This window comes from [Mycobacterium] fortunisiensis (assembly GCF_019050325.1).
Classification (GTDB): Bacteria; Actinomycetota; Actinomycetes; order Mycobacteriales; family Mycobacteriaceae; genus Mycobacterium; species Mycobacterium fortunisiensis.
Genome location: NZ_VOMB01000002.1, coordinates 401,992 through 459,662, shown reverse-complemented (window position 1 = coordinate 459,662; position 57,671 = coordinate 401,992). Strand labels below are relative to the sequence as shown.

At 67.5% G+C, this 57,671-nt stretch carries 54 protein-coding genes (2 of these 54 only partly in view); 31 read left to right on the top strand and 23 right to left on the bottom strand.

Annotated elements, in window-relative coordinates; genetic code table 11:
• Window positions 1-919, bottom strand: the 5' portion of a protein-coding gene (locus FR943_RS02625; protein WP_217154706.1) for an XdhC family protein. 233 nt of this gene lie to the left of the window's left edge; the window shows 919 of its 1,152 coding nt (coding positions 1-919); the start codon lies at window positions 917-919; its stop codon lies off the left edge, out of view.
• Between the two features lie 29 nt (window positions 920-948).
• Between FR943_RS02625 and FR943_RS02620 the strand changes: the two genes are divergently transcribed.
• Window positions 949-1,905: a LysR family transcriptional regulator gene (locus FR943_RS02620; RefSeq protein ID WP_217154705.1), complete on the top strand. Its 957-nt coding sequence runs from the start codon at window positions 949-951 to the stop codon at window positions 1,903-1,905.
• 4 nt (window positions 1,906-1,909) lie between these two features.
• Here the strand turns inward: FR943_RS02620 and FR943_RS02615 are convergent, their stop codons facing one another.
• From FR943_RS02615 to FR943_RS02590, 6 genes are read right to left on the bottom strand one after another with little or no spacing between them, the layout of a single operon-like run.
• On the bottom strand, window positions 1,910-2,818 hold the full coding sequence (locus FR943_RS02615) for an LLM class F420-dependent oxidoreductase (RefSeq protein ID WP_217154704.1): 909 nt from the start codon (window positions 2,816-2,818) through the stop codon (window positions 1,910-1,912).
• A 14-nt stretch (window positions 2,819-2,832) separates the two neighbouring features.
• Window positions 2,833-3,942, bottom strand: coding sequence for a glycoside hydrolase family 76 protein (locus FR943_RS02610; protein WP_217154703.1), 1,110 nt, complete (start codon window positions 3,940-3,942; stop codon window positions 2,833-2,835).
• A 15-nt stretch (window positions 3,943-3,957) separates the two neighbouring features.
• The gene (locus FR943_RS02605; protein WP_217154702.1) at window positions 3,958-4,611 is read right to left on the bottom strand and encodes a TrmH family RNA methyltransferase; all 654 of its coding nucleotides are present in this window, start codon (window positions 4,609-4,611) and stop codon (window positions 3,958-3,960) included.
• Window positions 4,604-5,494, bottom strand: a complete 891-nt coding sequence (locus FR943_RS02600; RefSeq protein WP_217154701.1) for a hypothetical protein — start codon at window positions 5,492-5,494, stop codon at window positions 4,604-4,606. Before FR943_RS02600 ends, FR943_RS02605 begins: the two co-directional genes overlap by 8 nt.
• Window positions 5,495-5,528: 34 nt before the next feature.
• Entirely contained in the window at window positions 5,529-6,395 is an 867-nt protein-coding gene (gene ttfA / locus FR943_RS02595) for a trehalose monomycolate transport factor TtfA (protein ID WP_217154700.1), read from the bottom strand.
• Between the two features lie 59 nt (window positions 6,396-6,454).
• The gene (locus FR943_RS02590; protein WP_218045214.1) at window positions 6,455-7,036 is read right to left on the bottom strand and encodes a TetR/AcrR family transcriptional regulator; all 582 of its coding nucleotides are present in this window, start codon (window positions 7,034-7,036) and stop codon (window positions 6,455-6,457) included.
• Between the two features lie 133 nt (window positions 7,037-7,169).
• Here FR943_RS02590 and FR943_RS02585 point away from each other — a divergent pair, with 133 nt between their 5' ends.
• Together FR943_RS02585 and FR943_RS02580 are read left to right on the top strand one after the other, a co-directional pair.
• Window positions 7,170-8,228, top strand: a complete 1,059-nt coding sequence (locus tag FR943_RS02585; protein ID WP_217154698.1) for an aromatic ring-hydroxylating dioxygenase subunit alpha — start codon at window positions 7,170-7,172, stop codon at window positions 8,226-8,228.
• A complete protein-coding gene (locus tag FR943_RS02580) occupies window positions 8,225-9,304 on the top strand; it encodes an NAD(P)H-dependent amine dehydrogenase family protein (protein ID WP_217154697.1) in 1,080 nt (359 codons plus the stop codon). Before FR943_RS02585 ends, FR943_RS02580 begins: the two co-directional genes overlap by 4 nt.
• An 81-nt stretch (window positions 9,305-9,385) precedes the next feature.
• Here the strand turns inward: FR943_RS02580 and clpB are convergent, their stop codons facing one another.
• A complete protein-coding gene (gene clpB, locus FR943_RS02575) occupies window positions 9,386-11,932 on the bottom strand; it encodes an ATP-dependent chaperone ClpB (protein WP_217154696.1) in 2,547 nt (848 codons plus the stop codon).
• Window positions 11,933-12,041: 109 nt separating this feature from the next.
• On the opposite strand from clpB, the gene FR943_RS02570 reads away from it, so the two are divergent.
• The 4 genes from FR943_RS02570 (at window position 12,042) to FR943_RS02555 (ending at window position 15,078) form a co-directional block, all read left to right on the top strand.
• Entirely contained in the window at window positions 12,042-13,226 is a 1,185-nt protein-coding gene (locus FR943_RS02570; protein ID WP_308170428.1) for a macrolide family glycosyltransferase, read from the top strand.
• Between the two features lie 67 nt (window positions 13,227-13,293).
• Window positions 13,294-13,962: a GAP family protein gene (locus FR943_RS02565; protein ID WP_217154695.1), complete on the top strand. Its 669-nt coding sequence runs from the start codon at window positions 13,294-13,296 to the stop codon at window positions 13,960-13,962.
• Between the two features lie 38 nt (window positions 13,963-14,000).
• Window positions 14,001-14,624 (top strand): CYTH domain-containing protein, encoded by a 624-nt coding sequence (locus FR943_RS02560; RefSeq protein ID WP_217154694.1) that lies wholly within the window; start codon window positions 14,001-14,003, stop codon window positions 14,622-14,624.
• A gap of 136 nt (window positions 14,625-14,760) precedes the next feature.
• Window positions 14,761-15,078 carry an ESX-1 secretion-associated protein gene (locus FR943_RS02555; RefSeq protein WP_217154693.1) on the top strand — a complete coding sequence of 106 codons (318 nt, stop codon included), beginning with the start codon at window positions 14,761-14,763 and terminating at the stop codon, window positions 15,076-15,078.
• An 11-nt stretch (window positions 15,079-15,089) separates the two neighbouring features.
• Here the strand turns inward: FR943_RS02555 and FR943_RS02550 are convergent, their stop codons facing one another.
• Both FR943_RS02550 and FR943_RS02545 read right to left on the bottom strand, forming a co-directional pair.
• Window positions 15,090-15,536, bottom strand: a complete 447-nt coding sequence (locus FR943_RS02550; RefSeq protein ID WP_217154692.1) for a hypothetical protein — start codon at window positions 15,534-15,536, stop codon at window positions 15,090-15,092.
• A gap of 10 nt (window positions 15,537-15,546) precedes the next feature.
• Window positions 15,547-15,951 (bottom strand): hypothetical protein, encoded by a 405-nt coding sequence (locus FR943_RS02545; RefSeq protein WP_217154691.1) that lies wholly within the window; start codon window positions 15,949-15,951, stop codon window positions 15,547-15,549.
• A 150-nt stretch (window positions 15,952-16,101) separates the two neighbouring features.
• Between FR943_RS02545 and FR943_RS02540 the strand changes: the two genes are divergently transcribed.
• Both FR943_RS02540 and FR943_RS02535 read left to right on the top strand, forming a co-directional pair.
• Complete coding sequence (locus FR943_RS02540; protein ID WP_246584787.1) at window positions 16,102-16,818, top strand: EspA/EspE family type VII secretion system effector; 717 nt, start codon at window positions 16,102-16,104, stop codon at window positions 16,816-16,818.
• Window positions 16,819-16,861: 43 nt separating this feature from the next.
• A complete protein-coding gene (locus FR943_RS02535; RefSeq protein ID WP_217154690.1) occupies window positions 16,862-17,398 on the top strand; it encodes a hypothetical protein in 537 nt (178 codons plus the stop codon).
• Window positions 17,399-17,401: 3 nt separating this feature from the next.
• On the opposite strand, the gene FR943_RS02530 is transcribed toward FR943_RS02535, so the two are convergent.
• Window positions 17,402-18,031: a TetR/AcrR family transcriptional regulator gene (locus FR943_RS02530; RefSeq protein ID WP_217154689.1), complete on the bottom strand. Its 630-nt coding sequence runs from the start codon at window positions 18,029-18,031 to the stop codon at window positions 17,402-17,404.
• Window positions 18,032-18,130: 99 nt separating this feature from the next.
• On the opposite strand from FR943_RS02530, the gene FR943_RS02525 reads away from it, so the two are divergent.
• Genes FR943_RS02525 through FR943_RS02515 form a run of 3 tightly spaced genes read left to right on the top strand, consistent with a single transcriptional unit; the run spans window position 18,131 to window position 21,240 of the window.
• Window positions 18,131-19,165, top strand: a complete 1,035-nt coding sequence (locus FR943_RS02525; protein ID WP_217154688.1) for an ABC transporter permease — start codon at window positions 18,131-18,133, stop codon at window positions 19,163-19,165.
• The gene (locus tag FR943_RS02520) at window positions 19,152-20,318 is read left to right on the top strand and encodes an FAD-binding oxidoreductase (protein ID WP_217154687.1); all 1,167 of its coding nucleotides are present in this window, start codon (window positions 19,152-19,154) and stop codon (window positions 20,316-20,318) included. The genes FR943_RS02525 and FR943_RS02520 overlap by 14 nt, the downstream gene beginning before the upstream one ends.
• Window positions 20,319-20,337: 19 nt before the next feature.
• The gene (locus FR943_RS02515; RefSeq protein WP_217154686.1) at window positions 20,338-21,240 is read left to right on the top strand and encodes an aldose 1-epimerase; all 903 of its coding nucleotides are present in this window, start codon (window positions 20,338-20,340) and stop codon (window positions 21,238-21,240) included.
• A gap of 12 nt (window positions 21,241-21,252) precedes the next feature.
• Here FR943_RS02515 and FR943_RS02510 read toward each other — a convergent pair whose 3' ends face one another.
• Genes FR943_RS02510 through dnaK form a run of 4 tightly spaced genes read right to left on the bottom strand, consistent with a single transcriptional unit; the run spans window position 21,253 to window position 25,337 of the window.
• Window positions 21,253-21,642 (bottom strand): heat shock protein transcriptional repressor HspR, encoded by a 390-nt coding sequence (locus FR943_RS02510; protein WP_217154685.1) that lies wholly within the window; start codon window positions 21,640-21,642, stop codon window positions 21,253-21,255.
• Window positions 21,639-22,805: a molecular chaperone DnaJ gene (gene dnaJ / locus FR943_RS02505; protein WP_217154684.1), complete on the bottom strand. Its 1,167-nt coding sequence runs from the start codon at window positions 22,803-22,805 to the stop codon at window positions 21,639-21,641. The genes FR943_RS02510 and dnaJ overlap by 4 nt, the downstream gene beginning before the upstream one ends.
• 40 nt (window positions 22,806-22,845) lie before the next feature.
• Window positions 22,846-23,481 carry a nucleotide exchange factor GrpE gene (grpE, locus tag FR943_RS02500; RefSeq protein ID WP_217154683.1) on the bottom strand — a complete coding sequence of 212 codons (636 nt, stop codon included), beginning with the start codon at window positions 23,479-23,481 and terminating at the stop codon, window positions 22,846-22,848.
• Window positions 23,478-25,337 (bottom strand): molecular chaperone DnaK, encoded by a 1,860-nt coding sequence (gene dnaK / locus FR943_RS02495; protein ID WP_217154682.1) that lies wholly within the window; start codon window positions 25,335-25,337, stop codon window positions 23,478-23,480. The genes grpE and dnaK overlap by 4 nt, the downstream gene beginning before the upstream one ends.
• A 190-nt stretch (window positions 25,338-25,527) precedes the next feature.
• Between dnaK and FR943_RS02490 the strand changes: the two genes are divergently transcribed.
• Window positions 25,528-26,163 (top strand): hypothetical protein, encoded by a 636-nt coding sequence (locus tag FR943_RS02490; RefSeq protein ID WP_217154681.1) that lies wholly within the window; start codon window positions 25,528-25,530, stop codon window positions 26,161-26,163.
• A 332-nt stretch (window positions 26,164-26,495) separates the two neighbouring features.
• Here FR943_RS02490 and FR943_RS02485 read toward each other — a convergent pair whose 3' ends face one another.
• Window positions 26,496-27,050 (bottom strand): hypothetical protein, encoded by a 555-nt coding sequence (locus FR943_RS02485; RefSeq protein ID WP_217154680.1) that lies wholly within the window; start codon window positions 27,048-27,050, stop codon window positions 26,496-26,498.
• A 208-nt stretch (window positions 27,051-27,258) separates the two neighbouring features.
• On the opposite strand from FR943_RS02485, the gene FR943_RS02480 reads away from it, so the two are divergent.
• A complete protein-coding gene (locus FR943_RS02480) occupies window positions 27,259-27,741 on the top strand; it encodes a guanosine-3',5'-bis(diphosphate) 3'-pyrophosphohydrolase (RefSeq protein WP_217154679.1) in 483 nt (160 codons plus the stop codon).
• Here the strand turns inward: FR943_RS02480 and FR943_RS02475 are convergent.
• Together FR943_RS02475 and FR943_RS02470 are read right to left on the bottom strand one after the other, a co-directional pair.
• Window positions 27,686-28,861 (bottom strand): hypothetical protein, encoded by a 1,176-nt coding sequence (locus tag FR943_RS02475; protein ID WP_217154678.1) that lies wholly within the window; start codon window positions 28,859-28,861, stop codon window positions 27,686-27,688. The two genes, FR943_RS02480 and FR943_RS02475, sit on opposite strands and share 56 nt — an antisense overlap.
• The gene (locus FR943_RS02470) at window positions 28,862-30,352 is read right to left on the bottom strand and encodes a sugar transferase (RefSeq protein ID WP_218045144.1); all 1,491 of its coding nucleotides are present in this window, start codon (window positions 30,350-30,352) and stop codon (window positions 28,862-28,864) included. It lies immediately after the preceding gene.
• Between the two features lie 599 nt (window positions 30,353-30,951).
• Between FR943_RS02470 and FR943_RS02465 the strand changes: the two genes are divergently transcribed.
• Genes FR943_RS02465 through FR943_RS02410 form a run of 12 tightly spaced genes read left to right on the top strand, consistent with a single transcriptional unit; the run spans window position 30,952 to window position 40,747 of the window.
• Entirely contained in the window at window positions 30,952-32,022 is a 1,071-nt protein-coding gene (locus tag FR943_RS02465; RefSeq protein WP_217154770.1) for a glycosyltransferase family 4 protein, read from the top strand.
• Window positions 32,019-33,215 carry a glycosyltransferase family 4 protein gene (locus FR943_RS02460; RefSeq protein WP_308170427.1) on the top strand — a complete coding sequence of 399 codons (1,197 nt, stop codon included), beginning with the start codon at window positions 32,019-32,021 and terminating at the stop codon, window positions 33,213-33,215. Before FR943_RS02465 ends, FR943_RS02460 begins: the two co-directional genes overlap by 4 nt.
• Entirely contained in the window at window positions 33,208-34,524 is a 1,317-nt protein-coding gene (locus tag FR943_RS02455; protein WP_308170426.1) for a lipopolysaccharide biosynthesis protein, read from the top strand. Before FR943_RS02460 ends, FR943_RS02455 begins: the two co-directional genes overlap by 8 nt.
• Window positions 34,502-35,503, top strand: a complete 1,002-nt coding sequence (locus FR943_RS02450; protein ID WP_217154677.1) for a CgeB family protein — start codon at window positions 34,502-34,504, stop codon at window positions 35,501-35,503. Before FR943_RS02455 ends, FR943_RS02450 begins: the two co-directional genes overlap by 23 nt.
• A complete protein-coding gene (locus tag FR943_RS02445) occupies window positions 35,493-36,071 on the top strand; it encodes a YdcF family protein (protein WP_217154676.1) in 579 nt (192 codons plus the stop codon). Before FR943_RS02450 ends, FR943_RS02445 begins: the two co-directional genes overlap by 11 nt.
• Before the next feature lie 11 nt (window positions 36,072-36,082).
• Window positions 36,083-37,225: a glycosyltransferase gene (locus tag FR943_RS02440; RefSeq protein ID WP_217154675.1), complete on the top strand. Its 1,143-nt coding sequence runs from the start codon at window positions 36,083-36,085 to the stop codon at window positions 37,223-37,225.
• 53 nt (window positions 37,226-37,278) lie between these two features.
• Window positions 37,279-37,572: a hypothetical protein gene (locus FR943_RS02435; protein ID WP_217154674.1), complete on the top strand. Its 294-nt coding sequence runs from the start codon at window positions 37,279-37,281 to the stop codon at window positions 37,570-37,572.
• 57 nt (window positions 37,573-37,629) lie between these two features.
• Window positions 37,630-38,178, top strand: coding sequence for a superantigen-like protein SSL4 (locus tag FR943_RS02430; RefSeq protein ID WP_217154673.1), 549 nt, complete (start codon window positions 37,630-37,632; stop codon window positions 38,176-38,178).
• A 9-nt stretch (window positions 38,179-38,187) separates the two neighbouring features.
• Window positions 38,188-38,811 (top strand): TIGR03085 family metal-binding protein, encoded by a 624-nt coding sequence (locus FR943_RS02425; RefSeq protein ID WP_217154672.1) that lies wholly within the window; start codon window positions 38,188-38,190, stop codon window positions 38,809-38,811.
• A gap of 18 nt (window positions 38,812-38,829) precedes the next feature.
• Window positions 38,830-39,759 (top strand): LLM class F420-dependent oxidoreductase, encoded by a 930-nt coding sequence (locus FR943_RS02420; protein WP_217154671.1) that lies wholly within the window; start codon window positions 38,830-38,832, stop codon window positions 39,757-39,759.
• A 39-nt stretch (window positions 39,760-39,798) separates the two neighbouring features.
• Entirely contained in the window at window positions 39,799-40,263 is a 465-nt protein-coding gene (locus tag FR943_RS02415; RefSeq protein WP_308170425.1) for a hypothetical protein, read from the top strand.
• 19 nt (window positions 40,264-40,282) lie between these two features.
• Window positions 40,283-40,747, top strand: a complete 465-nt coding sequence (locus FR943_RS02410; protein WP_217154670.1) for a hypothetical protein — start codon at window positions 40,283-40,285, stop codon at window positions 40,745-40,747.
• Between the two features lie 71 nt (window positions 40,748-40,818).
• Here the strand turns inward: FR943_RS02410 and FR943_RS02405 are convergent, their stop codons facing one another.
• The 5 genes from FR943_RS02405 to FR943_RS02385 all read right to left on the bottom strand — a co-directional run bounded on the left by FR943_RS02405 (window position 40,819) and on the right by FR943_RS02385 (window position 48,074).
• The gene (locus tag FR943_RS02405) at window positions 40,819-42,600 is read right to left on the bottom strand and encodes an Hsp70 family protein (protein WP_308170424.1); all 1,782 of its coding nucleotides are present in this window, start codon (window positions 42,598-42,600) and stop codon (window positions 40,819-40,821) included.
• Between the two features lie 54 nt (window positions 42,601-42,654).
• A complete protein-coding gene (locus FR943_RS02400) occupies window positions 42,655-44,145 on the bottom strand; it encodes a dynamin family protein (protein ID WP_217154668.1) in 1,491 nt (496 codons plus the stop codon).
• A 45-nt stretch (window positions 44,146-44,190) separates the two neighbouring features.
• Window positions 44,191-46,035 (bottom strand): dynamin family protein, encoded by a 1,845-nt coding sequence (gene iniA / locus FR943_RS02395; protein WP_217154667.1) that lies wholly within the window; start codon window positions 46,033-46,035, stop codon window positions 44,191-44,193.
• 85 nt (window positions 46,036-46,120) lie between these two features.
• Entirely contained in the window at window positions 46,121-47,254 is a 1,134-nt protein-coding gene (locus FR943_RS02390; protein WP_217154666.1) for an IniB N-terminal domain-containing protein, read from the bottom strand.
• 271 nt (window positions 47,255-47,525) lie between these two features.
• The gene (locus FR943_RS02385) at window positions 47,526-48,074 is read right to left on the bottom strand and encodes an Rv0340 family IniB-related protein (protein ID WP_217154665.1); all 549 of its coding nucleotides are present in this window, start codon (window positions 48,072-48,074) and stop codon (window positions 47,526-47,528) included.
• Window positions 48,075-48,271: 197 nt separating this feature from the next.
• Between FR943_RS02385 and FR943_RS02380 the strand changes: the two genes are divergently transcribed.
• The 5 genes from FR943_RS02380 to FR943_RS02360 form a co-directional block, all read left to right on the top strand.
• Complete coding sequence (locus FR943_RS02380) at window positions 48,272-50,065, top strand: Hsp70 family protein (RefSeq protein WP_217154664.1); 1,794 nt, start codon at window positions 48,272-48,274, stop codon at window positions 50,063-50,065.
• Window positions 50,066-50,074: 9 nt separating this feature from the next.
• A complete protein-coding gene (iniR, locus tag FR943_RS02375) occupies window positions 50,075-52,450 on the top strand; it encodes an isoniazid response ATPase/transcriptional regulator IniR (RefSeq protein WP_217154663.1) in 2,376 nt (791 codons plus the stop codon).
• Between the two features lie 149 nt (window positions 52,451-52,599).
• Entirely contained in the window at window positions 52,600-55,725 is a 3,126-nt protein-coding gene (locus tag FR943_RS02370; RefSeq protein WP_308170423.1) for a heterodisulfide reductase-related iron-sulfur binding cluster, read from the top strand.
• A 373-nt stretch (window positions 55,726-56,098) separates the two neighbouring features.
• Complete coding sequence (locus FR943_RS02365; RefSeq protein WP_218045143.1) at window positions 56,099-57,370, top strand: pyridoxal phosphate-dependent aminotransferase; 1,272 nt, start codon at window positions 56,099-56,101, stop codon at window positions 57,368-57,370.
• Between the two features lie 53 nt (window positions 57,371-57,423).
• On the top strand, window positions 57,424-57,671 hold the beginning of the coding sequence (locus FR943_RS02360; RefSeq protein WP_217154661.1) for a YibE/F family protein. The gene runs 982 nt beyond the window's last position; only the first 248 of its 1,230 coding nucleotides appear in the window; its start codon is at window positions 57,424-57,426; the stop codon falls past the right edge of the window.

Below are 57,671 nucleotides of genomic sequence, written 5' to 3'. Positions count from 1 at the left end.
GCCGCGACCCCATCGCCCCGATGTAGGCCACCTCGGGCAGCCGCAGCGCCACCTCCAACAGCGGCACATCGAACTTCGGGTCATGCGTCAGCACACAGATCACCGTGCGGGCATCGATCGCGCCGGCCTCGACCTGCGCCGCCAGGTAGCGGTGCGGCCAATCCACCACCACCTCGTCGGCCGTCGGGAACCGGGCCGTGGTGGCGAACACCGGACGTGCATCGCAGACCGTGACCCGGTAGCCCAGGAACGTGCCCTGTTGCGCGACGGCGGCCGCGAAATCGATCGCACCGAAAACCAGCATCCGCGGCCGCGGCGCGTGGCCGGCCACGAACACCTGCATGCCTTCGCCTCGGCGTTGCCCGTCGGGGCCGTACGTCAGCACCTCGCTGCGGCCGGCCGCCAGCAGGCCGCGGGCATCGTCAGCCACGGCCGCGTCGGCCCGCGCAGACCCGATTGCGCCGGCCGTGTCGCCCGCGTCGGCGCCATGTACCACCAGACGCCTGCCGATCCACGACGAATCCGGATGGGCGATGACGGTGGCCACCGCGACCGGCCGGTGCGCCTCGATGTCGTCGGCGACGGCATCCAATTGCCGAAACGTCTGCTGCGACACCGGTTCCACGAACACATCGAGGATGCCGCCACACGTCAGGCCCACCTCGAAGGCGGCGTCATCGCTGACGCCGTAGCGCTGCAGCACCGGGACACCACTGGCCATCACCTCGGTCGCCAGTTCGTACACCGCACCCTCGACGCAGCCACCCGACACCGACCCGGCGACCGTACCGTCGGGGGCCACCACCATCGCCGCGCCCGCGGGCCGAGGCGCCGACCGGAATGTGCGCACCACGGTCCCCACGCCGGCGGTGCCGCCGGCGCGCCACACCGCTAACAAGGTGCTCAGCACATCTCTCACGCCGATCAATCTATGCCAATCTGTTAGTCGTGACACCCGCGCAGCTGCGTGCGTTTTCGGCGGTGGTGCGGCTGGGCTCGGTGCGGGCCGCAGCCGAGGAGCTCGGTATGTCCGACGCCGGGATCTCCATGCACGTCGCCCAACTGCGCAAAGAACTCGACGATCCACTGTTCACCCGCACCGCGGCCGGCCTGGCCTTCACCCCGGGCGGACTACGGCTGGCCAGCCGGGCCGTCGAGATCCTCGGCCTGCAGCAGCAGACCGCGATCGAGGTGACCGAGGCCGCGCACGGCAGGCGGTTACTGCGCATCGCCGCGTCGAGCGCATTCGCCGAGCACGCCGCACCGGGCCTCATCGAGCTGTTCTCGTCGCGCGCCGACGACCTGTCCGTCGAACTCAGCGTGCACCCGGCCGGCCAATTCGCCCACCTGATCACCTCGCGCGCAGTCGATATCGCGCTCGGACCCGCCCCGGCGGACAACGGTCACGGGCTGGCCGTCCGATCCTTTCTGAAATACCAGATCATCACGGTCACCACACCCGACAGCCCCTTGGCCGCCCGCACGCCCACCCCGGCGCTGCTGCGCGAACAGCAGTGGCTGCTCGGCCCGTCAGGCGGCAGTACCGACGGTGAGATCGCGGCGATGCTGCAGCACCTGGCGATTCCCGAAGCCCGGCAACGCATCTTCCAGAGCGACGCCGCCGCACTCGACGAGGTACAGCGCGTCGGCGGGGTGACGCCGACCATCGGCTTCGCGGTGGCCAAGGATCTGAGCAGCGGACGGCTCGCCCAGATCAAGGGCCCCAGCCTGCAGGTCGCCGGCGAATGGTCGGCCTGGACGCTGCCCCCGGCCGCACGCCAGCCCGCCGTCTCGGAGCTGGTCCGGTTCATCACCACCCCGCGCTGCACCCAGGCCATGATCCGCGGCACCGGCGTGGGGGTTGCCCGGTTCCGACCGAAAGTGCATGTGACGCTGTGGAGTTGAGCGGCTACCCCAGCCCGAGCGCGCCGGCGAGTTCGCGCAGCGCCGGCCGCGGATCAGCCATCGGGTTGTCGCCGAGCACCTGCAGCACCACGTGGTCGGCACCGGCGTCCAGATGCGCCGTCACAGCCTTGGCCGCACTGTCGACCGATCCCATCCCCACCACACCGCGGGCCAGCCGGTCCGACCCGCCACGGACCAAATCGGACTCGTCAAAACCCTGACGCAGCCACGAATTCCGGTAATTCGGCAGACCGCTGTACACGTCCAGGTGCGCGTGGGCACGGCGGAGCTGGTCCTCGTCGGTGGATCCGATGGCCACCGCCTGCTCCGAGACGATCCATTTGTCCGGGCCGAGGATGTCGCGGGTGACCCGGGTCTGTTCCGGCGTCACCAGATAAGGGTGGGCGCCGTCGGCGTGCGTGCCCGACAACTCGATCATCTTCGGGCCCAGCGCGGCCAGCAGCCGAGGTGGCCGGCCGACTCCCGGTTCGATCTGCTCGGGCACCGCGGCCATCCGGTCCAGGTAATCGCGCATCGTGGCCAGCGGCTTCTGGTACACCCCGCCCAGACCGTGCTCGACCAACGGTCCGTGGCTGACCCCGAGCCCCAGCACGAACCGGCCCGGATGCAGCGCGGTGAGCGTGCGGGCCCCGGTCTCGGCGGCACTCGGCACCCGGACGTGGATGTTGGCGATGCCGGTGCCGATCACCAGCCGCTGCGTCGCGGCGAGGAAGGCCGCCGACTGCGTCAGGCACTCCTTACCCGTCACCTCGGGCAGGAACAGCGAACCGAAGCCGAGCGCCTCGATCTCACGGGCAACCTCCTGCGCGGCGGGCATCGACCAGGTTTCACTGGCCCACCACACTCCGATCCGGCTGGGGAAATCGATATGGGCTCGCGGCTCTTGCGTCAACACCGGCTCCTTGGCTAGTCCTCGTCCGCGGCCACGGTGTGCGCGGCCTCCATCAACATCCAACCCGACACCTGGACGGACAGATCACGCTCGGGGATGGCCGAGGCGTTGACCGCGCCCTCGACGAACTGGGCTTCCTTGCCGGTGGCGGTGGGGATCTCGGCGGCGCGATCCCAGAACGCACTGAACAGCGGCAGCCCATCGACGGTCTGGCGGTTCGTCCACGCGGACTCGGCGGATTTGAGCACGATGGTCCGGGCCGTCGCACGCGCCGCGTCATCCTCGGCGGTGGAGCCCGGCAAGGTGTTGGCCACGAGCGCCAGGTACCGCGCGGTGATGCCGTTGAACAATCCGCCGTCGCCCCCGCCGGCGCCGTTGATGACACCGCCGGGCGCCATCTCTTTGTCGACGGCGGCTACCAGCCGGCGCACCCGTTCGGCGTGCCGGGTGTCCTGGGTGCGCACTGCGAGCTCGACCTCCAGCCCGAGCACCACGCCCTGGCAGTAGGTGTATTGCGCGCGCACCATCGAACCGGCCTTGATGCCGTCAAACACCAGATGCGTCTCCGGGTCGATCAGGGTGTCGTCGATCCAGTCGGCCATCTGCTGGGCGCGGCGCAGCCGGTCGTCATAGCGGGCCAGGAAGATCCCGGCCGGCCCGTTGGCCGGGGCGTTGAAGAACTGGTCCTGTTTGCGCCACGGGATACCGCCGCCGTCCTCGGGCACCCAGGCATTGACGAACTGGGTGCACAGCTTCTTGAGTGCATGGGCCTTCTCGACGTCGACGAGCCGTCCGGCCCGCTCCAGCGCCAACGCCAGCCAGGCCATGTCGTCGTAGTAGTTGTTGACCCACGACAGGTTGTTGCGCAGCCAATGTGCCCGGATCTGCCGTTCGATGCGGGTCTTGCGTTCGGGCTGCGGGTCACGTACCTGTGCGTCGACGAGACAGTCCAGCAGGTGCGCCTGCCACCAGTAGTGCCAGGTGCCGAACTGCCGGTATTTCTTGGTTGCCGGCCAGGCCGTCACCCCGAGCTGGGTGCCCGGCAGACGCCACAGTTTGGTCAGATGACGTTGGGTGATCGCAGCTTCGGCGCTGGCCGCACGGTTGGCCCATAGCTGATCCATGCTTACGATCCTGCCTTACCAGGCCTCCGAAATGTCGGCATGTCGGGCGATCCAGGCATGCATGGCGATTCCGGCAGCAACCCCGGCGTTGATACTGCGGGTCGATCCGAACTGGGCGATGGACACCGTGACGGCCGCACCGGCCTGCGCCTCGGGCGTGATGCCCGGCCCCTCCTGACCGAACACCAACAGGCAATCACGCGGCAGCTCGGTCTCTTCGAGCCGCACCGCGCCGGGGACGTTGTCCACCGCCACCACCGTCAGCCCGGATTCCGCCGCGAAAGACAGCAATTCGGCCGTGGTGTCGTGGTGACGCAGCCGCTGATAGCGGTCGGTGACCATGGCGCCCCGCCGATTCCAGCGGCGCCGCCCGACGATGTGCACAGTGTCGACGGCGAAGGCGTTCGCGGTACGCACCACCGCACCGATGTTGGCGTCGTTGCCGAAGTTCTCGATCGCGATGTGCAGCCGGTGCCGGCGCGTGTCGATATCGGCGATGATCGCCTCGCGGGTCCAGTACCGGTAGGCGTCAACGACATTGCGGGTATCCCCGTCGCGCAGCAGGTCGGGGTCATAACGCCCGGCGTCCGCGCCGGTGGGCAGCGGCCCCGCCCAGGGCCCCACCCCCGGGGACTCGCCCCACTCGGTCGGGCCGGCGGTCTCAACCACCGGTGGTCCACAGCGCCGCATGGGTACCGATCACCGACACCGACGCATACAGCAGCGCGGCGTTCATCTCACCCTGGGTGCACAGCGAGGCCCGGACGTTGACGGCATCGCGCGAGGCCTCCGGCATGATCAGCACCGACGAGCCGTACACCGCGCAGGCGTGGCTGAGGCCCGGCGGGGGCAGCGTGGGGGCGGCCACCACCATCAACGGACCACCGCGGGCCGCCGCATCGTCCGCGTAACGCTGTGCCGCACCGTCGATTTCGAGGCCGAGCAGCATGTAGCCCTTGCCGGTGAACGCATCTGGGGCACCGAGCGCGGCCGGCGACAGCTGTGCACCGTCGGCGCTGAACGCGTCGACGCTGGTGGATTTGACGGTCACCCCGGTCTCGTCGACGTTGGTGGGCAGCAACCCGACCGGGAACGCCGCCGGGTAGGCGACCGTGGTCTTCGGAATACGCTCCCGCGGCGAGTACACATACACTCCGCGCACCTGGTTCTGTTCCCGCAGCGGCCCCAGGCAGACGGTGCCCGTGAGCTTGCCCGGTGACGGCGCGGACAGCGGCCGCAACCCGAGATCGGTCAGGTCATCGCAACCGTGCAGGGCGTCGGCCTCGATCGGATGCGCCAGCGCGCCGTACAGACCGAACCGCAGATCCTCGGGTTTGGCATGGCTCTCGCCCGACGCCGAGCCCTCGACGTCGATCAGCACCTGCTCGGCGTCGAACCGCAGATTCGAGACCTTGAGATGCCAGCCGAGAATGTCCAGCGAGTCGCCCAGCGCGGCGGTCGATGCCTCATAGGTACGTTGCGGGTCGTCGGACGTGCAGCCTGCGGTGACGAGCACGAGTACCGCCGTCACCAGCGCGATCAGCGCCCGCACCGGCACAGTTCTGTTCTGCGTTCTCCCACGGCCTTCAGCGCTGGTAATGCGGAGCGTGACGTCCGTTGCGGGCCGGCGGCGGAGTGCGCCGGATGACGTCCGGGCGGCCTGGTTCCTGACGTGGCTGGGTGTAGCGGCCCACGTCACCGCGGCCCGGCATCGCGTCAGCGCGCCCCGGCGGCAGTTCCCGGCGCCCGGCCGGGGTCGGCGCGAGCGGGCGGCTGGGTGAGCCGGCGCGACGGGCCAGCGCGGCCTGGCTGCCCTGACCGGACTGCGGTGCCACGCCGTTCTGCGAAACCGGGGGCAGCACCCGCAGCAGATCGTTGAACTGACGCACGGTGCGCAGCCCTTCGTCCCATTGCGCGCGGGTACTGGTGACCGGCATGGCGACGAGCGTCCAGTTCTGCTCGTTCCACATGATCTCGGCGCAATCGGGAGCGGTGTGGGCGAACGTGACCATCCGGCGGTCGCAGGCGCGACGGGCGGCGTCGAGGTTGGTGGAGTACACCATCCGCGGGCCGATGGCGCCGAGCAGCCAGATGTCGCTCTCGCGGGGCTCCTTGATGCCCTTGAGTCGCAGATCGACGACGACGTTCGTGCCGACCTTGCGGTGCAGCGCGATCACCGTCGCCACCTCTTCGATGTCAAAGATGAACACCGCCTCGCCACGGATCTGGCCGAGGACGACGTTCTTGGCCGCGACGTCACCGATCGTCGACATCACCCCGCGCTTCCAGCGCTTGAGGATCTCGTGCGACTCATGCTCGTAGTCGAATCCATGCGACTTCGCCCACGACTTGCGGCGCCGTCCCAACCCACGCCGACGGTCGATGTCGACGTACAGCAGCACCGCCGCACCCACGAAACAGAGTGCGGACAGCGTGAACCAGAGCGGGACCATCGGCCATAGCCTACTTGTTGACCGCGGGAATGCCCCAGCCTTGTGAGGTCACAACCCGATTACTGGTGATCAGGACGCCGCAAGCGGGGGTCCTCGAGGTACGCGACGATCGCGTTGGTCAGTCCGCGCCGGGCCACGTCGAGGTCGATGAAACTGCCCAGTTGCCGCTCGGAGGTGATGCCGCGCATCGCCCCGGGGATGAACGCGGCAACCTCGCGCACCCGCTCGGGGTCGACGCCGAGGTCGGCGAAGGCCTGCTGGCAGGTCTGCAGCCAGCCCTGGCCCCAGGACGACAGTTCGGCCGCGGTCTTCGGGTAGAGACGTTCCAGTTCGGCGGGATCCCGCGGCAGCGCGGCGCGCAGATTCTCGATCGCCCGCGAATCGCCGGCCGTCAGCCCGTCGTAGAGCAGGTCGATGATCGCGGCGACGCGCTGGCGCAACGACGCAGCGCTGTCGTGGTGGCTGAACATGCCCGCGCGCCGTTCGGCGGTGCGGTGCAGGACCGCCGCCCAGAATCCGTCGATGTCGCCGAATTGGTATTTCACGGCGCCCCAGGTGGCACCGATGTCCTTGGCGATCCGGTTGGCCGAGACCGCCCCCGGGTCACCGGTGGCCAGCGCCTTGCGGGCGGCCTCCAGCATGCTCTCCCGGGTGGCTTCGCCGCGCCGGTTGGTGCGGCGCGCGCTCGCCTCGGTCTCGGTCACCCCCGAGAGATTACCCCGTTTTCACAGAACCCTCTTCCAAAGTTTCACAGATCCTCCTACGATTCGCCTCATGGCCAAACCACCGTTGTCGATGAAACCGACGGGATGGTTCCAGGTCGCCTGGTCGGACGACGTTTCCGTCGGTGCCGTGCACGCCATGAAGTACTTCGGCGAGGAGATGGTCGCCTGGCGATCGGAAACCGGCCAGGTGACCGTGATGAACGCCTACTGCGAACACCTCGGCGCCCATCTGGGATTCGGCGGGCATGTCGTGGGCGAGGTCATCCAATGCCCGTTCCACGGCTGGCAGTGGAACACCGAGGGGCGCAACGTCTGCATCCCCTATCAGGACCGGCCCAACCGCGGCCGCCGGATGCGCACCTACCCCGTCGTCGAACGCAACGAGGCCATCTACATCTGGCACGACATCGACGGGCGGGAGCCGTTCTTCGACGCGCCGGACGTGTTCGCGTCGTTCGCCGACGGCAGCAGCGCCGCGGACTACTACCCCCAGCAACGGCTGTTCCGCGGAGGGCTCGAGCTGCATCCGCAGTACGTGCTGGAGAACGGCGTCGACTTCGCGCACTTCAAATTCGTGCACCAAACCCCGATCGTGCCGGTGTTCACCCGTCACGACTTCGCCGCGCCGATCTCCTACGTGGATTTCACGATCACCTTCGAGGGCTCCGATCAGCAGTCGATCGACGATGTGCGCAGCGGCGTCGAGGCGATCAACGGCGGACTCGGCATCGCGGTGACCAAGAGCTGGGGCATGATCGACAACCGCACCATCTCCGCGGTCACCCCCGTCGACGAGGCCACCTCCGACGTCCGGTTCATGGTCTACATCGGGCGGACCCCCGGCAAGGACAGCCCCCGGGCGGCCCAGCGCGCCACCGAGTTCGGCGACGAGGTGATCCGGCAGTTCACCCAGGACATCCACATCTGGTCACACCAGCGCTACTCCGATCCCCCGGCGCTGGCCACCGCCGAATACGAAGGCTTCACCGCAATCCGTAAGTGGGCCATGCAGTTCTATCCGGACGGTCTGGGCGGTAGTGCCGCAGACCTGGCTTCTGGTGGCGGAGCCGCCAATTCAACCTCAGGACGAGAGGCCGATTTCACATGACCGAGAAGATCCGCGTTTTCCAGGTGGCGACCGGCAACGTCGGCACCGAGATGATCAAACGCATCGGCAAGCGCCCCGATCTCGAACTGGTCGGATTGCATTGCTACACACCGGAAAAGGTGGGCCGCGATGCTGGAGAGATCGCCGGGATCGATCCGATCGGGGTGACGGCGACAGGCTCGATCGACGAGATCATCGCCGCTCGTCCCGACGTGCTGACCTTTCATGGCGTGTTCCCCGACGAGGACCTCTACGTGAAAGTCCTTGAGGCCGGCATCAACATCGTCACCACCGCGGACTGGATCACCGGTTGGCACCGCGACACCAACCATCCGCACCCGTCGGGCAAGCCGGTGTCGCAGCTGCTGGCCGAGGCCTGCGCCAAGGGTGGGTCGACGTTCTACGGCACCGGCATGAACCCGGGCCTCAACCAGATCCTCGGCGTGGTGTGCTCGGCCGACGTCGCCGAGATCGAAAACGTCACCACCATCGAATCCGTCGACGTGTCATGCCATCACAGCAAGGACACCTGGATCGAGGTCGGCTACGGCCTGCCCGTCGACGACCCGTCGATCCCCGGCAAGCTGCGCAAGTACACCGAGGTGTTCGCCGACAGCGTGCTGATGATGGCCGACTGCTTCGGACTCGAACTCGACGAGGTCAAGTTCAGCTACGAGCTGGGTGCCTGCACCAAGGATGTCGACCTGGGCTGGTACACCCTGCCGAAGGGATCGCTGGGCGGCAACTACATCAAGTACCAGGGCATGGTCGACGGCGTACCGCGCGTCGAGACCCATCTGGAATGGCAGATGACTCCGCACACCGACCCGAGCTGGGACATCAAGGGCTGCTACATCACTCAGATCAAGGGCGATCCGTGTGTCTACAACAAGCACATGATCTTCCCGAAACCCGGTGTGGACCTGTCCGATCCGGACTCATTCGCCTCGATCGGCATGACCGTGACCGGGCTGCCAGCCCTCAACGCCATCGCGTCGGTCGTGGCGGCCCCGCCGGGGTTGTTGACAAGCGCCGACGTGCCGCTGCGTGGCTTCGCCGGCCGGTTCGCCCTTTAACGCTTTAGCGCCGAAACGGCATTCCAGCAGGCGTCCTCTCGAACTTTCCCTGCTGGAATGCCGTTTCGCGGCAACTGGGCGTCAGCCCAGGACCAGGCCTTCGCCGTCGGCGCTGACGTTGACCGGCACCACGTCGCCGTCGTGCACCTGGCCGGCCAGCAGCATCTTGGCCAGCTGGTCACCGATGGCCTGCTGCACCAGGCGGCGCAGCGGGCGGGCACCGTAGAGCGGGTCGAAACCACGCTCGGCCAGCCACGTCTTGGCCGGTAGCGACACCTCGAGGGTGAGCCGGCGCTGCGCCAGCCGCTTCTGCAGCTGTTGCAGCTGGATGTCGACGATCGACACCAGCTCCTCGGGATTCAGCGCGTCGAACAGGATCACGTCGTCCAACCGGTTGATGAATTCCGGTTTGAACGCCGCCCGCACCGCGGCCATCACCTGTTCCTCGGTACCACCGGCACCCAGGTTGGAGGTCAGGATCAGGATCGTGTTGCGGAAGTCGACCGTACGGCCCTGGCCGTCGGTCAGCCGGCCCTCGTCGAGCACCTGCAGCAGCACGTCGAACACGTCCGGGTGGGCCTTCTCGATCTCGTCGAACAGCACCACCGTGTACGGACGCCGCCGCACCGCCTCGGTCAGCTGACCACCCTGGTCATAGCCGATGTATCCCGGGGGCGCACCGACCAGCCGAGCCACCGAGTGCTTCTCGCCGTACTCGCTCATGTCGATGCGGACCATGGCGCGCTCGTCGTCGAACAGGAACTCCGCCAAGGCTTTTGCCAGCTCGGTCTTACCGACACCGGTCGGGCCCAGGAACATGAACGAACCCGTCGGCCGGTTGGGATCGGCAACACCGGCGCGCGAACGGCGCACCGCATCGGAGACGGCGGTGACGGCCTTCTTCTGGCCGATGACGCGCTTGCCCAGCTCCTCCTCCATGCGCAGCAGCTTGGCGGTCTCGCCTTCGAGCATGCGGCCGGCCGGGATGCCGGTCCACGCCTCGACCACCTCGGCGATGTCGTCGGGACCGACCTCTTCCTTGAGCATCACGTTCTCACGAGCCTCGGCCACCGGCAGGGCGGCGTCGAGCTTCTTCTCCACCTCAGGGATGCGTCCGTAGCGCAGCTCGGCAGCCTTGGCCAGGTCGCCGTCGCGCTCGGCGCGGTCGGCCTCACCGCGCAGCGTGTCCAGCTGCTCCTTGAGCTCGCGGACCACGTCGATGGCGCCCTTCTCGTTCTGCCATCTCAGCGTCAACTTCGCCAGTTTCTCTCGTAAATCAGCCAACTCGTCGCGCAGCTTCTCCAGCCGCTCCTTGGAGGCGTCGTCCTCCTCCTTCTCGAGCGCCATCTCCTCGATCTCAAGACGGCGGACCAACCGCTCGACCTCGTCGATCTCGACGGGGCGCGAGTCGATCTCCATCCGCAGCCGCGACGCGGCCTCATCGACCAGGTCGATGGCCTTGTCCGGCAGGAACCGGCTGGTGATGTAGCGGTCGGACAGGCTGGCCGCGGCCACCAGCGCCGAGTCGGTGATGCGCACACCGTGGTGCACCTCGTAGCGGTCCTTGAGACCACGCAGGATGCCGACGGTGTCCTCCACGGACGGTTCGCCGACCAGCACCTGCTGGAATCGGCGCTCCAGCGCGGCGTCCTTCTCGATGTACTTGCGGTACTCGTCGAGCGTGGTCGCGCCGACGAGGCGCAGCTCACCGCGGGCCAGCATCGGCTTGATCATGTTGCCGGCGTCCATCGCGGATTCACCGGTGGCACCGGCACCCACGATGGTGTGCAGCTCGTCGATGAACGTGATGACCTGGCCGGCCGAGTCCTTGATCTCGTCGAGCACGGCCTTGAGCCGCTCCTCGAATTCACCGCGGTACTTGGCGCCGGCCACCATCGAGCCCAGGTCGAGGCTGATGACGGTCTTGTCCCGCAGGCTTTCGGGCACGTCGCCGGCCACGATGCGCTGGGCCAGGCCCTCGACGATCGCGGTCTTGCCGACGCCGGGCTCACCGATGAGCACCGGGTTGTTCTTGGTGCGGCGGCTCAGCACCTGCACGACGCGACGAATCTCGTTGTCGCGACCGATAACCGGATCGAGCTTGCCCTCGCGGGCGGCGGCGGTCAGGTCGGTGGAGTACTTCTCCAACGCCTGGTAGCTGCCCTCGGGGTCGGCACTGGTCACCCGGGCGCTGCCGCGCACCTTGGTGAACGCGTCGCGCAGCGCCTGCGGAGATGCACCGTGTCCGGTGAGCAGCTTGGCCACCTCAGAACTGCCAGTGGCCAGGCCCACCATCAGGTGCTCGGTGGAGACGTACTCGTCGTCCATCTCGGTGGCCAGGTGCTGGGCCGTGGTGATCGCGGCGAGCGATTCCCTACTCAGCTGAGGTTGGCTGCTGGCGCCACTGGCGCTGGGCAGCTGGTCGAGCAACCGCTGCGCCTCGGTCCGGATCGTCGCGGGGTCCACGCCGACGGCCTCGAGCAGGGGTGCGGCAATGCCCTCGTTCTGAGTGAGCAGTGCCATCAATAAGTGAGCGGGCCGGATCTCCGGGTTGCCGGCAGAACTTGCCGCCTGCAACGCTGAGGTCAGCGCCGCCTGAGTCTTGGTCGTCGGGTTGAACGAGTCCACGACACCTCCCTTTTTCGATAGAGAAAATGCTTGTCGTGATGTTCAACGTAGTCAAGGTTGAGTCTGTTCCGCTCAACTTTGATTATTTTTCCCCGGCAGACTCGAACACGTGCACCCCGCCTCCCACATCGCCGTAGTCGCCGCGTCCGCCCCCAGCCATATGTACCCACATCTGGCCGTCGTCCACGAGCTGGCACGCCGCGGCCACCGGGTGAGTTACCTGGTCGGTGCTCACCTGGCCGATCTGGCCCGGCCCACCGGGGCCGACGTGATCGCCTGCACCTCGGTGCTGCCCGGAGCCCCCGGTGCGCCGGAGAGCTTCGATGAGAACGACGCCGTGGCCGGCATGCGAATTTTTCTCGACGAAGCGGTGCATGTGCTGCCACAGGTGCACGCCGCCCTCGACAACGACCGGCCGGACCTGGTGCTCTACGACATCGGCGGCATGGCGGGGCCGGTGGCAGCAGCACAGTGGGGCGTCCCGGCGGCGCAGCTGTCCCCGAGCGAGGTGGCCTGGGCGGGCTATCACGACGACATGGCCGACATCCTGGGCCCGATCTTGAACAGTCCCGACGGCCTGGCCTACCGGCAGGCGTTCGACAGCTGGCTCACCGATTCCGGAACGGGCTTGACGTTCGACGAGGTGACGGGCGCGCCGCGGCGGTGTCTGGCGTTGATCCCGCGGGTGATGCAGCGCCACGCCGACCGGGTCGGCGACCGCTACCGATTCGTCGGCCCGTGCATCGACCCGCAACGCGAGGACCCGGGCGACTGGACTCCACCGGCCGGGGACGGTCCGCTCGCCCTGCTGGCGTTCGGCACGGCCTACACCGACCGAGCCGACGTGTACCGCAACGTCATCGAGGCGCTCGACGGACAGGGCTGGCGGCTGGTGCTGTCGTGCGGACGCGCCGAGGTGGGGCCGGTCCCGCCATGGGTCCAGCTGCGCGCGTCGGTTCCCCAGCCGGCGGTACTGGCACAGGCCGACTGCTTCATCACCCATGCCGGGATGGGCTCGTGCACTGAGGCTTTGTGGTTCGGGGTGCCGATGGTGGCGATCCCGCAGGCCGTCGATCAGCCGGCCAACGCGGCCAGGCTGGAAGCCGTCGGCGTCGGGTGTCACCTGTCGGACCCGCTGCCCAGCGCCAGGCAGATTCGCGACGCCGTGCGCAGCGTCGCGACCTCGCCGACGGTGCGGGCGACGCTCGACGCCGTCCGCACCGAGGTCCGTTCGCACGGCGGGCCGGGGCACGCCGCCGACGCAGTCGAGGACATAACGGCCGGTCGATGGTGACCATCTGCTTCGACGTTGCTACGTTCTGCGCAGATACTGCCTCTGTCACCGCGTGGAGAGGGCCGCCATGACGCAAGGTTGGGGTTCGATTCTCACCGAACTCATCCCGCTGGCATTGGTGGTGGCGCTTTCGCCACTGACGATCATCCCGGCCGTGCTCGTGCTGCACACCGCCCGGCCCCGTCCGACCGGGCTGGCGTTTCTTTCCGGCTGGTTGATCGGCCTGGCCGCGCTGACCGCAATCTTCGTCGGCGTCTCCGGATTGCTCGGCGGCTTCGACAAACCGCCCACGTGGGCGTCGTGGCTGCGCATCGTGATCGGTGTGGCCCTGCTCCTGCTCGGCGGGTACCGCTTCGCCACCAGAAAGACCTCCGAGCACATGCCAGGCTGGATGACCGGCCTGAGCAGACTGACCCCGCTGCGAGCCGGCGCCACCGGCGCAGTACTCACCGTGGCCAACCCGAAAGTGCTCTTCATCTGCGCAGCAGCAGGTTTGGCGATCGGCAGCGCCGGCCTCGGCCAACCCGGTGTCTGGGCTGCCGGGCTCTGCTACGTGGCAGCCGCCGGGGCGACCGTGGCCCTGCCGATCCTGGCCTATGCGGTGTCCGGTGATCGTTTGGATCCCACGCTGGCTCGGCTCAAAGAATGGATGGAACGCCGGCACGCCGTCTTGGTTGCCGGAATTCTCGTGGTGATCGGCCTGCTCGTGCTCTACAAGGGAATTCACGCGCTCTAGTAGTGCCGTTTCCGCGTCACGCGGGCTACGGTATGGCCATGTCCGAGTCCGGTTTCGGTGATTTCGAATTCGAGCGGAAGTTCTTTGTCCGCGAATTTCCCGCGGTGGCGGCATCGGATCCCATGCCCGCGTTGATCGTGCAGGCCTATCTGTTCGCGTCTGACGGTTATGCCGTCCGGGTTCGTATTCAGGGTCCGGCACCGGTTGATCTGGATGCCGAACCCAGCGCGCTGGTCGAGGCCCTGGGCGAGGAATCGATCGGCACCATGACCGCCAAGGGCCCCGCCGTCGGAGGCACTCGCTACGAGGCCGAACGCGAACTCGATCCGTTGGTCGCCGCGCAGATTGTGCAGCGCTCGGAAAATGTCGTTGCCAAGGTTCGCTATTCGGCGTGGCTCGGCGAGGACGGCTGGATCGTCGATCGATTTCTCGGCGCCAATGCTCCGCTATTGCTTTCCGAGGTTGAGCGTGGCGGGCCCGTCGTCGACCTGGCCATTCCGTCATTCTGCGTATCCGAGGTCTCCGAGGACGACCGGTTCCGCAACGAATACCTGGCGCACAAACCATTCGGCACGTGGGCTGAGGAGTATCGGCGCGAACTCGATCGGATCGGCCCTACCTTCGTGGACAGCTTGGGCCAGAACCAGTTCGAAGGCAGTTGACGCAACGCGATGGCAGGCCCCGTGGGCCGGCATGTAGCGCCCGTGAAATTGGTGCATCTCGACGTCCTGAAGGGCCGATATGCTCACCGTGGTAAGCACGTAGCAGCTGCCAATGCCAAGCCACTAGGAGCACACCATGTCTGGCGAATTGCGGGTAACCACGTCCCACGTTCGCGAACTCGGCGAACGACAGGGCACCGCCGCGCAACAGATTGAAGCCGCAGGCGCGGCCGCCCAAGGTGTTGGTATGTCCATGATGGGCAACCATGGGGTGGTGTGCCTGACGTCCAACATGGCTGTCACGATGGCCGAACAAGCACGCGCCGCCGCTGCCGCCAAGATGAACCTCGTGTCGACCGGACTCTCAGAGAAACTTGGTATTGCAGCCACCCTGTACGACCGTGCCGATGCCCAGGGCGCCGGCAAACTGGACAAGGAAATGCATCCCCGCTGAGACCGCTCCGGTCAGCTGTACGCAGGAGGGGGTTGTAGCGGCCCTCGCCCGTGAGCGACCGCCTGCTGCATCGCAGCGTGTACACCACCGAGAACACGCTGACAGTCGATGATCTGATTGTCGAGGTATTGCAGGTACGTCTGATCACGCTTGGTCGGATACCTTGGCGTGGCAAGCATTCTACGTTGACGGAGTCCGTCGATAATCTGTGTACATCTGTCACTCTCGGCCGCAAGTTCGTCATACGGGGCCGACCAGAATCGTTCTGCGGGCCACCTGGCCCAGAACAGTGATGAGCGCGCCAACGACTGCGCCTGCCGTTGTTGAACTCGCCGAGTTCCAAACACATTGATCCAGTAGAGAATTGCGGAGACTGCGAAGCCTGCCATCGCCACCGCAGGAAAAATCCAACCCATCGCCTGCAATTCGGTGACAACGTCACCCAAATCGACGCTCACAGCTCACCTTTCAACGCCCTTCGGCGGTCGCGGCGTTGAGTGCATCTGCGACCGAACGTATCCAAACCCGTACCGCTGCGATTTCATGGTGCACATCCGGGCTTTCACGACGCGTCATTCGGTGTTCCAACGCGAGGACCAATTGCCAACAACGCTCGATTTCGGCCTGCAGCTCCACCGCCGGCGCCTGGCGTAAGTGCTCACCGGGCCATCTGCCACGGAATTCTTGTGATTGCTCCAGCAATCGGCGTTCGTAGCGACTCCACGATCTGGCATACAGCGGCGCAGACACCAGCCAAGCCAAACCACACACCGCCACAAGGAAAAAGACCATCATTATGCCGACGATCGCCTGTTCCGCAGTGGTATCTCCGCGCACCGCAAGCAGTAAACCTGGCAGGGTTCCGCTTTGCATGGCCGCAGTCTAGAGGCCCACAGCCACATGTCGTGGCACCCGCTACCGGTAGGCGACACCCATCCTGACGTCGCTCCCGCCCAGAAATTTTGGTGCGCGGAGGGCTCACAGCATCCTGCTAGTCTTCTCCCAGGGAGGAGCTTGTTGCAGATGTCTTGGGATTCGCTGGTTGATGCATCGGAGACGCTCGGAAACAGTAAGGCCTTTGGGGCACTAGGCGCACCAGCCACGGGTTGGTCTATCTACAACCATGCAACGGCCGACGTTCCGGGAGCGTACAAGGCACTGAGCCTCGCGACGGACGGTCTAGGGGTTGCGCAGCTGTTTCCGAAATGCCCCCAGACCCCGATCATTCAGTTGGGGTTGTTCGCCATCGCCGGAATGAGTTTGGAGTGCGGCGTCGGGCAGCCTGACACGGGCTCGAAGTTCGACGAAGGCCGCAGTGCGTTCAATACCGTGAACCAAACACAAAAATCCGCCGCGCCAACCCAGCAATGGCAAGGCAGCGCGTCGCAGGCCTACGACAAGCAAGTCGAGCGGCAGAGCAAGCGCTCACAGACGATGGCCCAGGCCGACCGAACGATGCAGGAAGTCATCCAGAATCAGGCGGAGGACATCGCCCGAACCCGCCAGCTACTCGACATCTACTCAGTGGCGTTGAGCGTGATGATCGTTCCCGCCATGATCGCTGCGGCCATCCCAGGAGGACAGCCCGCGTCGGTGGCGATCCAGGTAGGCGCGGTCGCGGGCTCAGTGCCACTCGCGACGGGCTCGATGTTGGCAATGGGCGCCACGGCCGTGGCCAACGCCGCCAAGATCCAGCAGACCGTCGCCAAGTACAACGAAGTCGCGGCCACCGCCCAATAAAGACAGAGTCACACTGTCCGACACAGAATCGAGGGGTTGATTCGTGGCGACACACGGCCCACACGACGAGCACGACGACAACGGATTGGATGCCCTCGACTTCTTCGAACCGACAGCGCAGGACGACGCCCCGGAGTTGCCCGAGCTGCCCGACCTTCCGGCGCCGGACACGACCGACTCGTATGTCGAGGACGGCAGCGACGACTTCATCGAGGCCACCGACCCGGACCCCGCGGTACCCGACGAGCAAGCCCTGACGCTGCAGGCGGCCAATCCTCCTGGGACAGTTACGGTTACCACGTACCTCACCGGAACCATCGCGCGAGTAGAGCTGGACCCGAAGGTGACCGCCATGACAGAGGCCGACCTTGCCGAGGAGATCGGCGCCGTTTCGGAAGTCGCATCCAAGCGGGCGACGGCGATCATCCACGACAGCATCGTCGGCAGTCTGGTTCAGCACGGTATACACCGCCAAGACGCGTTGCACTTCGTGGAGTCATACATGCCCTTCGCGACACCGGAGCAGGCCAATGAGGCCGAACTGGCACTCATCGCCCGGCACACCGACGAGCAGCACTGACTTCTACAACTCGGGCAACCCCAGCTCGTCGGCGTCGGCGGTGAGATAGCGCGTCACTGTCGGGGCCATCAGACGTACCACCTCCTCACCGCTCAGTGTCGCCAGCGGCGGCACGGCCATCACGTAGCGCAGCACTGCTGTCCCGACCAGGCTTGTCGCGGCGAGCATGGCGCGCAGTCTGGCCTGCTCGCCGCCACCCAGCACGCCGGATACCGCGGCCAGCACATATTCCTGCATGAATGTTCGAAATGCCTCGTGCGCATCGGAATTCGACGTTGCGGACTGCAGCATGACTTGCATGCTCGGCGCGGTGTCGGGCGATTCCCAGACTGTGAGGTAGAAGCGCACCATGCGTTCGCCGATCTCCTCGGCCGGCCCTTCCAGAGCCGCCACCAGCACGTCGGGGTCGAGGATGAGCCGTAGCGACTCCCGGAACAGGTCGGCTTTCGACCCGAACAGGTAGAGCACCATCGAGGCGTCAACGTGCGCGTCGGCGGCGATGGCGCGCAAGGTCGTCTTCTCATATCCCTCGGCGGCGAAGCGCAGTTTGGCTGCGGCCAGCACCTCGTCGCGAGACACCGGGTCACCCTGGCGACGCCCGCGCCGCTTCGATGTTTCCCCAGGTGAAGACATATGACGACACTATCATTTCAATTGCTGTTGAAAACTTTCCCCGGCGCGCCTACGCTCACAGAAACCGTTAATTCAACGTCAGATGAAAAGAGGCGAGCGATGCTCTCGACGCCGGACCCCGCCGCCGTCCACACAGAGACGCCTGGTCACGAACCTTCCGCCGCACTGCGCGCCACCGGCATCGTCGTCGCGTTGACCGTCGCGATCGCGATCGTGGCCATCGCCTTCGCATTGCCCGCCTCGCGGTCCAAGCCCCACGACGTCCCCATCGGCGTCGCCGGCCCCCAGGTCGCCACCAGCCAGATCGCCCACACCCTCGACCAGCAGGCCCCGGGCGCCTTCTCCGTCACCTACTACCCCGGCGAAGATGCGCTGCGGGAAGCGACTGAAAATCGAACGGTATACGGCGGCATCACCTTTGGACCACAAGGAGCCACACTGCTCACCGCCACCGGCGGCAGCCCGGCCGTCGCACAGCTTCTCACCCAGATCGGCAACGCCATGGCGGCACACTCCGGCATGACGCTGCACACCGAGGACCTTGCGCCACCCACCGATCAAGATCCGCGCGGGACCGGGTTGGCCGCCTCCGCCCTGCCGATCACCCTGGCCGGGATGCTGCCGGCCATCGCATTGGTGCTGGTGCTGCGGCGCGAGGTGTGGACCCGGTTGACCGCCACCCTGGTGTTCTCGGCGCTGGCCGGCACCACCGTCGCGGCCCTGCTGTATTACGTGTTCGGCTCGATCGACTCGAACTTCTGGGGCGTGGCCGCCGGCTTGACCCTCGGGATCGCCGCCGCCGGCCTGTGCATGCTGGGCCTGGGCTCACTGTTCGGCAAGGTCGGCCTGGCGGTGGGCGCGGTGCTGGCGTTGCTGCTGGGCAACCCGCTGTCCGGGTTGACCGCCGCGCCGGAGATGCTGCCGAGCGGCTGGGGCCGACTCGGCCAGCTGTTGCCGCAGGGCGCCGCCGCCACCCTGCTGCGGTCCACCGCGTACTTCGATGGCGCCGGTGCCGACACCGCGATCGTGGTGCTCAGTTGCTGGGCGCTGGCCGGCCTGTTCCTGGTGGTCATCGCCGCGTTGCGGCGGTCCGGGCGCTCCGCGCCTAAGATGCAGCCTCGTGGGACTCGATGATCGTGAAGCACTGCAGACGTTGCAGCGCGCCGTCGACCCTCAGCACGGCTCCCTGCCGCTCATCCGCGACTTCTACACCCAGTGGTTCGCCACCGACCTGTCGGCCCGCGACCTGTTCCCGCCCGACATGGACCATCAGCGCGAGGTCTTCGCCCATGCCCTGACCTGGCTTTTCGGCGAGTTGATCGCCCAGCGCGCCGAGGAGCCGGTGGCGTTCCTGGCCCAGCTCGGCCGGGATCACCGCAAATACGGTGTGACGCAAAGTCATTACGACTCGATGCAGGACGCCCTCTACAACTCGCTGCGCACGCACCTGCAGAGCCAGTGGGACGATCGGCTGGCCGAAGCCACCCATGATGCTGTTGCCCTGATCATCGGGGTGATGCGCGGCGCGGCCGACGCCGAGGACTCTCCGGCCTACTGCGACGGGACGGTCATCGAGCACCACCGGGTCACCCGCGACGTCTCAGTGATCCGGCTCCAGCTCGATCAGCCGCTGTTCTACCACCCCGGCCAGTACGTCACCGTCCAGGTGCCGCAATGGCCGCGGCGGTGGCGCTACCTGAGCCCGGCGATTCCCTCCGACCGCTCCGGGGGGATCGAATTCCACATCCGGTCGGTCCCCGGCGGCATGGTGAGCACGGCGATCGTCAACGAGACCCGGATCGGGGATCGGTGGCGGATGTCGAGCCCACACGGCGGATTGCACGTCGATCGACACGGCGAAGACGTGCTGATGGTCGCCGGCAGCACCGGACTGGCCCCGCTGCGCAACATCATCATGGACATGACGCTGCACGGGGAGAACCCCCGCGTGCACCTGTTCTTCGGTGGGCGCTATCCGTGCGATCTCTACGACCTGAAGACGCTGTGGCACATCGCCTCGACCAATCCTTGGCTGTCGGTGACCCCGGTGTCCGAGTACAGCACCGATCCCCCCTGGGCCGGCCAGTACCCCGATGTCCAGCCACCGCGCGGCCTGCACGTGCGCCAGACCGGCGCCCTGCCCGAGGTGGTCACCCGATACGGAAGCTGGGGCGACCGCCAGATCCTCATCTGCGGTGGCCCGGACATGGTCACCGCCACCAAAGCCGCCCTCATCGAACGCGGCGCCCCCGCCGAGCGCATCCAGCACGACCCGCTGACCCGCTGACCCGTGCCAGACTGGCGCCATGGCCGACCTCGAACCAGTCACCTTGCAGGACCCGTCGTCGTCGCTGCGGGCCAGCTACGTTCCCGGCGCGGGAATGATCTGCACATCGCTTGCCGACAACAGCATCGAGTATGTGGGCCAGCGGCGCGGCCTGCAAGCCTACGTCAGCGACGGCAAGACGATGGGCATCCCGATCCTCTACCCGTGGGCAAACCGCTTGAGCGCCAACGAATACCGTGTGGCGGACACCGAGGTGACCGTGATTCCCGGGACGCATGGGGTGCGCGCCGACGCCCACGGGGCACCCATCCACGGCGTGCTCGCGGCCAGTCCCGACTGGCAGGTGACCGAGCGAACCGACAACGCGCTGGTGGCACAGCTGGATTGGGATTCCGACCAGGCACGGCTGGCGACCTTCCCGTTCCCGCACCGGCTGACGGTGACGGTGACGCTGGAGGATCGAGCCCTCACCGTGGCCACCGCGGTGGCGCCGACCCGGGACAGTTCGGTACCACTGTGTTACGGCTACCACCCGTACCTGACGATTCCCGGTGTACCGCGGCAGGATTGGCAATTGCACACGCCGACCATGCGGCACCTGCCGGTCGACGACCGGGGCCTGCCCACCGGCGAAGCCCAACCGTGGCCGGGCGGGACGATGCGGCTGGGCAGCACCGAACTCGACGACGGATTCGACGACGTCAGCACCGGCGCGGTGTTCACCCTCAGCGGCGGTCCACACCGGATCGAGGTCGCCTTCGAGCAGGGTTACGGCGCAGCGCAGTTGTTCGCGCCGGCCGGTGACAGCGTCGTGGGGATCGAGCCGATGACCGCACCCACCGACGCGCTGCGCCACGGGAACTACAAAATGGCCGCCCCCGGAAGTCCGGAGACGGCCACCTTTTCGATCAGTGTCGTTTGACGAGCACCTCGACTAAGGCCGATGTCGCCGCCGAGCGGCTCCGGGCTGCCACAGCACAACCGCTTTCGACGCCGTCGAAACATCGCGGCGCTCATTGTTACTCAGCCGCTCGACCTGCTTGGTCAACTCGGACACCCGGGTGCGCAGCGCATCGACCTGGTTGGTGAGTTCGATGATGCGTTTGATACCGGCCAGATTGACGCCTTCGTCCTGTGACAGCCGCTGCACCTCGCGGAGCAGGTCGACATCACGCTCGGAGTAACGGCGTCCGCCACCGGAACTACGCTGCGGGCTGACCAGGCCGAGCCGGTCGTATGTGCGCAGGGTTTGCGCGTGCATACCGGCCAGCTCGGCGGCCACCGAGATCAAAAACGTGCGGGCTTCCTCTTTACGCTGACTCATACATTGCCCGCCCACCCGGCCCGCGGGTCAAACCCGCTGGCCCGCTCGGCTTTCGCGTACGCCTCCAAGGCTTCGGCCGCTTCACCTTCGAGGTTCGGCGGCACCGCGACTTTGACCGTGACCAACAGATCGCCGTGGCCGCCGGAGCGTTTGGGCACCCCGCGTCCACGCACCCGCAGGATCCGGCCGTCAGAAGTGCCCTTGGGCACCCGGACACCGACCTTGCCGTCCAGGGTGGGAACGGAAAGCGTTGTACCCAGTGCCAATTCGTGAAAGCTGACCGGAACGCTGACCGTCAGGTCGTCACCGTCGCGCCCGAACACCTTGTCCGGACGCACGTGCACGGTCACGTACAGATCGCCCGATGGTGCACCACGCAGTCCGGCCTCGCCCTGGCCGGCCAACCGGATGCGTTGACCGTCCTCGACACCCGGGGGGATCCGCACATTGATCGTGCGGGTCCGGGTGGTGACGCCGGTGCCCTTGCACTCGCCACAAGGGTGCTCGATGATCGAGCCGCTGCCCCGGCATTCGGTACAGGGCTCGGAGAATCCGAACGCACCCTGGTTGCGGTTGATCACACCGGAGCCGTTGCAGTTCGGGCACACCTTCGGGTTGGTTCCCGGCCGCGCCCCGCTGCCATGGCAGTTGGTGCACGGAGCCGGGCTGGTCAGCCGCAGCGGCATCGCCACGCCCTTGGTGGCTTCCAGGAAGGACAGCTCGGTTTCGGTTTCCAGGTCATTGCCACGGCGGGGCCGACTCGGCCGCGGCTGTGCACCGCGCCCGAACAGCCCGCCGAACAGGTCACCGATGTTGGCGCCACCGCTCTGGCCGGCCGCGTCGAACAGGTCTCCGAGGTTGAATTCGGCTCCGTCGGAACCGAATCCGCCACCAAAGTTCGTACCAGGGTTGAACCGACGCCCACCCCCGGCGAACAACCGGCGGGTCTCGTCATACTCCTTGCGCTTCGCGGGGTCCGACAGGACGCTGTTGGCCTCGGAAACCGCCTTGAACCGCTCCGCCGCTCCCGCATCGGGGTTGCGGTCGGGATGCAGCTCGGAGGCCAGTTTCCGGTAGGCCTTCTTGATCTCGTCGGCGCTGGCGTCAGAGGAGACGCCGAGTTCTTTGTAGAAATCCTTTTCGACCCACTCGCGTTGGGCCATGCTGCGCCACCTCCTTACCTCTTCTCTCTAGTTGGGTTGTCTAGTTGTCTGATTCTGCGGCCTGATCGCCGGTGGCGTCAGCGTTATTCGCAGCGGCGTCGGTGTCGGGGACGGTGTCGACCACACCAACCATGGCGTGCCTGACCACCTGGTCACCGATCCGGTAACCCCGGCGCATCACGGTCCCGACCACTGGATGGGTGCCCTCGCCCTCGTGCTGCACGGCTTCGTGCAGCGAGGGGTCGAACTCGTCACCCTCTTCGCCGAAGCCGGAAAGCCCCTGCCCTTCAAGGGCATTGACGAGCTTGTCGGCAACCGACTTGAGCGGCCCGGATTCCAGGTCACCGTGGCTGCGGGCCCGATCGAGGTCATCGAGGACGCCAAGGAGCTGGGTGATGACCGCCGCCTTGGCCCGGTCCGCGGTGACCTGCTGGTCGCGCAGTGCCCGTTTGCGGTAGTTGTCGTATTCGGCCTTGACGCGTTGCAGGGTTGCCTTGAGCTCACCAACTTCGTCGCTGTCGCCAGCCGACTCCCCGGCAGGGGATGCGGCCGACGCCGGCCCACTGGGGGCCGGCGCCTGCTCGCGCACCTCACCGGTGTCGGGATCGATGCGCCGTTTGTCGGTGATGGTCACCGGCTCCTGCGTATCGTCGCCGCCGTTTTGAGGTTGCGTCACTTGTTCTCCTGGTCATCGTCGACGACTTCGGCGTCCACTACGTTGTCGTCCGCGCCGCTCGAGGATCCACCGGCTTCCGCGCCCGAGGCCTGCTCGGCCTGGGTGGCCTCGTAGATCGCCTGGCCCAGACCCTGCGACTCGACGCCGAGCTTCTCCATGGCGTCCTTGATCGCGGAGATGTCGGTGCCTTCCAGCGCCGTCTTGGCCTCAGCGATCGCAGCGTCGACCTTGCCGAGCGTCTCTTCGGGAACCTTCGACCCACCCTCGGCCTCACGCTGCTCCTTGACGAACTTCTCCGTCTGGTAGACCAGCGACTCGGCCTGGTTGCGGACATCGGCCTCTTCGCGACGCTTCTTGTCCTCCTCGGCGTGCGCCTCGGCGTCCTTGATCATCCGGTCGATCTCTTCCTTGGACAGGCCGGAGCCTTCCTGGATCTTGATCGTGTTTTCCTTGCCGGTGCCCTTGTCCTTGGCGGTGACGTGCACGATGCCGTTGGCGTCGATGTCGAAGGTGACCTCGATCTGCGGCACGCCGCGGGGGGCCGGCGGGATACCGGTCAGCTCGAAGGAGCCGAGCAGCTTGTTGTGCGAAGCGATTTCGCGCTCACCCTGGAAGACCTGGATCTGCACCGACGGTTGGTTGTCGTCGGCGGTGGTGAAGGTCTCCGACCGCTTGGTGGGGATCGTGGTGTTGCGCTCGATCAGCTTGGTCATCACGCCACCCTTGGTTTCGATACCGAGGGACAGCGGGGTGACGTCAAGCAGCAGAACGTCTTTCACCTCGCCCTTGAGCACACCGGCCTGCAGCGCGGCACCCACGGCGACAACCTCGTCGGGGTTGACGCCCTTGTTGGGCTCCTTGCCACCGGTCAGTTCCTTGACCAGATCGGTCACGGCGGGCATCCGGGTCGAACCACCGACCAGCACGACGTGGTCGATCTCGGAAACCGAGATGCCGGCGTCCTTGATCACCGACTGGAACGGCTGACGGGTGCGGTCGAGCAGATCCTGGGTGATCTTCTGGAACTCGGCGCGGGTCAGCTGCTCGTCGAGGAACAGCGGGTTCTTGTCGGCGTCGACGGTGATGTAGGGCAGGTTGATCGAGGTGCTCTGCGAGGAGCTGAGTTCGATCTTGGCCTTCTCGGCGGCCTCACGCAGCCGCTGCATCGCCATCTTGTCCTTGGTCAGGTCGATACCGCTGGTGGCCTTGAACTTCTCGACCAGCCAGTCGACGATCCGGTCGTCCCAGTCGTCGCCACCGAGGTGGTTGTCACCGGAGGTGGCGCGCACCTCGACCACACCGTCGCCGATCTCCAGCAGCGAGACGTCGAACGTGCCGCCACCGAGGTCGAAGACCAGGATGGTCTGTTCCTTGCTGCCCTTGTCCAGCCCGTAGGCCAGCGCGGCCGCGGTCGGCTCGTTGACGATGCGCAGCACGTTCATGCCGGCGATCTGGCCGGCTTCCTTCGTGGCCTGACGCTGGGCGTCGTTGAAGTAGGCGGGCACGGTGATGACCGCGTCGGTGATGTCCTCACCGAGGTAGGCCTCCGCGTCGCGCTTGAGCTTCTGCAGCACACGGGCGCTGATCTCCTGCGCCGTGTAGTTCTTGCCGTCGATCTCGACGGACCAGTCGCTGCCCATGTGGCGCTTGACCGAACGGATGGTCCGGTCGACGTTGGTCACCGCCTGGTTTTTGGCGGGCTGGCCGACCAGCACCTCGCCGTTGCGCGCGAATGCGACGACCGACGGGGTGGTCCGGGAGCCCTCAGAGTTCGCGACGACGACGGGGTCGCCGCCTTCCAGGACCGCCACGCATGAGTTGGTGGTCCCGAGGTCGATACCGACCGCACGAGCCATGGTGTTGCCTCCTGATAGAGATATAGGGGTCTGAGCGGACTGCGCTCAAGCCTGCTCCGGGTGGGCATAGATTGTCAACCCAGACTTGAGTCTTATTCACTCAACTTGCTGTCGATGACGTCAACGCGGGCGTTCGCCGATTTGTTCCTCATTGGCCCGGAAAGTTTCACGAGGTGTGCCACACTCGGCCGTGTCATCGGACAGCGGGTACCTCCACCCAGAATTGGAACCGGCAGAACACGCCGCATGCCGTGAGGCCGCACGGCGGCAGTTGGAACTCGCCACCCGCGCCGAACCTGCCACCTCCGAAGCGGTGACGTCCATCATCACCACACACGGTGGTGCGGTCGAACGGTTCGGCACCCGGCTGAAATGCCTGGAGTCGCTTGATCGCAAGACACAAACGGCAATGGCGCGGAACATCAAAGTGGAAGGTTTCGGCGGGTGCGCCGAAGACATCGTCGCCGAGATCGGCGACGTCCTTCGCTACACGGCAGTCCTGCCAGATCGCGAGTATTGGTCGTGCGGCACCCGGATCATCAACGCCTTGATCCGGGCCGGTTACCGCCCGAACGAGCTCAGCGACGGGTGGGTCGTGGGTGGCTATCGGGGGCGCAACTGCAGCTTTGTCGGTTCGTCCGGTATCGAGTTCGAGGTCCAGTTCCACACTCGTGACTCACTGGCGGCTGCCGAGGACTCCCACGGCGACTACGAACTGGCCAGAGACGACGCGACGCCCGAACCGATCCGCGCAACGGCACTGCGGCGACTGCGGGCCACGTTCGCCCTCGTTCCGGCACCGGCCGACATTCGCTGGGTAGACTGAGCACACGGAGAGGAGGGCTGGCAGTGCGGTATTTCACCAACAGTGCGGGCCACGTCGCCCGTGTGCACACTGACGCACGTCTCGGCGACGACGAGTTCTCCGCGGCCGCGGTGGAGACGTATAACGTAGGGCGCCGCGACTGGGTACCGGCGCCCGGTCTGACAGCCGAGATCTGTTTCGGTGGCGGATGGCGGACGTGCAGCGCCGAGATCGCCCGGGCTCTCACTGCCAAGTGTCAGCGACGATACGACAGTCGGAACCGCAGGTTGCAGTCCGCATCACACAGCGTATCCGGCTCCGTCATCACCGGGCGCGACTAACCGGCCCGGCCGCTACCCCACCGCATCAGGAACTGGGCCGTCTTGTTCGAGGTTCTTGACAAGCCAGCTCAACTGCTTGTTCATTTCCCCCGCTGCAGCCTTATAGCCGACCCATTCATCTGATGCCGTATCGGCAATGTTGTCGTCGCGGATCACCCGGGCCGCCTTCCGCACGGCTTCGTACTTGTCCACAACGGTTTCGTCGTAGCCGAACAACTTCAGTTTGTACTGAGCCCGTCTCGACGCCCGCTCAGCCTCGTTGTATGCCAACAAATCGGCGTCGGGGCTGATGCCCGTCCGTACCCGCGAGTCGACGAGATTTCGGACCGCCTCGTATTGCTCCTGCCGAGCTTCGTCCGCTGCGACAAGGGCATCCCGTCGAGCCTTCAAGGCTTCCGCATGACGTTGATGGGCGATCTGGTCTCTGGTGTTCTTGCGGGTGTAATAGATCGCGGCGGCCGCCACCACCGCGGCACACACCGTCGCACCGGCAGGCGAGTACAACCAGTCCAAGAACGAATGCTGAGGTTGCAGCTTGTCGACAATGTCCGGCGGATAATGGATCACGACGCTCTCGGCGGGACTCGGCACAGTAGGGGTGCCAATCGGCGGTATCTCAACGTCTGTGTTCGACGGGCCGGGCGAGGGAGTCGGAACTGGAACGGTTGGCTGCAACGGGACCACCGACCAATTCACCACACGCAAAGTATTGTCGAAAATCCCGGGCGGGAGACGTGTTTGAACGAGGTTGTCGGACCGGACGGAAGGTAGTGACATGGATAACCTCATCGCCACCGCCAACGAACTGATCGACCGGGCGCACGCCGGCCAGGTTGACAAGGCAGGCTTGCCCTACGTTGGTCACCTGCGCCGAGTCGCCAGTTACATTGTCTCCGAAGACCCATTGGCCATCACCACAGCTTTACTGCACGACAGCTTGGAAGACACATCGCTGTCCGTCGCGGATCTCGTCGACTGCGGATTTCCAGCACCGGTGATCGAGGCGGTCAAAATTCTTACCCGCAGCAGCGGCCAACCGCCTGAAGACTATTACCGGACGATCCGACAGAACCCGCTGGCCCGCGAGGTCAAGTTGGCCGATCTCGCCGACAACTCGGACCCCGCCCGGTTGAACCAACTCTCCGATGCGACTCAAGCGCGTCTACGCCGCAAGTACTCTGCGGCGTATAAATCCCTTGGCGTCAACCAGTCCGACGGCGATCGCCGACGGCGGTTCCGATCCCGGAGCGACACCTAGCGTCGCCCGTACCACCCATCAGCCCGGCCGCGACCGCCACGACCGCGGTCAGCCAGGAAACGCCCTCCCAGTGCCCGAGCACGTCGATGACACCGTGCTGCTCCCGGATCGCGGCGACGAGGCCGGCGGCGGCCAGCGGGACGAGGGCCAAGGTTATGTACACCAGCGCGGAATAGCGCGCCGGGAACCGCAGCGCGACCATGGCGATCGCCACCGTCACGACCACGAACAACACGACCGTCACGAGCCGCCCGCCGGGAACACCGGCCAGGTCCGCGGATTTCTCCAGCACGTGGAATGGGCCGTCGCGGAACATCGCATCGGGCCGCCACCACGCAAAGACCCCGTAGAGGCCGATGCTGACAAGACATGCCGGCACCTGCCATCGAACCCGCATGGCCGCGGGCAGCAGCACAAACGGCAATCGGAACTGCGAGACGACCACCGCGCCGGCAACCGCCAACCACCGGTGCACGGGCCGATCGGTCACCGTCAGCGCCGACACCGCCACCACGATCACCCCAAACGTGACGAAGTCGTTCCCGTTGGCATACGACAGCCAAAATCCAGGGGTAATCGCCAGCAGCACAAGAAATTTCGCCGTGACATCGGATCCATGCAGCCGGTACACGACTGCGACGGCGCAGGTGAACAACACGGCCATCGTCGCCGGATATCCGATGAGCGCCGACGGCACATGGGCAGCCAACCAACCCGGACCACAACTCATCGGGTTGTGGCTCCACATCAGCGCGCGGTCGTAGGGCCACGATCCATGCAGGAGCTGACCCACACCCACGCTGACGCAGTCACCCTGATCGGTGCCGCGACCCTCACTGTGAAAATGGCTGAGCAGGCGCGATTGCACGACGACGGCAACCAGCCACACCGCCAGCACGATCGGCACCGCCAGATAGCGCGCGACGCTGAGAAACTTCCGATACAGCAGGGGGACAAGACAACTGGCCGCACACAGGACATAGACCAGCCCGGCCGGCACCGGAACGACCCCGGCGACAAGCGGCGCCTTGCCCAGCACCGCCAGCCCGGTCAGCAGTGCCGACCCCAGATACAGCCAGCGGGGCAACGCGTCCGGCAGCGCCGGTGTGCTCAGCCGCACTCAGTAGGCACCTTCACCGCGCACCACGGCGCCGATCGTCTTGGCGATGATGCTCAGGTCCAGCCCCATCGAGCAGTTGTTGACGTAGGACACGTCATGCCGGATCGATTCCGCGGCCGACAAGTTCGAGCGGCCACTCACCTGCCACTGGCCGGTGACGCCCGGCTTCACCAGCAGTCGACGCCGCATGGTTTCGTCGTACGAGTCGACTTCCCGCTGCACCTGGGGTCGGGGACCCACCATGCTCATGCTGCCGGCCAGCACGTTGAAGAACTGGGGCAGCTCATCGAGGCTGTACTTGCGGATGACCGACCCCACCGGGGTGACCCGAGGATCGGCTTTCACCTTGAAAAAGACCGGACCGTCGTCGGTCGAGGCGATCATCTCGGCCACGTCGCGGTCGGCTCCGTCGCGCATGCTGCGGAACTTGACCATCCGGAAAGGCACCCCGTTGCGGCCGATGCGCTCGGAAATGTAGAACACCGGCCCCGGGCTCGTCAGCTTGATGGCCACCGCGATCGTCACCATCACCGGCCCGGTGGCGAGGACCGCCGCCAACGAGAACACGATGTCGAACAACCTCTTCGACATCGACCGGGCCCGCCGATACCCGGGAGCGAGGATCTGGAGCATCGGCATCCGCGCGGCGGGCTCGGCCGCACCGGGCACATCAGTGGCGACGGCGAGGTCGACGCCCGCGTCCTCAAGGTCAGTGGCCAGATCGAGCAGCTCGTCATACCCGAGGCGATCGGTGGTCGCCGCAGCCACCAACTGGGCCCCGGTTTTGCGTGCCGCTTCGACGATGGACCGGTCGTCGCCGATGACGGGCACCGAGTGATCACCGGTGCCGATGGACTCGCCAAGTTTGTCGGCCGGCTCGGTGGTGCACGCACCCACGATTTCGAACCTGTCGCGCCGGTAGCACCGGATCGCGTTCGCCATCGCCTGCACGGCTTCCTGACCGCCCGCCAACAGCACCGGGGTCCTGCCACCGCCGGCCTCGGCGATGCGCCGCGACAACACGTATCGAACCGCCATGGTGCCGACGAGGCCCAACGGGAGGGCGACGGCCAGGTGGCGCAGGTCGATTCCGTCGAAGTACAGCACCCCATGCATGTGCGGGATGAAGTGCCCGAGGATGTAGGCGACCACCACGACGCCGAACAGCGGGACGGTGACGCCTACGGCCAGCTGGAGTTCGTGGACGTACGTGCGCAGCACATTTTCGGCGGTCAGGTTGCGCACCGACAGCGCCGCGAACCAGGTCACGGCGACCAGGACCAACAGCATCATGTGCCGATCACCCAGCGTCAGCACGCCGGGCCACCAACGATGGACGAGCAGGAAGCCGACGATCGAGCTGAGCGTGATGACGATCAGATCGGCGACCACCGTCCAGCGCCGATAGAGCGAGACCAATCTGCTCAGACGCGGGCCGGCGCTGCGTCGAATCGGACTGCTGACATCCTCGCTGGTGGTTCTCGGTTCCATCAAGTACACGACCCCGTTCGTACGTCTAGTCAATAGCGACTGATTTACCTCGATGACCTGCACAGATCCGTTGAGATGCCGTCCTATTCGATTACGCTTGCCCTGTCGTCACGCGCTGCCACTTACCGGGCATGGTGATTCAAATCACCGCGCTCAATAGCGCCCTCTGGTGCATTCCACAATGAACGCCCCACGGACGAAGTACTTACTCTCGTTATGCCATCAGTCAGACGCTCACGCAAACTCGACGTGCGCATCCGATGCACCCGACAAGCCCCCGACGGGGCCGTATAACCGCAGGTAGACGGCACCTTTGCGAATGATCGGAGATTTCTCCACCAGAATTTTCGCCGCAGCAGACATTGACAGCGTCGTCAGCATTTGCGCTCGGTCACGGCACTCGGCGCGAACTCGATGCCAGATGTTTCAGGTAACGTGACTTTCTGATCACGTTGCCAGCATCAGCCCGGCAACTCGACTAAGCACGCATATAACGTTTGTATCTCGGTAACCACACAAATTTGTCTGATGACACATATTCGTTTCGCAATACTTCCCCCACGTGAGGAGGCGGTGTGATGCCTCCGATCAGAGTCCACATGACCGGGTCCGAGTGGTTTTCCGCCATGCCCGGCGGCCTGAATCGGTACTTCACCGATCTGTTCACCGCGCTGCGCTGCCGCACCGACCTCGACCTCTCGGCGACGGCCTTCGGCAGCCCGCCGACCGGTGGGCAGTCCTGGGGCGACACCGGCGGGTCGACGTGGTCGCGCGTCACTGCCGCGTTCACCGACCGAACCGGACTGGCGCCAGCCGGCGTCCTCGACCGTCACTTCTGCCTCTACGGGCCTGCCGCGATCGACCGCAGCCGGCGTCGACCGCTCGTCGTGCACTTTCACGGTCCCTGGGCGGCAGAGAGCCGGTTCGCCGGCACCACCGAACTCCGGGCCCGCGCCAAGTACCTCGTCGAGCGCATCCGTTACGCCGGGGCACAGCGATTCGTGGTGTTGTCGAGCCACTTTCGCGACGTCCTCATCGAGGACTACCGGGTGCCGGCCGACCGGATCGAGGTGATCCCACCGGGCGTGGACCTCGACAGGTTCGCCGGCCTTCCCAAACCTGATGTGCCCGACCACCGGCGCATCGTGCTGTGCGTCCGCCGGCTCGAGCACCGCATGGGCATCCATCGCCTCATCGAGGCCTGGCCCGCGGTCACCGCCGCGCATGCCGACGCTCACCTCGTCATCGTCGGCACCGGAACCGCGGAGAACGATCTGCGGCGGCAGGTCACCGCGGCCGGCCTGGACCAGGACATCGAGTTCCTGGGCCGTATCGAGGATTCGGCGTTGGCTCGGTGGTATTCGCGGGCCGAGCTGACGGTGGTGCCGAGCATCGCACTGGAGGGTTTCGGTCTGATCGCCCTGGAATCCCTGGCCACCGGCCGCCCCGCGGTGGTCAGCGATTGCGGTGGACTCCCCGACGCGGTACGCGACCTGGATCCCACCCTGGTGGTCCCGGCAGACAACGCCGAAGCGCTTGCCACCCGGCTCGTCGCGGCCCTGGACGGCGCGCTGCCCAGCCCGCTGCGCTGCCGCGCCCATGCCGAAACCTTCTCCTGGGCAGTTGCCGCGCAACGCCATCACACGTTGTATCAGGGGCTGGCCGCGTGACCGGGCAGCCGATCAGGGCGCTGTTCGTCGGGCATACCGCCGCGCCGTCCGGGGCTGAACTCGCGACGGCGCGGCTGGTCGCGGCGCTGCGGGAATCTCACCCGGTCGAGGCCTCGGTGATCCTCACCGAGGACGGGCCGATGATCGCCAAGATGCGCGCGCAGGGCATCCCGACCACCGTGCTGCCCAACGCCTTCGACAGCCGCAGCATGACCATCCAGGGTTCCGGCTGGCTGCGGCGCCTGGCCGGTGGCGCAGCGTTACTGCGGGTCGGATGGTCACTCGGCGCTGCGGCGCGAGACCACCGCGCCGACGTCCTGATCGCCGGCAGCACGAAAGCCCTCGTCATGTCCGCCGTGGCGGCCGCCAGGGCTCGAATTCCCCTGCTCTGGCAGGTACACGACCGGATCTCGGCCGAATACTTCGGCCGGACATTGTCTTTGATGATCCGCGCGCTCGGCTGGATCGTTGCCGACGGTTACATCGCCAACAGCCGTTCCACGGCGGACACCGTGGCGAGGTGGAGGCGCCGCAGCGTCATCGCCTATCCGGGCGCCGATTTCAGCCGCACCACCGGGACGCGTCGGGAACCTCAGCGCGCGCCGGAGGAAGCCACCGTTGCCGTCGTCGGCCGGTTGACACCCTGGAAGGGCCAGGACGTCGTCCTGCGTGCGCTGGCCCGCACCGCGCTGCGGCCGCGCCGGGTGTACCTGGTGGGCGGCACGTTCTTCGGCGAGGAATCGTTCCGCAACGAACTCGAGGACCTGGCCCGGGAACTGCAACTGCCGGTGGAATTCACCGGACACGTCGACGATCCGACCGAAATCCTGCTCGGATCGGACATTCTCGTGCACAGCTCGGTGATCGCCGAGCCGTTCGGCCAGGTGATCGTGGAGGGCCTACAGGCGGGCTGCGCGGTGATCGCGACACGACCCGGCGGCCCCGCCGAGATCGTCGAACCTGACGTGAGCGGGCTGCTCGTCGACGCCGGCGACACCGCAGACCTGACCGTCGCACTCGACCAGCTCATCGCCGATGCGCAGCTGCGCACCCGGCTGGCCCAGGCCGGTCGGCTACGCGCCCAGCGCTTCGATGTCGCCGAATCCGCCCGTGTGGTGGCCAAATTCCTCGCCGACATCGTGACCAGCCGGGGTGGTCACACCCGAACTGCCACGGAAATGCCTCGTGCATAACGGTTTTCGGGCGCGTCTCGAGCATCACCCGCTGGTTCCCCGGGTGCTGCGGCTGGTCCGCGACTTCGGGGCCGTGGTGTTCGGCAAGTACGGGCAGTACGTGGTCACCCTGGTCACGGTGCCGCTGCTGGCCCGCATTCTGGGCCCGGCGGGGATGGGGCTGCTGGCCGTCGGCATGGCGGCCTACTTCTTCGGTTCCATCATCGTCGATCTGGGTATGACGCCGTTTCTGGCGGCCCGGGTGCCCGAGCTACGCGATACGCCGCATCGGCTCCAACAACTCCGCGCGGACTACCTGGCGCTGCGGTTGACCACGCTGACCGTGCTGGCGCTTGCCTACGTCGTGGGCTTTCTGGCCGGCGCGCCGCCCTACCTGCACATGATCCTGCTGGGATTGCTCGCCGGCGGCCTCTGGTCCACTTCCGACGACTGGCTGCTCATCGGGCAGGGACGATTCGTCGCATCGGCGCTGTACCAGGGCAGCGGTCGCATCGTCTATCTGATCCTGCTCGTGGCACTGCTCCCGCACTCCCGCCACGCCGCGACCGCGATGTGGTGTCTGCTGGTGTCCGCCATCCTGACCGTCGCCGGGACGTGGTGGGACAGCCAACGGCATTTCGGGCGACTGGTGCGGCCACAGGCACCGGCACAGATCCTGCGGACGAGCTGGCCGATAGTCACCTCTCGGGTGCTGACCACGGGGTACGGGCAGGGAGCGCCCGCCATCTACTCGGGCCTGCTCGACGCCGTCTCGCTGGGTCTGTATTCGGCCGGCGACCGGCTGGTCCGGGCCATGCAGTCGCTTCTGGACATGATCGGCCTGGTGCTGTTGCCACGCATGGCCCGCCGCAGCGGCCATGAACAGTTCTGGCGTCACGGCATTCGCGGCCTGTGGGGCAGTGCGGCGATCGCCGGTCTCGCCGCGGGCCTGCTCTGGCTCTGCGCCGTACCCGTCGTCCACGTGATCTTCGGCGCCGAGTTCACGTCGGCGGTGAGCCTGCTGCGCGCCGAGCTCGTCATCCTGCCGGCCAGCACCATCAGCTCCTACATCAACACCGCGCTGCTCCCGGTTCGACAGGACACCCACGGCATCCTGATCGCCTCGCTCGTCGGCACCGCGGCCTCGGCCGCCGGTCTGCTCACCGCGTCGGTGACCCACTCGGTGTGGGCACTGGTCGGCGGCACCATCGCTGCCGAGTTCTGCGTGGCGGGCTGGTACCTGGCCCGGATGCGCCATCTGGTGCACCGCGAGCGGCGCGCCGTCACCACAGTGGAAGGGGGTGCCGATGAAGATTCTGTATGTCGGTGACGACTGGATCGGAAGTAACGCACGCTCACTCGCCGACGGCTTCCGTCAGGCCGGACACGACGTGGTGGTCATCGACACCACGGCGGTCACACTGCCCACCCGGTTCTCGCCCTCCTGGCTCTACGCCAAGACCAAGCAGCGTCGCGCACCGTGGCCACGCGAGCAGGTGCACCATCAAATCGAGGACGCCGCACGGGCTTTCAAGCCCGACATGCTGTTCACCTACAAGGGCGTACATCTGGACCAGGAGCGACTGCTCGGCGTTCCGGCCCCGGTGCGGGTGCACTACAGTCCCGACGACGTCGGCAACCCGTACAACACCACCCCCGAATACTTGGCCCACGAGGCACAATGGGATCTGGTCGTCACCACCAAACGGCACAATGTGCCCGAGTTGACGGCCCGCGGCGCGCGGCGGGTGAAATTCGTTCGCAGCGCCTACGACCCGGCCTGGCATCGCCCGTGCGCCAAACGCGGTGCCCAGCAGTACCTCGTCGGGTTCATCGGGGCCAGACGCCCCGACCGCGCCGGGCTCATCACCCGGCTGGCCAAGGAGCATGGCGACAAGCTGCTCGTGCACGGCCCGGGCTGGCGGCGCATCCCGGCACTGCAGGCCGGCCACGCCACGGTGGGCGGGGCGATCTACGGCGACCGGTTCGCGGCCGCGGTCGCGTCGGTGACCGCGAACCTGGTGCTGCTCAACTCCGACAACCGCGACACCCATACCTGCCGCACCTTCGAAATCCCGGCAACCGGTGGGCTTTTCGTGGGTGAACGCACCGACGAGCATGCCGAGCTGCTCACCGAGGGATCCGAATGCCTGCTTTTCTCCGACGAGGAGGAGCTTCGCGACATTCTGCAGCACTGTGCCCGGCATCCGGACCGCGCCGAGCAGATCGCGGCCGCCGGCCACCGCCGGATCACCACCGAAGCGCATCGCTATGTGGACCGGGCCAGGGAGATGGTAGATGAGCTCTGAAACTGAAGTGCCCACCGCGCAGCCGCTGCGTCGTCGGCGAATATGGCTGGCGTTGGCCGTGGTCGGGGTGCTGCTCGTCGGTTGGATCGGGCTCGGCTGGAAGGTGTACAAACACCCGCAGACCGACCCGTTGCGGCCCGCCGATGCGATCGTGGTGCTCGGCGGAACCCCATACGAGCGGTTCGACCTGGGACTGCAACTGGCTCAGCAGGGGTACGCCCCGTTCCTGCTGATCTCCCAATCGACCGGTGCGGACGACCCCAGGATGGACAAGTACTGCCACCAGCAGTTCAGCTTCGAGGTCAAGTGCTTCATCCCCGATCCGTGGACCACCGAGGGTGAGGCACAGGAAATCCGCGATGATGCAAAGGAATACGGGTGGCAGCACATCATCGTCGTCACGTTCACCCCGCACGTGTCCCGCGCCCGCTACATCGTCGGCAAGTGCTTCGACGGTGAGCTCACCATGGTCGCCAGTCCGACCAGGCCCGACTTTTCCTACTGGACGTGGATGTTCATCCGGCAGTCGGGCGGCTACGTGAAGGCGCTGCTGACCCCCGGATGTTAGGAGAAACATCAATGACCGCACCGCGCGTGGCGATCGTCCACGAGCGCTTCACCGAGTTCGGCGGCTCCGAACGGGTCGTCGCCGAGTTCATGAAGAGCTGGCCGCAGGCAAAGGTGTTCGCCCCCATCACCGAACCCGCATGCCGGCACCAGGTCCTCGGCGCGGCTGGGCGAAGCGACACCGGCCCCACGATCACGGGAAGCTGGCTCGACCGCATCCACTCGGCAACCGGGCGGAAATCGCACGCCCCACTACTTCCCCTGGTGTCCAAGGCATTCCGCGACCTGCCACTGCAAGAGAACGCCGACGTCGTCCTGGTCAGCCACCACTCCTTCGCCACCCAGGCCGCGCTGGCCACCGAGGCCCCGGTCGTCGCCTACGTGCACAGCCCGGCCCGCTGGGCCTGGGACAAGACGTTCCGTGACCATGAAATGGCCAGTCGCGCCGGACGCGTCGCGCTGTCCACCCTGGGCGGGCTGGCGCGTCGCGGCGAGCTGCGCGCAGCGCCGCGGCTGTCCCACGTGATCGCCAACTCCCAGGCCGTCGCTCAACGGATCCAAGACTGGTGGGGCCTGCCGTCCAGCGTGGTCAACCCGCCGGTACGCACCGACCGCTTCTCTCCCGACCAGTCGGCTCCCCGCGAGGACTTCTACCTGTTCGCCGGCCGGCTCGTCCCGTACAAGCGGCCCGACCTCGCCATCCGTGCCGCCCAGCGCGCCGGGTGCCGCCTGGTCATCCTGGGCGACGGACGTTTTCGGGAACACCTCGAGACGATCGCCGGACCGGAGACCACCTTCCTCGGAGCGGCGTCCGACGACGTGCTGCACGATATGTACCGCCGCTGCCGGGCCCTGCTGATGCCGGGGATCGAGGACTTCGGGATCGTGCCGGTCGAGGCCATGGCTTGCGGCACACCGGTTCTGGCCCTCGGCGCGGGCGGCGCCCTGGACACCGTGGTCCCCGGGGTCACCGGTGAGCACATCCACCCGGGCCCCGACGAAGCCGTCATCGCCGGTCTCGCCTCGACGATGCGCGACTTCGACCCGGCCGATTACGACACCACGACAATCGCCGCCAAAGCCTCGACCTTCTCGCCCGAGAGGTTTCGGGCCCGGGTCGCCGACATCGTGCACAGCGTCGCTGCGAATGTCTGATCGGCGAGCCGTTAGGGTACCCCTGTGCCATCACCGATCGTGAGGAGGAAACCATGAGGAAGACACTGCAGCGCGCGGCCATCATCGCCGTCGCCGCGTTCACTCCCATGGCGTTCACCGCGGCATTCACTCCCGCCGTCAGCTTCGCCGACTGCGACAACGGATCCTGGTGGGATCCGGTGGCCAACCGGTGCCAGGCCCCGCTCGTCCCCAACTGCCCGAACGGCTGGTGGGACCCGGCGGCGAACACCTGCCGGGCCCCGGTCTCGACCACCCCGCTCGGCTGCGACAACGGCTGGTGGTGGGACCCGGTGAGCAACACCTGCCGCCCGCCGCTGCTGCCGTAGCCGGGTTCGGCGCGTCGTAGCCACCGGTCGCCGTGGGCGTTGCGTACCGTTGTCGCGGTGAAGGCGTGGCAATTGCTGGGCGCGCTGCTGACCACGGGCGCGTTGGTGTCCGGGTGCCAATCGAGTATCGAGGGCAGGCCGCAAGCCAGTTCGCAGTCACCGACCGAGCCGAGCTTCCCGACCACCCGACCCACCCGATCGAGCCCGGCGCCGAGCACCACCGCGCCGCCATCGTCCAGCACCGCGCATGCCCGGCCCCCGTCCGGCCCCGCCGAACTGAAGCCGCAGGACGGCTGGGTCTTCATCGAGACCAAATCCGGCAAGACCCGCTGCCAACTGTCTGAGCAGGAAGTCGGTTGCGAGTCGGATTTCGCCAATTCACCCGAGATCGACGGCGAGAACGCCAACGGAGTCAGGCTCACCGCTGACGGCGAAATGCATTGGGTGGTGGGAAATCTGGGCGCCATCCCGGCAGTTACCCTGGACTACCGCGAATACCGGGCGGTGGGTTGGACGATCGACGCGGCCACCGACGGCACCCGGATCACCAACGACGACTCCGGCCACGGAATGGTCATCGCGGTCGAGGGCGTGAAAACCTTCTAGAGTTGACCCATGAGCGTCGCTCGAAGAGAACGTGCCGCACTCGTCGAATCCATGCGCGCAGCAGGCCCCGACGCGCCCACCCTGTGCGAAGGCTGGACCACCCGGGACCTGGCCGCTCACCTGGTGGTCCGCGAACGTCGGCTCGACGCCGCGCCCGGCATCCTGGTGCCGGCACTGGCCGATTACACCGAGCGGGTGCAGCGCAAGGTCGCCGAGGGCACCGACTGGGCCGACCTGGTGGACCAGATTGCCGCCGGCCCTCCGCTGTACTCGCCGTTCAAACTGCTGGACCCGCTGGTCAACGTCGCCGAGATGTTCATCCACAACGAGGACGTGCGCCGGGCGCAACCCGGTTGGGAACCAAGAGCTCTCGACGCCGCCACGGTGTCCGCACTGTCCCGGGGAATCACCGCGATGGCCCGGATGACCATGGGCAAATCCCCGGCCCGGGTGGCGCTGACCACGCCGGAAGGCAAGACCCTGGCCACCGTCGGCTCCGGTCCGGAGGTGACGGTCACCGGGGACCCCGGTGAATTGCTGATGTTCGCCGCCGGCCGCGAACAGGCCCGGGCGACGTTCTCGGGTGACGACGACGCTGTCGCCGCCTTGCGCTCTGCGCGCCGGGGGCTGTAGCGCTCTAGGCTGGCACCCGTGGATTTCCGTGTCTTCGTCGAACCCCAGCAAGGCGCAACCTACGCAGATCAGCTCTCGGTGGCCCGCGCTGCCGAAGCGCTCGGCTATTCGGCATTCTTTCGATCCGACCACTATCTGGCGATGAGCGGTGACGGCCTGCCCGGGCCGACCGATTCCTGGGTGACACTGGCCGGCATCGCACGGGAGACCTCGACGATCCGGCTGGGCACCATGGTCACCTCGGCCACCTTCCGCCACCCCGGACCGTTGGCCATCTCGGTGGCTCAGGTTGACGAAATGAGCGGTGGCCGTGTCGAATTGGGCTTGGGCGCCGGATGGTTCGAAGCCGAACACCAGGCCTACGCCATCCCGTTCCCACCGCTGGGCGAGCGTTTCGACCGGCTCGAAGAGCAACTGCGCATCCTCGCCGGGCTCTGGGGCACGCCCGTCGGCGAGACCTTCAACTTCTCCGGCGAGCAGTACCGCGTCGTCGACTCCCCCGCGCTGCCCAAGCCCGTACAGCCGAACCTGCCGATCATCATCGGCGGGATGGGCGCCAAACGCACACCTGCGCTGGCCGCCGAGTTCGCCTCGGAGTTCAACGTGCCGTTCGCGCCGCTGGACACCATCAAGACGCAGTTCGACCGGGTCGCCGCCGCCGTGGCCGGTGCAGGTCGGCAGGCCGACACCATGACCTACTCGGCCGCCTTCGTGCTGTGCGCCGGCCGCGACGAGGCGCAGATCGCCAAGCGGGCCGCCGCGATCAATCGTGAGGTCGACGAGCTGCGCAGCAATTCCCCGCTGGTAGGCACACCCGCCGAGATCCTCGACAAGCTCGGCCCCTTCCTGGACGCCGGTGTGCAGCGGGTCTACCTGCAGCTGCTCGACCAGTCTGATCTGGACCATCTCGAGCTGTTCGCCACCGAGGTGATCGGTCAGCTGAGCTGAGCGAAAGCCGGTTACCGGCGCTCACTAGTATCGGAGCCCGTGACCGGTGACATGGATGACCAGGACCCTCCCGAGGCGCCCTGGCATCACTCCACACCGGCAGTCGCCGGGGCCAGCGTCGCCGCCCTCGCGGTGATCGGGCTGGTGCTGTGGGCGGCGATCTCGCTGACCAGCTCCGGTGGGCCCGAGGAAGCACCGATCGATTTCGTGCCGCCCTCCTACGCGTCGTCGACGAAGACCACAAAGTCCACCACGACCCGCACGACCACCACCACGACCATGCTGAGCATTCCGGAAACCACCGAGTTCGGCCTGCCGGGTGAGTCGGAAACCCCGACCACGACGACGGAGACCTCAGAGTCTTCCGAGACGTCGACGACCACCACGACCACGACCACGACCACGACCACCACGACGACGTCCCGGTACGGCGAGTATCCGACGACCCGCTACCGGCCACGGACCAACGTGACACGCACCGTGTATCCAGCGCCGGGCGGCTGAGCGCGCCTACCATCGGCGCGTGGCGAACTATTACGAGGACGACGAGCCAACCCAGTACGCCCCCAACTACGGCGAATATTCCGAGCCGCCGCCGGCGCCCGAGCCTGTGCCCTGGTACCGCAAACCAGCGGCGTTGATCGGGATGGGCGCGGCCGGCGCGGTCATCGCGGCGCTGGTGATCTACGCCCTGGTGCAGCTGTTCTCGTCGGACTCACCGTCGACGACCACAACCACCACGACAACGACTCCGACCACCACATCTGCGGTCACCACGTCGAGGGGTAATCCGGCGCCAGTGGTTCCGGCGCCCACTCACACCGTTACCGAGACCGTGGCGCCGACCACCACCACGGTCGAGGAAACCCCCGCCACCACCACGACAACCGAGCCCGTCACCACGACCGAGACCACCACCACCGCCCCGGAGACGACCACGACGACAGCGCCGGAGACGACGACCAGCGAGCCTGCCGCGAATCCCTAGAGCTTCGTGTGTGAAGCGCTGTGGCGGTAGAACTCGAGTTTTTTCGCCCTAGCGCTTCACACGCGAACGGTTCAGGGTTCTGGTGACGGCTCGGGCTCCGGCGAAGGCGTCGGCCCAGGCGTGGGCTCAGGCGTGGGCGTGGGCTCAACCGTCGACGTGGGTGCCGGGGTGGGCTCTGGCGACGGGCTGGGCTCCACGGAAGGCGTGGGCTCCACGGAAGGCGTGGGCGTCGGACTCGGCGACGGCGACGGACTCGGCGACGGTGACGGTGACGGGCTGGACGTCGGCGGTGTGAACGTCGGTATGGGCAATTGCGGGAGCGTCACCGGCGGAAACACCACGGCGGGCACCGGGATCTGCGGGATCGCAACAGGCGCAGGCGCAGGAGCAGGAGCAGCCGGCCGTGGACGAGGCGCGGCCGCCACCCGCGGCGGGGCAGGAGCCGCCTGCTGCGTGACCGGTGCGCTCTGCACCAGACGCGGCGCGGCAGCCGGCCGCGGTGCTGCGGGCGCGGTCGCAGGCGTAGCTGCGGGTGCCGGCCAGGACTGATCGCGCACCACCACGGTCCGGGTCGGCGGGGCCGGTGCCGCTTGCGCCAACGGCGACTCGGCCGGCACCGGTTGTGGCGCCAAGAGGCTGGTCGCGGCGGCATCACGATGATCGGCCCGCACGGACAGCACCATGCCCACGGTGCCGACGACCGCCAGGAACACCGCGGCGTAGGCCACCACTCCCCCGCGCCGGTACCAGGGCAGGTGCCGAGCCGCCGGAGCAACCGGCTCCTCGGTGAAGACGAACTCCGGCCGGGCCGAGTCCGCACTGATCGATTCGGGAACGAACTCGGCCACCTCCGGCACCGAGTCGAGCGCAGACCAGGCCAGGCCAGCGGCGGCCACCGTGCCGGTGCCGCTCGCAGGCATCGGCGCCTCGGGCACCACCTGCGTCGCGGTCTCGTCGGCACCGCGACGCGCCAGCAGCCCGGCACCGATCGCGGCGATCACCTGGGCTTGCGGCACGGTGGTGACCGGAATCCGGAGGGCCTCGGAAAGTCGTTGCGTGACAAGAGGTATCCGTGCACCGCCACCGACAGTGACCAGGGCCACCAGCTGAGCCGGGTGGATACCGTTGCGGCGCAACAGATCGAACAACGCGTCGATGACGCCGCCGAACGACTGGTCCACCACGGTGTCCAGTTCGGCGCGGGTGAGCCGGATCGCGCCGCCGACCCCGGTCAGGCTGACGGCACTGCGATCGCTGAGCTGCTCCTTGGCCTCCCGGCACTGCTCACGCAGCCGGGCCAGCGTGGTCACCACCGCGGTGCCGGCCGGTTCGGTTTCCAGATTGCGCAGCACGTGCCGCAGCAGTTCCTGGTCGATCAGGTCACCGGAGAACTCGTCGTAGCGGACGGTGTGCCCGATGTTCGCGAACTCGGCTCCGGCGTCGGCCAGGGTCAGGCTGGTGCCGGAGGCGCCGAAGTCACACAGCGCGACGACGCCGCGGGCCGGCAGACCGGGGTGGGACCGGATCGCCGTCAACGACGCAACCGCGTCGGACACCACCCGCACCCCGGGTAACGCACCGCGCAGCGCCTCCACGGCCACCGGACTCCAGTGTGCGGGCACCGCCACCACCGACACGTCGGGACGACGCACGGGGCTGGCCGCACGGGTCAACGCTTCGATGGCGTCGGCCAACAACCGCTCTGCGCGATGCGTCGAACCGTCGGCGGCGACCAGCGGCACCGGGTCACCCACCCGCTCCACGAAATCGGTGAACGCCAACCCGCCGGGCAGCATCGCCCGCCGCACCAGCGGCACGTGGTCGGCGATCGCCACCAGGTTGGTCGTCCCCACGGACAACCCCAGGCAATCACGCATACCTGTATGTCGGCGGTGGGGTCCGATTCGTTAGTGACGGGACGCGTACTGCGCCACCAGCGCTTCGGCGCTGCGCACGGCGGCGCGGCAGGCCCGGGTGGTGAACGGGTCGTTGAGCGGATGATCGGCGCGGCGACGCCAGCGTTGTGCGGCAGCGAAGGCGGCGCGGGGCCCGTCGTAGGGCTCGTCCGGGGTCAGCCCGAGCCGGCTGGCCGCATCGGTGCCCGAGCCGCCGATGATGCGGCGCAGCGAGGCCATCTCGTCGTCGTTGAGGGTGGTGGGCCGGGCGCGCAGCAACCTGAGCAGCCGCAGCTCCTCGAACGCGTGGGTATCGGCCAGCAAGGGATCGATGTCGGCCAGGATGTAGGGCGTGGCGTAGATCGGGTTGTGCTGCACGAACTGTCGCAGCGACAACAGCGCCGTGTGCGCCTTGAGCAGCTCCGAGCGTTGGGCGAACTGCTGGTCGATCACGTCGCGTAGGGCGATCAGCCCGCTGCGTTCCAGGAGTTCGTCGGCCAGGGCGACGGAATCGGAGATCCCGGCGTGCAGCACCGCGATCGAGATCCGGATGCCGAACATGCCGAACCGGTCCAGCAGCGCCGCCCGGGTCGCCGCGTCCACCGGCAGCGAGCTGTCTTCCCGGATGAAGCGGTCCACCGACAGCATCGCCTTGGTCAGCACCGCCGGCTCCACCCCGGCCAACTTCTGCAGGGCGACGAACTCGCTCTGCCGCAGGGTGCGGGCGGTGAGCGCGAGCAGGCCGGACACCGGGACGACGGCCTGGCAGATCCCGGTCTTGTCCATCTCTTCGGTGAACCGCGTGGCGACGTCCTTGGCCGACATCATCGCGTCGATGCGTCCGGCCCCGATCTCGTCGGCCCGCGAGGCCACCCCGATCACGCCGAGTGCGCCCGAGGAGCCGCCGACCAGCTCGCCGATCTGCTTGAGCAGGGCGATGTCGGCAGCGTTGAGGGTGCGTAGCAGGAACACCACCGCGTCGACGCGGGGCACGCCGTCTTCGGGGACCAGCAGTCGGTGGGTGCGCAGCGAGACGTCGCGCGACAACGACGAGGTGCCCGGGGTGTCGATGATCGTGGTGTCGATCAGCTCGGCGGCCGGCCACTCCACGTCGAGATCCACCACGTCCTCGGGGTCGAGCCCGGCGAAGCTGAACGTCAACCCCCGATCGTGCGGGTCGCGCGCGATCGGCACGTTCGAGCGCCGACCCCCGCGGTGGTTGGCGGTCACCTTGGGGGTGGGGCCGTGCCGGAACCAGGTGACGATGCGGGTGGCCTCGGTGGCGTCGGTGGGCGCGATGTCCTCCCCGACCAGGGCATTGACCAGCGTCGACTTGCCTGCTTTGAGGGTGCCGGCCAGGGCGATGCGGATCGGTTGGTTGAGCCGGCGCCCGATCCGGTCGAGTTCGTTGTGCACATCCGGCCGATTGCGGTAGGCCGGGTCGCCCCGGTACGCCTTGATGGTGCCGCCCAGAATCGAGCGCACCTGATCGGCCGTGCTCACGCTGCGGAGTCCGTACCTTTCCTACCGACAGTCAACTCTTGGAGCTTAGTTGCCCGGCGCGGCCAGTTTCTGGGCGTGGTCGACGACCTGGGTCAGAATGCTCTTCTGCCGTTCCAGTTCCTTGACCCGGGTGTTGCGCTCGGCCTCTTCTGTCCTGGCCGCGGCGAGGGTGGCCTGCAGGGACTCGTTGAGCGAGCGGGTGGTCTGGTTGGCGATGTCGCGATAGTGGTCACGTAGTTGGCGCTGAATGCCTTTGAGCCGGTCCCGGGACTCCTTGCCGACGACGAAGGCGACGTCGTCGATGAACTTGCGCATGTTGGCCTTGGCCTCGCTGCGCACCCGCAGCATGCGGTTCTCCATGTCCTCCTTGTAGGCCTTGCGGCCCAGCACCAGACCCGCGCCCAGTGACAGCGGGTTGAACATGCCGAGCCCGGCGAACGAGGTGAGCATGCCGAACATCAGGACACCGCCGTAGGAGCCGCGCATCCCGGTGATCACCTTGTGCCCGGCCTTGATCGGTTTGGCCTCCAGCCGCGCCAGCGACTTCATCTCACCAAATCCGGCACCCATGTCGCGGGCATCGATCTGTGGCAACTGCACTGCCTCCAGGCCCGCCTCGGTGAAGGTGCGGGCCACCTCGGCGGCCAGCGCCTCGGCGCGCTGGTAGGCCCAGACGAAGTTGTCACCGACCGCGGTGGCCACCGCCTCCTCCAGTTCCGAGCCGATTTCGGCCCAGTGCAGGGTGGGGTCGCCGGAATCGATCACCTTCTCGGTGTGCGCGGTGATGTTGCGGAACCGGTGGCGCAGATCGTGATCCACGTCGGCGGTCAGATCGGATATGCCGTCGTTGAGCACCTGCTGCCACAAGGCGGTGTGCTGCAAGGCGTCCTGGGCTTCCTGCTTGCGACGTTCCAGGTCGGAGGTGAGCCGCTCACGTTCCCCCGGGTCGGTGAACGCCGACAGCTCGGAGTCCACGGCCAGCAGGAGATGCTCTGCGGCCGAATGGATCTCGGCCACCACCTCGTCGCGGATGCGGTCGGTTTCACGGTTCAGAACCTTCTCCGAGAGGAACTTCACGATGGCCGGGAAGTTTGATTCCTCGTTGAGTTCTTTGTCGTTGAGCTGGATCGCGTGGCTGCGCAGCACACTGGAGACCGGAGTGACCGGGGTCGATATACCGGCCCGCTGGAGGTGCGCGGTGTTGGCCGCGACGATCTGGCGCCAATGCGGGTACAGGTCGGTCTTGGTGGCGACAATCGTTGCCACCGGGCAGATTTCGATGGCCTGACGGATGAAGGTCAGCTCCGGCTCGGTGAATTCCTGGCTGGTGTCGCTGACCATCAGCAGCGCGTCGGCGTCGGGCAGCAACCCCAGGGTGGCCGACAGGTGTGGCTGCCCGTGCCCACCGACACCGGGGGTGTCGACGAACGCCAGGCCACCCTTGAGCATCGGACTCGGGGCGGTCACCTCGACCCGCAGCACCTCGCGGCCGCCGGCCTGCGGGGCCCGACGCAGATCGTTGGTCACCTCGGACGGCGGGATGTCGATCAGTTCGGGTTCGGCCCCGTCGGGCCGGGCCACCACGAGGCGCGCCGAGGGCTGCTCGCCGTGGGCGACGACGGTGGCCAACACGGTGGACTCGTCATCACCGACGCGGGCCACCGGAATGTTGAGCAGCGAGTTGAGCAGCTGGCTCTTGCCCTGTTTGAGCTGGCCGGCGATGACCACCCGGATCTGCGGATCGCTGATGCGCACCTTCGCCACCCGCAGCCGCTCCACCAGGTCACCGCGATCATAGGTGGCGGCGATCGAGCTGGTGTGGTCGATGAGTTCGACGATGACCTTGACGGGTCTGGCCGGCCCGCCGGTCGCGACCTGGGGTTGCGTCATCAAAATTCCCTCCTGCCGGGCTCAACGGTAGGCGCGCGGACGGGGCGGGGACCAACGGATGGCCCCCGCCCCTGGGTGAAGCGGATCAGAACGCGTCGAATCCGGTCTCGATCGGGTTGTGCGACGCAATGTCGGTGTGCGACTGCGACTCGTAGCTGTTGCCCGAACCGAGCGCCGAGCTGGTGTCGTTGTGCGACCCGAACGACGTGTCGGTGTCGTTGTTCGACGCCAGCGCGGTGTCGTTGTTCGATCCGAACGCGGTGTCGTTGCCGGACCCGATGTTCGACGTGTAGCTCGAGGAGTGATCCTCGTAGCTGCTGGTGGTGTCGTGCTCGACCGCGGTGTTCACCGAGTTGTCCTGGGTGTTGCGGCTGCCGTAGTCACCGTCGACGGTGGTCTGGTTGCCGCCCACCGCGGTGGTCGAGGCATCGGTGAGGATGATCGAACCTGCGTTGCCGCCGTCGCCACCGGACGCATCACCGCTGCCGATGCCGATCAGGCTGTCGCCGCCGGACGCGCCACCGCCGTGGCCTCCGCTCATGTCGACATCGCTGATCACCGGGCCGTCGTTGCCGGAGATCAGGTCGCCGCCGGCGTGCTGCGAGTTGTCCTCGATCTCGTTGTCCTTGCCCACCGCGACATGCGAGCCGGAGCCGGCCCAGATGTCACCGTTGTTCATGGTGTTGCCGTCACCGAGCACCGCGCCGTCGCCGCTGACGATGTCGCCGTCGTTGTCCCCGTCGACCACCACGCCGCCGTTGGTGGCGGTGTTGGTGCTCTTGTCGCCGAAGGTGATGTCACCGAAGCCGAGGTTGAACGCACCCTGCTGGGCGTTGGCGCCGGCGTCCTGGTTGGGGCTCATCACCGGCACGTTGTTGTGGCTGGCCCACTCGGTGTCGTTGTTGCTGGCGACCTCCGGCGCGTACTGCGTCTGCGGTGAGAACGGCGAGGCGACCTGATTCCCGAACGAGGCCGGGTTGCCGAACGAGGCCGGGATGCTGTGGTGGTCGGCGACCGCCCGCTGCAGGCCGAGGACCGGGTTGCCGCCGCCGAGCAGGACACCGGCCGGCGCCGCGGTGGCCGCGACGGCGTGCAGCTGGGCCGCCGTGACGTTGGGCAGGCCGGCGTCACGCAGGCTGCCGTCCGGGTCGGCGATGAACGAGGCTGCCGAGGCCGGGCTGCGGAACAGGTCCAGGATGAAGTCGATCAGAGTGGTCATGTCTCCAACCCTTTCGGATGTTGCTGGGAGTCTCTGGTGAGTCCCCCGCCGGGCTCTCCGGCGATCTGGGGACAACGTTATGGGCGCCCCATCGCGCCGGAAACGGGGTCGGTTCCCCTCCCCGCATCACCCCCACTCGGGGTGTCGGGGGTGACCCCAATAGGGGATTAGGGGATTCCTCGGGGATGACCTGAACGCCCGATATTTCTGCAGGTGAACGCAATAAGCGCACGACCGTTGCGGTCGTGCGCTTAGCGGAATCCAGATCAGATCAGTCGAATATGTCGAAGCCGCCGGCGTCGTGGGGGTGCTGCGGGTCCTCGGTGACCGGGTGGGCCCAGTCCAGGCCCGAATCCAGGTCCGAAGCCGGGTCCAGGATCGGGACCTCCTCGATGGCAGGCTGGTTGAGCTGCGATGACAGGTCATCCAGGGGCTGCTGGGTGAGATCGGCAGCGTCGATGCTCGACGCCGGCTGCCCGGAGTCCGACTGGTCGATCACCGGTCCGGCCGTGGCACCCCAGGCATCGTCGGGGTTGTCGAACGGCACGTGGTCATCGAACGCGTCGAACGCCGCAGTGGCCGCGCCGCTGGCCCAGACGTTGCCGCCGTCGTCGGATGCGCCGAGGTCGCCCCACCCGCCGTTGCTGCCGGTCATCGACAGCGACTCTGACACCACCGGGATCAGATTGTTCACGTCTGCGCTGGTCACATCGGCCAGGTGGGCGTCGGCGATGGCCTGGGCCGGATCTGCGGCGTAGCGGGCAGCGGCGTCGGGATCGCGCACCAGGGACATGACAAAGTCCAGCAGCGAGTTCGCCATGCTGCACCTCCTCCACGGTTCGCTTCGAATGCTAGCCAGCGCCGCAGGCCCTGGGATCGGTGCTGAACCCACCGCTGACCAAGGGTGATTAGGGGGAGGCCCATTAGGGGATTGACGCCACTAGGGGAACAATCACCGGACCTGGGGGATGCAGCGGTTATGGTGGGGTTCGGCCGAGACAACAGGAGTGACGCCTGATGACCGACGCACTGGGGTTGTCGATCGGGATGACCAACCTGGTAGCCGCCCGCGAAGGCCGCGAACCAGTGATCCGCCGATCGATCCTCACCCTGTACAGCGACCGCGCACCTGAGGTGGGCGAGTACACCGGTAACGGCCTGCCGCTGGCCGGGTTCGTCGAGCGAGTCGGGGATCCGGTACCGCTGGTCGCCGCCGACGGCTCCCAACACCGCGGTGAGCTGGTGCTGGCCGAGGCGCTGGATGTGATGGCCCGCCTCGCCGGCGGTGGCGCACCGATCGCGATCGCCGTCCCGGCGCACTGGGGCCCCGGCACCATCGGTGCGCTGCGCGCGGCACTGCGCAACAAGCCCGCGCTGACCCCCGACGGCGTGCCGCCGGCGCTGGTACCGGATTCCCTGACCGCGCTGGCCACGCTGCAGGCCCAGCCGGGGTTGCCGGCCGACGGCGTGGTGGTGTTGTGCGACCTCGGCGGCAGTGGCACCAGCGTGACATTGGCCGACGCCGGCGCCGGTTTCACCCCCATCGGGACAACCGTCCGCTACCCCGATTTCTCCGGCGACCAGATCGACCAGGCCCTGCTCAATCACGTGCTCAGCGGTGTCGCCACAGCCAACGACACCGACCCGGCGGGCACCGCGGCGGTCGGCTCGCTCACGCGGTTGCGGGCCGAGTGCCGTCAGGCCAAGGAGCGGCTCTCCGCCGAGACCGCCACCGCGATCCCCACCGAGCTGCCCGGGTTTCACGCCGATGTCAGGGTGACGCGGCCCGAACTCGACCAGCTCGTCTCGGCACCGCTCGCCGGCCTGCTCGATGCCATCGAGGACACGTTGCAGCGCAACAACATTGCGGTGTCCAGCGTGACGGCCGTGGCCACCGTCGGTGGCGGGGCGGCGATCCCCCTGGTGACCCAACGCCTGTCGGAGCGGCTACGCGCTCCCGTCGTCACCACCCCGCAGCCGGCGCTCGTCGTGGCCACCGGTGCTGCGCTGGTCGCCGACCGCGTGGCCGAGGCCGGCGCGCCCACCGGGATGGCGCCGGAGGTGGCCGCCGCCGACGCGCCCACCGGGATGGCCCCGACCGGGATGGCGCCCACCGGCATGGCCCCGACAACCGCGGCCCCGGCCGCCAACGGTGGCGATTCGGCCGCGTTCGGCGCCCTGGCCTGGTCGCAGGACGATGCGCCCGGAAGCGAGCCGGTCCCCTACGAGGGGGGCGATTACGACGCCACCGCGGGTACGGCCGCGGCGCGGCCGGCGGTGGAGTTCAGCCACGACGAGGAGATGTACGACGCCGCGCCGACGCCGCTGCCCTGGTACAAACGCCCGCCGATCCTCTTCGGCGCGGCGGCCGCGGCCGCGTTGCTGGCCGCCGGTGGGCTCGCCGTCACCTTGACCAGCTCGGAGGGGGATTCCTCGCCGGTCACCGAAACCAGCACCACGTATTCGATGGGTCCGTCCCCGGAGGGGCCGCCGCCGGAACCGGTCACCACCGTGACCCAGGGCCCGGACGGGATCGAGACCACCACGGTCATCGCACCCCCGCCGCCGCCTCCGGAAACCACGACGTCTGAGCCGACCTCTGAGTCCGAAACCACCACCACGACAACGAGTCCGACCACCACGACGACAACGACGACGCAGCCGACCACCACCACCACGACCACGCGCACCACAACGACCCAACCACCGACGACCACCACGCAGCCGCCGACCACCACCAACCCGCCAACCACCACGGCGGCGCCACCCACCACCACTGCGGCCGACTCCGGCGACGGCGGCGGCGCCTAGGCCGGCACGATGACCGCGCCGGCGCCGGAGCCTGTTCCGGAGCTTCCGTTGGCCGCCCGAGCCGCCGTCGACACTGTCCTGGGCGCCCCGACGGCACCGGTCAGGCTGTTGGTGTCCGGTGGCATCGGCACCGGGAAGAGCGCGACGCTCGCGGCGCTGCGGGCGGCGTTCCGCGACGCCGGTGCCGTGGTGCTGACCCGGGCTCCGCGGCCCGGGGATCCGGCCGGGGCGGTGTTCGTCGTGGACGACGCACACCTGCTCGACGATGACGAAATCGACTGTCTCACAGAGCAGGTCGCAGATCCGACGGCGACTGTCGTGGTGGCCACCGAGCCGTTGATCCAGCGACGGTCACTGCGTGCGCTGACCCTGGCGTTGGAACGGGAGAACCCGGTCATCCACCTCGACCCGGTGACCTCGGCCCGGGCGGACCGGCTGGCACTGCCGCAGCGGCTGCGGCGGGTGGACCAGAACGTCCGGGATGCGCTGCTGATCCTCTCGCTCAGTCAGGATCTCGGTGCCGACGACGTCGCTGCGGCGTTGCGACTGGCTCGCGAAGACGCCGTCGCGGTGGTGGACCAGGCACGGGCCAGTGGCCTGGTGGAGCCCTCCCACGACGAGCGATTCCAGCAGTTGGTGCACGAGTCGCTGGCACAGATTGCCGGTGCCGCCCGCCACCACGAGATCGAGACCGCGCTGCTGGCGTCGCAGCTGGAGCTGTCCACGTTGTCGGCCGATCTGGCGGTGCGCCTGGCCGAGCACGGACTGCGTGATGATCGGCTGGCCGCGGCGCTGGCCGATCATGCCGCCGGCCAGCACGCGCGCCCGGCCCGGGCGGCTCAGTTCTACCGCGCCGCGGTCATGGCCGGCGCGACCACCGTGACCACCCGGCTGGCCGACGCCTTGGCGCTGGCCGGGGATTGCCGGACCGCCGCCCGGATGGCGGACGAGCTCCTCAGCTCCGATGACGAGGCCGAACGGGCCGCTGCGGTCCGGATCGCAGCCAGCGTGGCCATGCACGACGGCAACGCGGCCCAGGCCGCCGACCTGTTCCGGTGGCTGGGCCCATGTCCGGACACCCTGATCAGCTCGGCGGCCACGATCGTCTCGATCGCCACCGGTGACGGCGACGCGGCGCGCGCGTCGTCGGGATCGAACCTCACCGGACCGCCGACCTCCTCGGCACGGGCGGGGCGGGCCCTGGCCGAAGGGCTGGTGCTGTCGCTGGATCAGCCGTTCGCGGTGGCGGTGACGCGGCTCGGTCAGGCGCTCGCCGCCGAGTATCAGACCGCCGGTGTGGCACCTGATACCCCGGCGGCGCTGGTGACGCTTGCCGCGCTGCACGGCGGTGACTCGGTTCGGGCGCGCAGTGTGATCGGCCGGGCCGTGCGCGGCGGCGACCCTGCCGGCGAGGCAACCGATGAGGTGTTCAGTACCGCCCGGCATCGGTTGTTGCTGGGTTGGGTGAAGATGCAGGACGGTCAACTCGGCGCGGCCGGGGCCGACGTGGCGGCCGTCGACAGCGGTGCGGCCCTGCACCGGCGGGACGCGTTGTGGGCGGCCGCGCTGCGTACCGCGATCGCCCGGCGCAGCGGGGACAGCGGCGCGGTGCAGAAGCACTGGTATGCCGCGGTCGAGGTGTTGGCCGAGTATTCGATCGACCTGTTCTCCCTGCTCCCGCTCGGCGAGTTGTGGGTGGCCGGGGCCAGGATGCGCCAGATGGACCGGCTCGAGCACAGCCTGGCCGAGGCCTTCGGCCTGCTCGACGCGCTCGGCAATCCGGTGTTGTGGTCGGTGCCGCTGCGCTGGGCCGGTGTGCATGCCGGGATCCTGGCCAACTCCCCGGCAGCCGTCGCCCCGCACGGGCAGGCACTGACCGCCGCGGCCGGGCACAGCGCCTTCGCCCGGGCACTGGCCCAGGCCGGCCGCACCTGGTTGCGGGTGCTGGCCAATCACGTCGACACCGACGAGGTCGGCGCGGCGGCCCGGTCGCTGTCGCAGTTCGGCCTGACCTGGGACGGCACCCGGCTGGCCAGCCAGGCCGCGCTGCAGACCCCCGATGCCCGGGTGTCGCAGGCGATGCTGCAGCTGGCCCGCGATCTCAAACAGACCGGTGCGGCCGACGACGTCGAGGGCACGTCCCCGGCGGTGGGGGCCGCCACCCAGCCCGGCCCGGCCCCGTCGTCGACGAGGTTGTCCGACCGCGAGCGCGAGGTGGCCGAGTTGCTGCTTTTGGGTATGCCCTATCGCGACATCGGCAGCCAGTTGTTCATCTCGGCGAAGACCGTCGAGCACCACGTCGCCCGGATCCGTCGGCGCCTGGGTGCGGAGTCACGCTCGGAAATGCTGTCGATGTTGCGGGCGATGCTGGCAGCCCAGAGCTGAGAGCTATACCACAGCACCGCCCAAGTTAGGTAAGCCTCGGTAGCGGCGGGAAACACCAAAATGTCACTATGAGCTGAAAGAAGCTAAGTTACCGACGGGTAACTATGCTCAAGTTACCGCCGGGTAACTCGCGAAATGGAGGCGTTTCTGTGGAGAGTCTCGAACACACCCTGGTCATAACGCGGCTGATTCTGGGTGTGCTCGCCACGCTTGTCGTGCTGGCGTTCGCCGCCAAGCGCGTGCTGTGGCTGACCAAACTGATCAGCTCGGGCCAGAAGGTCGGCGACGAGCGTGGTCGCAAGGACCATCTCGTCACGCGCTTCCTGAACCAGAACAAAGAAGTCTTCGCCCAGTCGAAGCTGCTGAAGTGGTCGATCCCGGGCCTCGCGCACTTCTTCACCATGTGGGGCTTCTTCGTGCTGGCCTCGGTGTACCTCGAGGCCTACGGGGTGCTGTTCAACCCCGAGTTCCACATCCCGCTCATCGGTCGGTGGCCGGTGCTGGGCTTCCTGCAGGACTTCTTCGCCGCGGCAGTGCTGGCCGGCATCATCGTCTTCGCGATCATCCGCATCCGGAAGAACCCCGAGCAGCTCGGCCGCGAATCGCGCTTCTACGGCTCGCACAACGGCGGCGCCTGGCAGATCCTGTACATGATCTTCCTGGTCATCCTGACCTACGCGATCTTCCGCGGCGCGGCCGTCAACGTGCTCGGTGAGGACTTCCCGTACCAGTCCGGCGCGTTCTTCTCCGACGGCATGGCCGCGCTGCTGGCCCCGCTGGGTCACACCGCCAACGTCTGGCTGGAGACCCTCGCCCTGCTGGCCCACCTGGGCGTCATGCTGGCCTTCCTGCTGATCGTGCTGCACTCCAAGCACCTGCACATCGGCTTGGCCCCGATCAACGTCACCTTCAAGCGGCTACCCGACGGCCTCGGCCCGCTGCTGCCCATGGAGTACCAGGGCGAGAAGATCGACTTCGAGGATCCCGCCGAGGACGCGGTGTTCGGTAAGGGCCGCATCGAGGACTTCACCTGGAAGGGCAACCTCGACATGGCGACCTGCACCGAGTGCGGTCGCTGCCAGTCGCAGTGCCCGGCCTGGAACACCGGCAAGCCGCTGTCACCCAAGTTGCTCATCATGAACCTGCGCGATCACCTGTTCGCCAAGGCGCCCTACATCATCGAGGGCAAGCCGATGCCCGAGGAGGGCTCGGTCAACTTCGCCGAGCTGGGGCCCAACGAGCACCGGCACGGTGTTCCCGAGGACGGTTTCGAGCGGATCTCGGGCTCGGGCCCCGAGCAGGCGCTGCGCCCCCTGGTCGGCACCGAGGAGCAGGGCGGCGTGATCGACCCCGACGTGCTGTGGTCCTGCACCAACTGCGGTGCCTGCGTCGAGCAGTGCCCGGTGGACATCGAACACATCGACCACATCGTCGACATGCGCCGCTACCAGGTCATGGTCGAATCGGAGTTCCCCGGTGAGCTCGGTGTGCTGTTCAAGAACCTGGAGACCAAGGGCAACCCCTGGGGCCAGAACGCCAAGGACCGCACCAACTGGATCGACGAGGTCGACTTCGACGTCCCGGTCTACGGCGAGGACGTGGAGAGCTTCGACGGCTTCGAGTACCTGTTCTGGGTCGGCTGCGCCGGCGCGTACGAGGACCGGGCCAAGAAGACCACCAAGGCCGTCGCCGAACTGCTGGCCGCCTCCGGGGTGAAGTTCCTGGTGCTGGGCACCGGTGAGACCTGCACCGGTGACTCGGCCCGCCGCTCCGGCAACGAGTTCCTGTTCCAGCAACTGGCCGCGCAGAACGTCGAGACCATCAACGAGCTGTTCGAAGGCGTCGAGACCGTGGACCGCAAGATCGTGGTCACCTGCCCGCACTGCTTCAACACGATCGGCCGCGAATACCCGCAGCTGGGCGCCAACTACACCGTGGTGCACCACACCCAGCTGCTCAACCGGTTGGTCCGGGACAAGAAGCTGGTGCCGGTCAAGTCCGTCAGTGAGCAGAACGGCAAGCCGGTCACCTACCACGACCCGTGCTTCCTGGGCCGCCACAACAAGGTCTACGAGGCGCCGCGTGAGCTGGTCGAGGCCTCCGGGGTGACGCTCAAGGAAATGCCCCGGCACGCCGACCGCGGCCTGTGCTGTGGTGCCGGTGGCGCGCGGATGTGGATGGAAGAGCACATCGGCAAGCGCGTCAACGTGGAGCGCACCGAGGAGGCGATGGACACCGCCTCGACCATCGCGACCGGCTGCCCGTTCTGCCGCGTGATGATCACCGACGGTGTCGACGACGTGGCGGCCAGCCGCAACGTCGAGAAGGCCGAAGTGCTCGACGTGGCGCAGCTGCTGCTGAACTCGTTGGACAAGGCCACCATCACCCTGCCCGAGAAGGGCACGGCCGCCAAGGAATCCGAGAAGCGGGCCGAGGCCCGTGCCGAAGCCGAGGCCAAGGCCGAAGCTGCGGCGGCTGCTGCGGCCCCCGCGGTCGAGGAAGAACCCGACACTGCCGACGAAGCCGCTCCGGCGGAAGCCAAGCCGGTCACCGGGTTGGGCATGGCGGGCGCGGCCAAGCGTCCGGGCGCCAAGAAGGCCGCCCCGGCCGCCGAGGCGTCGGCCGCACCGGCGGCTGCGGCTCCGGTCAAGGGACTGGGCATGGCCGGTGGCGCCAAGCGTCCCGGTGCCAAGAAGGCAGCGGCACCCGCCGCCGAGGCCGCACCAGCTGAACCACCGGCCGCTGCGGCACCCGTCAAGGGGCTGGGCATCGCAGGTGGGGCCAAGCGTCCCGGCGCCAAGAAGGCAGCACCGGCTGCGTCAGCGACTCCGGCCGCCGAGGCGGCCCCGGCTGAAGCACCGGCAGCTCCGGCAGCTCCGGCCGCACCGGTCAAGGGGCTGGGTCTGGCTGCCGGCGCGAAGCGTCCGGGGGCCAAGAAGGCGGCTCCGGCAGCGCCGGCCGCTGCTCCGGCCGAGGCTGCTGAAGCGCCGGCCGCCGAGGCGCCGGCCGCGGCCCCCGCTGAGCCGGCCAAGCCCGAACCCCCGGTCGTGGGTCTGGGCATCGCCGCAGGTGCTCGCCGTCCCGGCGCCAAGAAGGCCGCTCCGGCGGCACCCGCTGCCCCGGCAGCTCCGGCTGAAGCCCCCGCCGCCGAGCCGGCGTCGGAACCGGAACCGGCTGCGGAGAAGACCGAGGCGCCTGCCGAGCCCGCCAAGCCGGAACCGCCGGTCGTGGGCCTGGGCATCAAGCCGGGCGCCAAGCGCCCCGGTAAGCGCTGAGCACGTCGTCACGCATCGAACGGCCATCTCCACATCGGAGGTGGCCGTTCGGTTTTCGGGGGGCGCGACCTGCGGGATCTGCCGACGATGTCTCCGTCCGGCCACTGTGACGAACGTGCAGCATATTGCGCCGGTCGACGCCGTATCAGAGAAATATCCTGCACACTCGTCACAGCACGCCGCAGGCGACATCAGCCCGCTGCCGCCGAGGGCCGCAGCCAGGATGCGCGGGCCCCGAAGCGAATCCACTGCGGGCTCGTCACAGGAATCGCAGGAACGCCCACATCCGCCATGCCTTGGCAAATCAGCAGAGTGTGGCGCTGACCACCTTCATGATCGGCAAATTCCAAAATCAGTGGACGGTGATGAGACCATGGTGAACGTGACTACCCATCAGTTGCCGTGGCAGACCGGTCAGCACCCGAAGCCGCGTACGTTTACCCAGTCCACGAAGCTGCAGGACGTCCTGTACGAGATCCGTGGACCGGTACACGAGCACGCCTCACGGCTGGAAGCTGAAGGGCACCGCATCCTCAAACTCAACATCGGCAACCCCGCGCCGTTCGGCTTCGAGGCGCCCGACGTGATCATGCGGGACATGATCCAGGCGCTGCCGTACGCGCAGGGCTACTCCGATTCCAAGGGCATCGCCAGCGCCCGTCGCGCGGTGTTCACCCGCTACGAGCTGGTCGAGGGCTTCCCCAAGTTCGACATCGACGACGTCTACCTGGGCAACGGGGTGTCCGAGCTCATCACCATGACGCTGCAGGCGCTGCTGGACAACGGTGACCAGGTGCTCATCCCGGCGCCGGACTACCCGCTGTGGACGGCGTCGACCGCGCTGGCCGGCGGCACCCCCGTGCACTATCTGTGCGACGAGACCCAGGGCTGGAACCCCGATGTGGCCGACATCGAGTCGAAGATCACCGAGCGCACCAAGGCGATCGTGGTGATCAATCCGAACAACCCCACCGGCGCGGTGTACAGCCGCGAGACCCTGGAGCAGATCGTCGAGCTGGCGCGCAAGCACCAGCTGATGCTGCTGGCCGATGAGATCTACGACAAGATCCTCTACGACGACGCCAAGCACATCTCGCTGGCCACCCTGGCGCCCGATCTGCTCACCCTGACGTTCAACGGGCTGTCCAAGGCCTACCGGGTGGCGGGCTACCGCTCCGGCTGGCTGGTGATCACCGGCCCCAAGGAGCATGCGAGCAGCTTCATCGAGGGCATCAGCCTGCTGTCGAACATGCGGTTGTGCCCGAATGTGCCTGCCCAGCATGCGATTCAGGTAGCCCTCGGTGGCCATCAGAGCATCGACGACCTGGTGTTGCCGGGTGGCCGGCTGCTCGAGCAGCGCGACACCGCATGGAGCAAGCTCAACGAGATCCCCGGGGTGTCCTGTGTGAAACCCTCGGGCGCGCTGTATGCGTTCCCGCGGCTGGATCCCGAGGTGCACGACATCCGCGACGACGAGCAGCTGGTGCTCGATCTGCTGTTGCAGGAGAAGATCCTGCTGACCCAGGGCACCGGCTTCAACTGGCCGACGCCGGATCACCTGCGCATCGTCACGCTGCCGTGGTCGCGGGACCTGGCCCAGGCGATCGAGCGGCTGGGCAACTTCCTGGCGAGCTACCGGCAGTAGCCGTCCCATGCGGAGGCCAGGGACCGGACAGCCCGCCCCTCTACGCTGACCGGGTGGCGCACACGCATTCCCACTCCCATTCGCTGGCCGGCCCGTCCCCCTTGGGTCCGCTGGCCGCCCGGATCGTCGTCGGCCTTTTGATCGCCATCGGCATCGCGGTGTTCGCCGGCGCGGCCCTGCTGTGGCCCAGCCATCAGAAGGTGGACATCCCGCTGCCCTTCCAGAACGCCGCCGGCGGCGCCGTCACCACCGAGGCCGGGCACGTGGTGTCCAGCACGCTGGCCGATTGCGGCAGCCCGTC

What these genes read in the sequence shown, in the direction of transcription:
- FR943_RS02610 (WP_217154703.1), bottom strand. Translation starts at nt 3,942, where the DNA reads ATGGATCAGCTATGGGCCAACCGTGCGGCCAGCGCCGAAGCTGCGATC.
- ttfA (WP_217154700.1), bottom strand. Translation starts at nt 6,395, where the DNA reads ATGGTCCCGCTCTGGTTCACGCTGTCCGCACTCTGTTTCGTGGGTGCG.
- FR943_RS02590 (WP_218045214.1), bottom strand. Translation starts at nt 7,036, where the DNA reads ATGCTGGAGGCCGCCCGCAAGGCGCTGGCCACCGGTGACCCGGGGGCG.
- FR943_RS02585 (WP_217154698.1), top strand. Translation starts at nt 7,170, where the DNA reads ATGGCCAAACCACCGTTGTCGATGAAACCGACGGGATGGTTCCAGGTC.
- FR943_RS02580 (WP_217154697.1), top strand. Translation starts at nt 8,225, where the DNA reads ATGACCGAGAAGATCCGCGTTTTCCAGGTGGCGACCGGCAACGTCGGC.
- FR943_RS02565 (WP_217154695.1), top strand. Translation starts at nt 13,294, where the DNA reads ATGACGCAAGGTTGGGGTTCGATTCTCACCGAACTCATCCCGCTGGCA.
- FR943_RS02560 (WP_217154694.1), top strand. Translation starts at nt 14,001, where the DNA reads ATGTCCGAGTCCGGTTTCGGTGATTTCGAATTCGAGCGGAAGTTCTTT.
- FR943_RS02555 (WP_217154693.1), top strand. Translation starts at nt 14,761, where the DNA reads ATGTCTGGCGAATTGCGGGTAACCACGTCCCACGTTCGCGAACTCGGC.
- FR943_RS02545 (WP_217154691.1), bottom strand. Translation starts at nt 15,951, where the DNA reads ATGCAAAGCGGAACCCTGCCAGGTTTACTGCTTGCGGTGCGCGGAGAT.
- FR943_RS02540 (WP_246584787.1), top strand. Translation starts at nt 16,102, where the DNA reads ATGTCTTGGGATTCGCTGGTTGATGCATCGGAGACGCTCGGAAACAGT.
- FR943_RS02530 (WP_217154689.1), bottom strand. Translation starts at nt 18,031, where the DNA reads ATGTCTTCACCTGGGGAAACATCGAAGCGGCGCGGGCGTCGCCAGGGT.
- FR943_RS02525 (WP_217154688.1), top strand. Translation starts at nt 18,131, where the DNA reads ATGCTCTCGACGCCGGACCCCGCCGCCGTCCACACAGAGACGCCTGGT.
- FR943_RS02515 (WP_217154686.1), top strand. Translation starts at nt 20,338, where the DNA reads ATGGCCGACCTCGAACCAGTCACCTTGCAGGACCCGTCGTCGTCGCTG.
- FR943_RS02510 (WP_217154685.1), bottom strand. Translation starts at nt 21,642, where the DNA reads ATGAGTCAGCGTAAAGAGGAAGCCCGCACGTTTTTGATCTCGGTGGCC.
- dnaJ (WP_217154684.1), bottom strand. Translation starts at nt 22,805, where the DNA reads ATGGCCCAACGCGAGTGGGTCGAAAAGGATTTCTACAAAGAACTCGGC.
- dnaK (WP_217154682.1), bottom strand. Translation starts at nt 25,337, where the DNA reads ATGGCTCGTGCGGTCGGTATCGACCTCGGGACCACCAACTCATGCGTG.
- FR943_RS02480 (WP_217154679.1), top strand. Translation starts at nt 27,259, where the DNA reads ATGGATAACCTCATCGCCACCGCCAACGAACTGATCGACCGGGCGCAC.
- FR943_RS02470 (WP_218045144.1), bottom strand. Translation starts at nt 30,352, where the DNA reads ATGGAACCGAGAACCACCAGCGAGGATGTCAGCAGTCCGATTCGACGC.
- FR943_RS02465 (WP_217154770.1), top strand. Translation starts at nt 30,952, where the DNA reads ATGACCGGGTCCGAGTGGTTTTCCGCCATGCCCGGCGGCCTGAATCGG.
- FR943_RS02450 (WP_217154677.1), top strand. Translation starts at nt 34,502, where the DNA reads ATGAAGATTCTGTATGTCGGTGACGACTGGATCGGAAGTAACGCACGC.
- FR943_RS02445 (WP_217154676.1), top strand. Translation starts at nt 35,493, where the DNA reads ATGAGCTCTGAAACTGAAGTGCCCACCGCGCAGCCGCTGCGTCGTCGG.
- FR943_RS02440 (WP_217154675.1), top strand. Translation starts at nt 36,083, where the DNA reads ATGACCGCACCGCGCGTGGCGATCGTCCACGAGCGCTTCACCGAGTTC.
- FR943_RS02435 (WP_217154674.1), top strand. Translation starts at nt 37,279, where the DNA reads ATGAGGAAGACACTGCAGCGCGCGGCCATCATCGCCGTCGCCGCGTTC.
- FR943_RS02425 (WP_217154672.1), top strand. Translation starts at nt 38,188, where the DNA reads ATGAGCGTCGCTCGAAGAGAACGTGCCGCACTCGTCGAATCCATGCGC.
- iniA (WP_217154667.1), bottom strand. Translation starts at nt 46,035, where the DNA reads ATGACGCAACCCCAGGTCGCGACCGGCGGGCCGGCCAGACCCGTCAAG.
- FR943_RS02390 (WP_217154666.1), bottom strand. Translation starts at nt 47,254, where the DNA reads ATGACCACTCTGATCGACTTCATCCTGGACCTGTTCCGCAGCCCGGCC.
- FR943_RS02385 (WP_217154665.1), bottom strand. Translation starts at nt 48,074, where the DNA reads ATGGCGAACTCGCTGCTGGACTTTGTCATGTCCCTGGTGCGCGATCCC.
- FR943_RS02380 (WP_217154664.1), top strand. Translation starts at nt 48,272, where the DNA reads ATGACCGACGCACTGGGGTTGTCGATCGGGATGACCAACCTGGTAGCC.
- iniR (WP_217154663.1), top strand. Translation starts at nt 50,075, where the DNA reads ATGACCGCGCCGGCGCCGGAGCCTGTTCCGGAGCTTCCGTTGGCCGCC.
- FR943_RS02365 (WP_218045143.1), top strand. Translation starts at nt 56,099, where the DNA reads ATGGTGAACGTGACTACCCATCAGTTGCCGTGGCAGACCGGTCAGCAC.